The sequence below is a fragment of the Cellulosimicrobium sp. I38E genome, from assembly GCF_001647255.1.
Taxonomy (GTDB): Bacteria; Actinomycetota; Actinomycetes; order Actinomycetales; family Cellulomonadaceae; genus Cellulosimicrobium; species Cellulosimicrobium cellulans_E.
Window position 1 is genome coordinate 1 of record NZ_LUAZ01000024.1, and the last position, 55,130, is coordinate 55,130.

The following is a 55,130-nucleotide window of genomic DNA, read 5'->3' on the forward strand; positions in this document are numbered from 1 at the left end:
GCCACCGCCACCGCCGCCCGAGCCACCGCCACCGCCGCCCGACGACCCGCCGCCGCCCGACGACTGCTGCTGCTGGCGCCGCGCCTCCTCCTCGGCGGCCTTGCGGTCGCGCTCCGCCTGCTCGGCGATGATCCCCTTGATCTCCTGCTGAAGAGACTGCTGGGCCGCCTCGTTCTCGGCGACCTTCGCCTCGGCGGCGGCCTTGCGCTCCTCGATCGTCGCCTTCTTCGCCTGCTGGTCGACGATGAGCTGCTCGACCTCGGCCTTGCGGTCCGCCGCGGCCTTGCGCGCCGCCTCCGCGGCGACGAGGTTCTCGTCCGCCTGCTTCTTCAGGTCGGCGACCGTCTCGCGCACCGCCTGCAGGCGCGCCTCACGGTTGCGCGCGACCGACTCCGCCTCGAGGAGGTCCTGGAGCGACCGGGACTGGCTGCGCGCCGCCGTCGACGAGACCGCGTACTCCTCGATGAACTCCTCGGTGCTCTCCGCGCCCGTGACGATGCCGAGGCTGGACACGTCGCCCTGACCGCGGTACGCCTGACGCGCCATCTCCGCGATGCTGGACTTCGCGTCGGCGACCTCGGTCGCGCCGCGCTCGATCTCGGCGCTGATCGCGGCCTCCTGCCCCAGGGCGTCCTCGAGCCGTTGGGCGAGCAGCTCCGCCTCGCGCTGGGTCCGCTCGACCTCGGCCTCGGCTGCGTCCAGCTCGGCCTGGGCGACCGGCAGCCGCGCCTCGATCGCCTGGAGGTCGACGACCGCCTGCGCGAGCTCGGCGTCCGTGTCCTCGAGCTCCGACTGGAGCTGCTCGCGGTTGCCGAGGATCTCGGACTGCCGCCGTTCTGCTGCTGCGCGGCGGTCGTCGATGTCGTCGGCGGAGGCCGACGCGACACCTCCCACGAGGAGCATCGTCGTGGCGATCAGGGCCGCGGTCGCGCGGCGGAGGTCCCGGGTCATCTCACACCCTCGTGTGCCGGTTGAGCGTGACGACCGAGGACACGGCCGCCAGCAGGAACGCGATGCCGACGAGGACGGGCGCGATGCGGAGCACGTCCGACTCGTCGACGTAGGCCACCCACGTCACCGACTGCGACAACCAGTCGGTGACGAGGTACTTCACCCCCACCCACAACCCGCCGACCGCGAGGAGCGCGCCCAGCACGGCCGCGATCGCCCCCTCGAGGAGGAACGGGAGCTGGATGAACAGGTTCGACGCCCCGACGAGCCGCATGATGCCGGTCTCCCGCCGCCGGCTCAGCGCCGACAGCCGGATCGTCGTCGTGATGAGCAGCACCGCGGCGAGGAGCATGACCGCGGCGAGCCCGGCGGCGAGGAGCGACGCTCGGTTGAGCGCGAGGAAGAGCGAGTCGAAGATGCGCCGCTGGTCCTCGACGACCTCGACGCCCGGGCGCCCGGTGACGACGTCGTTGACGACCTCGTAGTTCTCCGGGTTGGTGAGCTTGAGGCGGAAGGACGCCTGCATGTCGTCGACGGTGAGCTGCGTGCCGAGGTAACCGTCCGGGTACCGCTCCTGGAACGCCGCGAACGCGTCGTCCTTGGACTCGAAGTACACGGTCTGGATCTCGTCGGCGAGCTCGGACTCGAACACGTCCTCGAGCGCGGCGATCTGGTCCGGGGTCGCCTCGCCCGCCGCGCACGTCGGCGACGGAGAGCCGGTCGGGCACAGGAAGACGGACACCTCGACCTTGTCGTACCAGTCGTCCTTGAGCTTGCCGATCTGCGCCTGGAGCAGCATGGACGCGCCGACGAACGTCAGGGACACGAACGTCACGAGCACGACCGAGACGGTCATCGAGACGTTGCGCCGCAGGCCCTGGCCGAGCTCCGCGAGGATGAACTGGAGTCGCACGCCGATCACTCCCCCGCCGTCGCCTCGACGTGGCGGCGCACCGAGCGTCGCGACGGCGGCTCGACCTGCTCCTCCTCGGCGGCCGGCCGGGCCGCGGCCGGTTGCGCTCGCGGGACGGCCGTCGTCGGCGACGACTCCGGTGCGGTGCCCGTCGTGGGGCCGGCCGTGCTGCCGGTCTCGGCGACCGAGGGGTTGCGGTCCGGGTCGGGGATGACCTGTCCCCGGGCCCCGTACGCGCCGTGCGCCTGGTCGCGCACGAGCGTGCCGGTGTCGAGCTCGATGACCCGGCGCCGCATCTGGTTGACGATCTCCTCGTCGTGCGTCGCCATGACGACGGTGGTCCCGGTGCGGTTGATGCGGTCGAGCAGGCGCATGATCCCGAGCGACGTGGTGGGGTCGAGGTTCCCGGTGGGCTCGTCGGCGAGCAGGATCGGCGGCCGGTTCACCATGGCGCGCGCGATGGCGACGCGCTGCTGCTCACCGCCGGAGAGCTCGTGCGGGCGACGCTTCTCCTTGCCGGCGAGGCCCACCATCTCGAGCGTCTCCGGCACCGTGATCGCGATGGTGTGGCGCGGCTTGCCGATCACCTGGAGCGCGAACGCGACGTTCTCGAACACCGTCTTGTTGGGCAGGAGGCGGAAGTCCTGGAAGACGACGCCGATCTGGCGCCGCAGCTTGGGCACGTTCCAGCTCGACAGCGACCCGAGGTCGCGGCCCGCGACGAAGACCTTCCCCCTGGTCGGGCGCTCCTCGCGCAGGACGAGGTGAAGGCATGTCGACTTGCCGGAGCCCGACGCGCCGACGAGGAAGACGAACTCGCCGCGGCGAACCTCCATCGACACGTCGTCGACGGCCGGCCTCGCGCCGCGCGCGTAGACCTTGGTGACGTTCTCGAAGCGGATCACAGCGGCACGTTCCTCGGGTCGGGGGTCGATCCGTGGACGAACGAGGTTCGTCGCACGATCCCGAGGGTAGGCACGCGTCTCCGGCCCGGCGGGGCGGACACGCCGCGCCCGGGCGCATCGACCCGTTGCTCGGATCAACCGCCCGGGTGGGCTCGTGCGGGGTCAGGCCTCCTGCTGCGCCCCACGGCGCCAGCGGATCCCGGCCTCGATGAAGTCGTCGATGTCGCCGTCGAACACCGCCGACGGGTTGCCGACCTCGTGCTCGGTGCGCAGGTCCTTGACCATCTGGTACGGCTGGAGCACGTAGGAGCGCATCTGGTCGCCCCAGCTCGCCTTGATGTCGCCCGCGAGCTCCTTCTTCTTCGCGTTCTCCTCCTCCTGGCGCACGAGCAGCAGGCGGGACTGGAGGACGCGCAGCGCGGCGGCGCGGTTCTGGATCTGCGACTTCTCGTTCTGCATCGACACGACGATGCCGGTGGGGATGTGCGTCATGCGCACCGCGGAGTCCGTCGTGTTGACGGACTGCCCGCCCGGGCCCGAGGAGCGGAAGACGTCGACCTTGATCTCCGACTCCGGGATCTCGATCGAGTCCGTCTGCTCGATGAGCGGGATGACCTCGACGGCCGCGAACGACGTCTGGCGCCGGCCCTGGTTGTCGAACGGCGAGATGCGCACGAGGCGGTGCGTGCCCGCCTCGACCGAGAGGTGGCCGAACGCGTAGGGCGCCTTCACCTCGAACGTGGCCGACTTGAGTCCCGCCTCCTCGGCGTAGGACGTGTCGAGCACGGTGGTCGAGTAGCCGTGCCGCTCCGCCCAGCGCAGGTACATGCGCAGGAGCATCTCCGCGAAGTCGGCCGCGTCCACGCCACCCGCGCCCGCGCGGATCGTCACGACGGCCTCACGGGCGTCGTACTCGCCGGCGAGGAGCGTGCGGACCTCGAGCTGGTCGAGGTCCTTGCGGATCGCCCCGACCTCGGTCTCCGCCTCGACGAGGGTGTCCTCGTCCTCCATCTCCTGACCCATCTCGACCAGGGTCTCGACGTCGTCGATGCGCTGGCCGAGCTTCTTGACCCGCTCCAGCTCGGACTGCGCGGCGGAGAGCGCCGACGTCACCTTCTGCGCGGCGTCCGGGTCGTCCCACAGGTCGGGGGCCGACGCCTTCTCCGAGAGGTCCGCGATCTTCGCGCGCAGCACCTCCGGGTCGCTCACGCTCTCGATGGACTCGAGCGTGCTGCGCAGCGCCTTGATCTCGGTCGGAAAGTCGATGGTGGCCACGAGGTTCAAGGTTACGCGACACCGCGCGCGCTCCGCGCCGTCGGGCCGGGAGGCCCGTGCCCGACGGCGCGGCGGCGGTCAGCCCTTCGGCTCGCCCTTCGCGGCGGGCGACCCCGTGCCCGACGGCGCGGGCTCGCCCCCGGCCGCCTGCTGGCGTCCCTCGTCGCGCGCCCTGGCGAGCATGGCCTCCAGGCGCTGGCGACGGCGACGGCGGTCGTCGCGGACGCCGACGATGAGGACCACGACGATCGCGACGAGCAGGAGCTGCGGCCACGGGACGGCCCAGGTCGTCACGGTGACCTCCACCGGCTCGAGCGGTGCGTCGATCTCGTCGTCGTCCACCGTCGTCGGCGTCACGGTGATCGTCGAGCGGACCGGTCCCAGCGGCCACACGTTCGACGTCTCGACACGCGTGCGCTGGGAGCCGCCGGGCAGGACCTCGGGGATCGCCGCGGCCGCGCGGTCCGCCGACACCGCACCGAAGAAGCCGCTCGTCGTGACGTCACCCTCGGCGCCGAGACGCACGTTGCCGTCGTTCACCACGTCGTAGGAGACCGTCAGGTCGCCCGCCGCGAACGGGTTCCACGACGGCGCGTAGGACGCCTTGACGTTCTCGACGGCGAGGAGCGGCTGCACCTCTCCCGTGACCCGCGTCGAGACGCGGAAGCCGACGCGGCTCTCCACGCCGACGCTCGTCCCGCCCTCGCCCTCGTCGGTGCTCTTCACCATCGCGGCGATGCCGGCGACGTGGTCGCCGGGCGTGGCGTTGTCCGGCACGGTCACGGTGAACGGCACGACGACCGTCGCGTCGGGCGCCACCTCGACCGAGTCCTGGACCTCGATCCAGGTCCCGGCACCCGTCGACTCCCGGTCGGACGGCAGCATGTTGAACCTGCCCTTGGGGTTGATGTACCCGTCCGCCGCCTGGATCGAGAACGTCACGGCGACGTCGCTGAAGTTCGACACGGCGAGGTTCTCGGACGCCGACGCCCCGGGGTCGAGGACCAGCTCGACGCGGGTGCGACCGTCCGGTCCGTCCGCGTCGGCGGGCTTGACCCCCCACGTGATGACGTCCTCGGTGTCGAGCGGCAGGGTGCCGCTGGTCGCGGCGCCCGCCGGCAGCGCGGGCACGAGGGCCGCGACGAGGACTGCGCCGGCCGCGGCGAACCAGCGAGTAGACCGGCGCGGCCGGTGGCTCAGGTGTGGTGCAGGGTTCACGCAGGTGCTCTCTCCGTACGACGGCGGGCCGCCCACCCGATCCGACCTGAAGCCGGACGAGTGGAGCGGCCCGCCGTGGACTGCTCGGTCGACGGTCGACCGTGGCCGACCGTCAGGTCACGAGGACCGGGTGTGCTCAGTCCTCGAAGAGGGAGAGCGTGATCGTCGAGGAGTAGGCGCCGGCGGCGACGTCCTCGGCGGTGCGGAGCGTGAGGCCCGCGTTCGCGGTCCAGGAGCCCTCCGGGTTGACCTCGGCCGAGTCGAAGGCCGACACGAGGAGGTCCTGCTCGGCGAGACCCTCGCCGCCCTCGAGCGCGGGGTCGACGCCCTCGCCCGCCTCGACGAGGCCGCTCTCGCTCTCGCTGACGAGCGACGGCGCCCAGCCGAGGTTCGACGCCGCGATCGTGCCGGCGTCGCCGGTGAAGTCCGAGGCGCTGCCCACGACGTACCAGTACGCGCCCTCGGCAACCTCGGTGCGCGTGTCGGTGACGGTGACGTTCGGCAGGGTGCCCGTGAACTCACGGGTGCCGTCGACGGTCGAGTCCTGCTCGGTGAGCGAGGTCGCGTTCGAGGCGACCGAGAGGGCGAGGTTGCCCGGCTCGACGTTCGACTCGATCTCGACCGAGACGTCGACACCCTGGTCGTCGCCCACCTGGTCTGCGGAGGCAGCGGACGCGAGGGCGACCGTGCCGATGAGCATCGCACCGAGGGCACCCCCGGCGACGAGCTTCTTCGTTGCTCGTGCGTTCATGTTGTAGCTCTCCATCGTTGGAGTTGTTGTCGGACCGGATCACCATAGCGGCGAACCTGGGGTTTTGACAGGTCCCAACCAGAAGTGGCCATCCAAAGTTAAGAAAGTAAACAAAGGCGCGGGAGCATGCTCACGCGTCGTTGCGAACCGTCCCTTCCTGGATGCTCGTCGTCGAACAGCAACAGGTGCTCACCACGCTCTGGCACGTGACTCTGCACGCACGATGATGCCATCACTCCACGCCTGGGTCACCCAGCCGATCATCGCGGGTCGCGCCCGCGCAGCCAGACCGACCGTCGCGGTGCGCCCGTCCGCGGTCGACGCCTCGGTCACGACGACGTCGTGCAAGCCGTCGAGCGCCTCAGGATTGCGCGCGAGGTAGTCCTGGACGTCCGACCGGATCGACGAATCCGTGAGGGTCAGGGCGCCGCTCTCGACCGGCGCGGTCGCGGCACCCGTGTAGAAGGACTCGGGCTCCATCGAGTCCGCTGCGGTGAGGGCGAGCGCGTCCGCGAGCTCGTACAGCCGCTTGCGCTCGAGGTGCACCTGCGTCGCGCTCACCACGACCGTGACCAGCAGCAGCGCGAACGCGACGAAGGCCGCGGTGAGGAGCATGATCCGACCGTCCTCCGACCCGTCCGACGGAGCACGCCGCGGCGACGAGTCGCGACTCGCACGCGTCACGGCCGCCTCGCTGCGTACTCGTCGACGGACGCGACGTGCTGCGCCTCGACCGGGACCGCGAGAGGCACCGCGGCACGGACGAACGACGGGACGAGCGGCAGCGGGACGTCGAACTTCACGCGGGCGACCACCTCGGCCCCGGGCTCGAGACAAGGCGTGGCGGAGCACGAGATCGTCAGCACGTCCCCGCCGGGCCGAAAGCCCTGGTCGTCGAGCGCGAGCCTGACGGCCGCCTCGGCGAGCCGCGCGCCGTCGTCCCCGGACGGCGCGGTGACGAAGGCCCGCGCAGCCTCCCGCGAGGCACCCTCGACCGCGAACGTGGCGGCCTGGAGCCGCCCGGCGGTCAGCACGAGGTAGACCACCGGCACCAGCAGCACGAGCGCCACGCCCAGGAACTCCACGACCGCGCTCCCCTGCTCCGCCCGCGGCCCGCCCCCGGTGAGCCGGACGAGCAGCACCCGCAGCCGACGGATCACGGCGCCTCCTCGAGCGCGTGCCCGTCGACGGTCACCACACCCGCAGGACCGAGAAGACCCACCACGGGGAGGGGCGCCGCGACCGTGACCTCGACGACCGGGAGGCCCTCGACGACGGTCTGCCGCGCCACGACGTCCTGCGCGTAACGCGGCGAGAGCGCGGCCGTGATCAGCTCGCGCGTCCGGACGGCCCCGTCCTGCGGGCCGCGGTCGGCACGGCCGGCGACCCGAGCGCCCTCGGCGGCACAGTCCACCAGCGTCGCCCGCACGTGGACGGCGAGCGCCACCTGGACGACACCGAGGAACAGCACGAGCACCAGAAGGGACACGAGGGTGAAGTCGACGACCGCTGATCCGCGCTCGTGGGCGTCGGACACCGTGCCGGGAGCGTCGCCGTGCGCCACCTCAGGGCGCACCCACGCTCGAGATCGCGTTGCTGAAGGCCTGGGTCAGCGCCGGCCCTGCGACGGCCCACAACGCGATGACGAGGCCCGCCGTCATCAGCGTGACTAGTACCTGCGGTCACCCCTCCCACAGAGGTACGACATGCACGCTCCCCCGCGGCCGCCCGGGCGTCACGACGACGCACGCGATCATCTGGCGCAGCATCGCCCGCCGGTGCTCGACCGCGAGCACATCCCAATCCGCGACGAGCTGCCGCGCGATCTCCGGCGCCGGCGCGCGCGTCGCGGCGACGCTCGCCTCGAGCTCGCGCGCGGCGAGCGCGTCGATCTGCTCGGTGAGCTCGTCGCGCAGCTCGATGTACGGGCCCTCGGGGATCACGTCCTCGAGGTGCTGGCGCGTGAGCCGCACGAGCCGCGCCTCGAGCGCCTGGCGCTGGCGGACGATGTCGCCGAGCGGGTCCCGCCGAGCACGGCGGGCGGCAAGCTCGTCGAGCCCGGCGCTCGCGGCTTGGTCGACACCTGCGGCGAGGTCGCGCACCCACGCGAGGACCTCGCCTTCGACGTACCGGGCGGTGATGTAGCCGCCGTCGTGGGTGCCCTTCTTGTGGGCGTCACGGCAGCGGTACTTGGGCTCGCGGCCGCGCCCGAACTGACCGGCGTTCATCGGGCTGCCGCACGCGCAGAAGACGAGTCCGGAGAGGAGGTACTGCGAGCGTTCGCTCCCGCGCTGCACGCTGCGGTTTCCGCGCGCGAGGCGGTAGGCGTCCCAGGTGTCCGGGGTGATGAGGGGGTCGTGGGCGCCGGGGCGCTGCTCACCGTCGACGGTGATGAGCCCGGCCGCGAACCCGGAGTCCATGACGCGGCGCAGCGAGCGGTCGGTCCAGAGTCCTCCCCCGCCGTTCGGGCCGTACCCGGCCGAGGTGCGGTGGCCCTCGGTGTTGAGCCAACGCACGAGCGCGTAGACGGACTCGCCGGCGAGGTACCGGCGGTACAGGTCGGCGAGCACGGGCCCGGTCGTGGGGTCGGGGCGGTGGATCTTCGCCTCGCGGTCGTAGGCGTACCCCCAGCGGGGCTTGCCGGTCGCGGGGAGGCCGGCGGCGACGCGGCGGGCGTGGGCTTCGCGCCAGCCGTCGCCGATGCGCTCGGACTCGAACGCGGCGAGCTCGGTCATGACGCCGCGCGCGAACCGGCCGGCCGACGTCGCGACGTCGATCGGTTCGGTGGCGGACTCGATGCGCCCGCCGGCGACGTCGACCTTGTCCGCGGCGATCGCCCAATCGCGACGCGAGCGGGACAGGCGCGACCACTTCCACAGCACGATGACGTCGGCGTTCCCGGCCTCGATCATGCCGAGCACGCGCTGCACGGCGGGCCGGTTCCAGGTGCGCCCGGAGATCCCCGGGTCCTGCTCGACGGCGACGACGTCGTACCCCTGGCGCTCGCAGTAGTCGCGCCCGGCGGTCTCCTGCAGCTCGAGGCTGATCGACTCCTCGCGGTAGGTCGACTGCCGCAGGTAGAGCACGGCGCGGGGTGCACGCAACGGGGCGCCGTGGGGCTGTCTGCTGTTCATCGGGACGGGCTCCGGCGTGGGTTCGGTGGGTCGAGCCGAATCGTGACACGATCAGCGAATGACGGTACGACACGGTGTGATGGGCTGGGGCTACGAGGGTCGATCTGTGGACGACCTCATCGCGGACGCTCGCCGCTGGGGCGTCGTCTCCGTCGTCGACGTCCGGCTGAACCCGATCTCGCGCAAGCGAGGTCTCTCGAAGACGGCACTCTCCTCGGCGCTCGCGGCCGCGGGGGTCGAGTACGTGCACCTGCGCGCGCTGGGGAACCCGAAGGACAACCGCGCCGGCTTCGCAGAGACGTCGACGACCGAGGGCCGGGAGGCTCGCGGGCGGTTCGCGGACGAGGTGCTCTCGACTCCGGAGGCGCGGGAGGCGCTCGAGGTGATCGAGGCGCTGCAGGCTCGGGGCACGGTTCTCCTTCTGTGCTTCGAGGCGGCGGAGCGGTGCTGTCACCGCTCGCTCGTCCTGGACGCGCTGCGCGCACGGGCGCCGCACGACGAGCGGGAGCTCGTGCCCGCCTAGAACAGGCCGGGCAGCGGTCGGCTGCCCGCTGGGGGCCAGAACACGCCGAGGACCATGAAGCTCCCGGGGTACTGGTGCTGGTTCCCGAGGTAGAAGTGCGTGTCCTTGGTCGGAGACGCCATCTCGTCGAGGAACCGTGTGCGGATCGCTGCGCGCGCCTGCTCGGCGGTGCGGTGTTCGCGCAGGAGGCGCCGGCCGAGCTGACCGGCCTCCCAGTCGATGATCGACTGGTGATGGGGGTTGCCGGTGCAGTCCTCGCAGTAGTACCGGTACTTCGCGATGAACGGCGTGGCCTCGAGCGGCGTCAGGACGTTCCCGAAGAGGTCGGCCTCCGGCATGTCGCCGAGACCCGTCGCCTTCTTGTAGTCGGGGTTGTCCGCAACCGTGACGTCGAGGATCTCGCGGGGCTTGACGAGCCCCAGGGAGGGCGCATCCTGCCCGGACACCTTGGCTGCGGCGGCGAGCCTGCAGGCCGTCGTCGCTCCTGCGAGGGGGTCGAGCAGATCCCACCGGTCATGCCATCTGCGCGCCGTGGGGACGACCTCCCCTACGCGGAGCGACGACAGGTCGGGGCGCAGGCTCTCGGGGCGCCGATCAGACGTCATCCCCTTCTGGGCGCGCACCTGGACGAACGCGTACTTCTTGAACTGGTTCTCGGTGGCGAGCTCGCGGAACGGGACCGGGAACAGGCGCACGAACTCGCGCTCGGGACGGTCGAGCCTCACGCCGGCGACGCACACCGACTCGCCAGTCTTGCGCCCGATCACGGGGTACGCCTTGACCGTGATCAGCGCGGTCACCGTCTCCCAGCCCGGCTTGTCGTCCACGCCGAGATCCGGCACTCCCGCCGGCAGTGCGTTCCTGCTGGTCACTGGCCCCCCGCCCCTCTCCCTTTCGTTGAAACTTCACCCGCTTGGCAAGGTCGCGGGGTGGTCGGATCGTGCCGGAAACGGCACATCAGCGCCAGTTCGTGTCGGTGTGGGCGCTCACACTCGCGGCCATGACCCAGGGGATCAACGGCAGTGCTGCCGTCCGCTCTTGCCCGCTCACGTGTGCCGTGGCTTCGTTCTGCCGGTTGTCCGTTTCTTACGTCCGTGCCCCTCTGCCCGGGGAAGCGCGGCGCCTGCTCGGATGTCCGCTTCGGTCACGGGGGTCCAGTGCTTGCGAGGACCATCGGACGACTCGTCGTCCGATGCCTCGGCCTCCGGGGTGTCTTGCTCGCTGACGGCCGCGCTCCCCGCGGCCCGCTTGGTGGGGGCGGCGTCTCGGTCATCGCCATCACGCTCCTCGTCCTCGATCAGCACCCTCAGGAGGTCGATGACGACTTTGCGCTTCCTCGGCGACAGGTTGTCCACTCCGGGAGGCAGCTCGTCAGCGAACGGCGGCCCGGGTACCGGGAGGCCAGCCGCGGTGAACGCCTCTGCCGCCGGAACGCCGGCGAGCCACGCGATCGCCTTCACGGTCTCCGGGCTGGGGCGCGACTTGTACGTGCCCGAGCGGATCCAGTTGAAGGTCGAGTGCGTGAGCTCGAACCCGTGCTCCCGCGCCAAGTCGGCGAGGCGCCGGCCGGATAGCCCGCGTTCGTCGACGGCACGCTGCGCGAGGTCGCGCAGGGTGGTGGTGGAGGTGCTCACGGCGATAACTCTCCTGGGTGAGTGATCTCTTGTGACAGTTCTGTCACCAATGAGCATGACAAGTGACCGGCCCCATCGTGCCACGTCAGCGGGTGAAAACTGCGGTTGTCAGGTAGACAAGTAGCGCTCAACGCGCTACGTTCCACTTGTCAACCCGACAACTGGAGGTGCAAGATGACTGCACGAACCGGCGCTCGCCGCCGCCCGCCCCGTCTCCGGAAGGAGGTCTGGATGCACGTCAAGGACCCAGCCGAGTTCAAGCGTCAGCGGAAGAACAAGCGGTACACGCAGCGCGAGCTCGCGATGCTCGTCCGCCGGACACAGACGACGATCTGGGCGATCGAGAACGGGAGCCTCGTGAACATCTCCGAGGACCTCGCGATCGCCCTCGCCGCCCGCCTCGACACCCCGTGGGAGAAGCTCTTCGAGCTTCGCGAGGCCGAGCCCATGCCCTCGTCGCCCAATGGCATGCACACCAGCGGGCACGCGCTCGCGGCCACCGCGTGACCCCAGACAGCACGACGACCCCGGGCTTCCTCCGCCAAGAAGCCGCCCGAGGCCGTCGCCAGCAGTACTCCGAGGAAGGAGCACCACCGTGGCATCGTCCCAGATCCGCGCGTCGGTCGGCCAGCGGCCGACGCGCGAGCAGTGCATCGCCGCGGCCGGCCAGACGTTGGCCGTCGCGTACCAGCAGCTCGACGAGCTGCCCGTCGCTGAGGCCGCGCGTCGCGCGTACACCCCGACGGGCCCGTCGCTCGCCGAGCTCGAGCGAAGGATCGCGGCGCGCCGCGGCCTGACCGTCGTCGCGGCGGCGGCCTGATGAGCCGCCGGGCGGTGCACCTGGTGCGCCCGCTGCCGGTGGCCGCGATCGGCGAGGGCGTCCTCGCGTCGGTCGTGGTGTGCCGCACGCTGGGCGCGCGGGCCATCCTCGGCCGGACGACGGCCCGGCCGGGCCAGGTGACGTGCCGTTCGTGCCGCGCGGTCGAAGGCGAGCCGGACGTGGCCGTGCGCCTCGCGGCGCTCGCGGCGGATCTGCGGCACGCGGTCGAGGTCGCGCGGGTCTACGGCGTCTGGTCGGACGACGAGCCGCGGACGCTGTACCAGGACACGCCGGCCAGGCTCGCCCACCCGTTCGTGGACCTCGTCGACGTCGACTGCTCCTCGCGCGTCGGCGTCCGGAGCGTGCACAACCTCGAGCTCGAGCGGCAGCGCCTGGTGAACCTGACGATCGGCCAGCGCGCCGCCGGGCACAACGCCCACCGCGTGGCGTCGTCGCGATCGGCGGTGGCGTGATGGAGACGGCCCGCCCTTCCGGTCCCGCGCCGGCGGCCGTGCTCGCGGTGACGATCGGGCTCGCGATCGGTGCGGGCGTGCTGCTCGTGCTCCCGTGGCGGACCGCGCAGGTGCTCGGAGCGGTGCTGGTGCCGGTGTCGCTGTTCCTGCTCGTCGCGTTCATGACGGCGCCGGGCCGTGCTCGTCGCCGCGCGGCGCGTGCAGCTCGCCGTCGTGTGGCGGGAGGCGTCCGGTGAGCGCCGCGTCGGGGTGGGAGACCCTGCCGGCTGCCTACGTCGCGTCGTGCGCTCCGGACTTCATCGGTGAGCGGGTGATCGTCGCGCGTCCCGCGGCGGGCCGTCGCCCGGCGGAGTCGTTCGAGGGCGTCCTGTCTGACGTCGTCGTGCTCATGCCGGGCAGCTACCCGGACCCGCTGCCCGCTCCGGACGGCTCGACGGCCGTGCTGACGGTCCGCTCCCCCGTCGTCCAGCTCTTCGTCGGTGGCGACGTCGTGTTCGTCGCGCCGATCCAGCCCATGCACGTGCAGGCGGCCCCGACGACGGTCCGCCCGCGCCGCGAGCACCCCACCCCCTGAGACCTGACCTGTTCCACCACGACCAGGAAGGACCACGCCATGCCCCGCACGACCGCCCGGCGCTCGCCGAGCATCCTCCGCACGTTCCTGACCCCGCGCCGGTTCCGGCCCGCGGCCTCGCACCTGGTGCGCGTCGTCGTCGGTGACGGCACGACGACGCTCGTCGCGACGGCGCCCTCGGTGCCCGCCGGCGTCGAGTACGCGCTCGCCGCCCCGCCGCGGCACACGCCCCGCCGCGCGCGCACGGTGCAGCACCCGCCCGTCCCGCACGGCGACGCTCCACGCACCGCGGCCGCGCGCACCGCGTGGGCCCGCAAGGTCGCCCGCGACCTGATCGACCCGTCGGTCTCGATCGCGCAGGCGCTCGCCGTCGTCGCCCCGCCGCGCGAGCCCGTCGCGCCGTCGGTCGCGCGCTCGCCGTGGTCGACGCCGCTCGCCGAGCTCGTCGAGTCCGCCGTCGACCGCATCGCGACCGTGACCCTGCGCCACGGCGACGGCTCGGTGCAGCAGCTCGCGTGCGCGACGACGTGGGCCGCGATCCTCGGCGCCCACGCCGGCACCCCGGCGCGCGCCGCGGGAGGTGCACTGTGACCGCGACGACCGAGGTCTCCCCCGCCGAGGCGCGGGCGCTCGCGGACGAGGGCCGGGAGCGGTCGGGCGAGCGGCTGACCGAGGCGCACCGCGCCGCGTTCCGCTCGGTGATCCTCGCCGTCGAGCCGGGTGACCTCGTCTCGGTGAACGACGTGCGCGCGCAGCTCGACGAGGCCGGCATCCCGCCGTCGGCCCGCGCGAACCTCTTCTACGCCGCGACGAAGGGCGCCGACCGTCTCCTCGAGCTCGTCTCGCTCGAGGTCGGTCCGTACCGCACGCCGTACCGCGTGCGCTCGACGGGCCGCTCGGCGCACAACGCGTGGGTGAACGTCTACGCCCGTCTCGCGCCCGAGCCAGCCGAGTCGCCGTGAGCCGCCGCTCGACGGACTGCCCGGGCTGCGGCGCCCCGATCGTCTGGGTGCTGTACGTCCCGGCGCCGGAGAACCTGCGCGCCGGCCAGAAGCGCAAGCGCGTCCCGCTCGACGCCGCGCCCGTCGCGGACGACGACGAGTACGCGCAGCACGCGGCCTCCCCGGGGATGACGACGTGCCGTCGCATCACGCCGGACGAGCCGCTCATCGGCGGGTTGGAGACCCGCCACACGATCCACCACGCCACGCACCCCGAGTGCTCCGACCACCTGCGGGGCACGCCAGGAAGGACCACCACATGAGCCCCGTCATCAGCGCCCCCGCGGCGCCCTCCCCAGCCCCGACGACGCCCGCCGCGAGCTCGGAGCTGCTTGACCTGCCGGTGACGCAGATCGTGCAGCACCCGCTCAACCCGCCCGGCCGGTCCGACGTCGACGAAGACCTCGCCGCAGACATCCGCGCCGCGGGCGAGATCTACGAGCGCCTGGTCGTGCGGCCCGCGCCCGGGCAGGACGGGAAGTACGAACTCCTGTCCGGTCACCGCCGCTTCGCCGCGGCGCAGCACCTCGCGATGCTGTTCGTCCCGGTCCGCGTCGTCGCGATGGACGACGTCGCCGCGGCGACGTTCCTCCTGCGCGCGAACCAGAGCAGGAAGGACCTCACGCTCGTCGAGGAAGCCGTCATGGTGCAGGGCCTGCTCGACCTGCCGGACGCCCCGACCCAGCACGCGCTCGCCGAGTCCCTCGGCCGCTCCGACACCTGGGTGTCCCGCCGCGCGAAGATCGCCCGCAAGCCCGAGCCCGTCCTCACGGCGCTCACGGCTTCGGGCTCCGCGCTGACGTTCGACGAGGTCGACGTCCTCGAGGAGTTCGACGACAACCCGGGTCTGCAGGCGGAGATCGCCGCGGCGCACGGGACGCACGAGTGGAACTACACGGTGAACAAGGCCCGGCAGGCGCGGCGCGCCGCCTCGTTCTACGCGGAGGAGGGCGCGGTCCTGCGCAAGGCCGGCGTCGACGTGCAGGACTCGGTCGACGCTGAGGTGCCGGACGGCCTGCGCCACGACGGATACCTCTGGTTCGGCGAGGACGCCGAGCAGGTGGTGCAGAAGCGCGGCCTCGGCGAGGGCTGGTGGGCGCGCCGGTACCAGTACCAGGTCGGCTACACCCTCTGGCGCCCGCTCACGACGGACGAGCTCGACGCGATCGCGCGCCGTGACGCGCTCGACGTCGAGCGCGAGGCCCAGCGCGAGGCCGAGGCCGCCGCGCGCGAGGCGAACCAGCGCGCCGCCGCCGCGATCCGCGAGTTCGTCGACACGTCGGCGACCCTGCGTCGCGACTTCGTCCACGGCCTGGTCGAGGGCAAGACGCTCGACCGCTCGACGCCCGCGCTGCAGGCGCTCCTCGCGTTCACCGCGCAGGTCGCCGCCGGGACGACCGACCAGGCGCCCTACCTCGGCGGCGACGACGGCATCGACGACGGACTCGCATCGTGGATCGGCGCCGACGACGCGATCGCGAAGGCCACGAACGCCGCGCTCGACGCCGGCGAGGACGAGTACGAAGCGGGCGCCGCGGCGTACCGCGCCCGGGTCGCCGAGCTCGCCCCGCCGCAGCTCGTCCTCGCGGCGCTCGCGGCCGCGGTCGAGCCGATCCCGGGCTGGCGCTGGGCGAACCCCGCGACCGGCGACGAGGTCTGGATCGTGGCCGCCTGGTACAAGCTCCTCGTCGCGCTCGGCTACGAGCCGTCCTCGGTCGAGACCGAGGCGCTCGCGGGCCGCTTCCCGGAGGCGGAGTCGTGACCGGCGGTCTGCCGGCGATCCCGGTCGAGAAGTTGCGCCCGAACCCGAAGAACCCGGCCGCGCGGTCGGTCCCGGACCCGGAACTCGCGGCGTCGATCCTCGCGCTCGGCCGCGTGCTGCAGCCGCTCGTGGTGCAGAAGCACGACGGCGACACGTGGCTCGTGCTCGACGGACACCGCCGCCTGGCGGCCGCGAAGTCGGTCGGCGTGCGCGCGCTGCCGTGCCTCGCGCAGCGTCCGGGCGACAACGACGCGCAGCTCTCGACGATGCTCGCCGCGTCGATGCACGAGCGCCTCGAGCCGATGGACCAGGCGCGCATGTTCAAGGCGCTCCGCCAGCACCTCGACGTCCGTTCGATCGCGGCTCGCACGGGGTACTCGGTGGAGACCGTCTCGGCCCGGCTGCGGCTGCTCGTCCTGCCGGCGGAGGCGCAGCAGATGGTCGAGCGCAAGGAGCTGACCGTGCGCGACGCAACGGCACTCGCCCGCGAGGTCGAGAAGTCCGGCACGGGCTCGGCGTCGCTGACGGCGCCGACCCGGTCGGCGTGGTTCACGAAGCGCCACCGGCTCGCCGAGCGCGTCGCGGCGCGCTGCGACCACACGGCCCGGGTCCGGGTGGGCGGCGTCGCGTGCGGCCAGTGCTGGGAGGACGAGATCCGTGCCGACGAGCGCCCCGGTCCGGACACGACCGTCGCCGCGCTCACCTCAGCCGGCCCGGTCGTCGCGATCGACAACCACATCTGCGACGCGTGCGACGGGTTCGACCCGGCATCGTGCCCGGAGCGTGCGTCATGACCGCCACGCTGGCAGTCGTCCCGCCGTTCCCTGACCCGGCGGTGAGCGTGCACGAGCTGCGTCGCAGCCTCGGTCAGGCGCGCATCGCGGCCCGCGTCGCCGCGCAGCGCGTCGCGGTGCTTGAGCGCCGTCTCGGGATCGCTGGCCAGATGCCGCCCGAGGACCTCGTGCGCGCCTACGCCGACATGTACGGCGACACCCCGGAGGTCACCGCGCGTCGGTGCGCCGCGCTCCTCGAGGACACGCTCGCGATGTCCGAGCTCGCCCGTCGTCGGGCGGTCGTCGCATGAAGGTCATGACCCGCGACGAGTACCGCGCCGACGTCGCTCGCGGCATGAAGGAGGCCGCGTTGCAGGCGCAGGTCGTCGCGATGGCGCGCGAGCTCGGGTTCTTCGTCTACCACACGCACGACTCGCGCCGGTCCGAGCCCGGCTTCCCCGACCTCGTCCTCGCGCACGGCGCTCGCGGCCGCCTGCTGTTCCGCGAGCTCAAGACCCAGACCGGCCGCCTGTCCGACGCGCAGCGCCGCGTGCTCGCCGAGCTCGGCGGCGCGGCCGACGTCGGTGTCTGGCGCCCGCTCGACCTTCTCGAGGGGCGGGTGCTCGACGAGCTCCGCGCCCCGCAGCCCACCACGACCACCCCGGGAGAGACCCCATGACCTGGACCCGTATCGCCGACTCGCTCTTCCTCGACGGCCGGCTCGCCGCCGAGCTTGGTGCCGAGCAGCCAGCCATCGAGCACACCGTCGCGACCATGCCCCGCCCGAGCGCGAAGCACGTCGGCCCGATCGACCCCGACGTCGAGCGCGTCCTCCTCGGCCTCGCGTCGACCTGGGTCGCCGACCCCAAGACCGCCGGTCTCGGCCGCGCGCTCGCGCACAGCACCGTCGCCGACATCGTCGACGTCGAGCTCCACGCCCTGCGCGTCGCGCTCGCGGCCGACTCCCTCGCCGCGGCGCTCGTCGCGCACGACGTCGCCGCCGAGACCCGCGTCTACCTCGAGCACGCCCTCGACCCCACCAAGTCCTACGACGACTTCACGCGGTACGTCCGCAACACCCTCGCCGGCACGGTCCACGGCGCCGCGCTCGCCGCCGCGGCCGTCCGCGGCTGGGCCCACCGCTCGGCGATCGCGGCTGGGTGCGCGCGATGACGACGACGATCACGACCGAGGAGTACTCGGCGCTGCTCGCGGTCCAGCGTGCGGCGACGGTCATCGCGGCGGGCGAGCAGGTGAACGAGCACGAGCACGAGCAGGCGCTCGACGCGCTGCCGCACCTGCTCGACGCGGTGGCGGCGGAGCAGTCGAACGTCCGCTCGCTGCGCGCGATGCAGAGCGCGGTGAACGTGACGCTCGCGCGCACCGAGCTTGCCGCCCTCCTCCCTGGCGTCGTCACGGCCACGGCGATCGCCGGCGTCGACGAGCAGACCCGGTGCGAGTGCGGCTCGACGACGGGCCCGTTCGTCCTCGACCGCGAGGGCTGCTGGCTCTGCCCGGACTGCGCGGCGACGTCGCGCTGGTGCGGGAAGCGGACGTGGGGCGGTCACTGCGGCCTCGACGTGAGCCACGAGGGCCGCTGCGTGCCCGACGACGAGGCGACGCGCGCGCTCAGGCGGGAGCGCCGCCCGTGAGCGCGCTCGAGGTGCAGATCGGCCGCGCGTCGACGCGGTGCGCGCTCGCGGCGGTCCTGCCGCACGTGGGCTCGACGGAGACGCTCTCGCGGGTCCGGTTCACGTTCGAGTCCGCTCGGCGTCTGCTCGTCTCGGCGTCGGCCGGATCGACGGCCGCGGTTGCGCGCATCCACGTGCACGACGTCGTCGCGCTGCCTGAGCTCGCGGTCGTCGACCTCGAGCCTCGGTCGGTGCGCGAGGTCCTCGCTGTCTTCACGCCGCCGTCGAACAAGGACGAGCGTGCGATGTGGAATGAGGAGGCGTTCACGCTCCGGATTACCCACGACGAGGTCTCGTGGCTCGAGGACTCCCCGGTGATGGAGGGGCGCTCGCTGTCGGTGCCGCGGCTGCCCGCGCTCGGCGAGTCGGAGTCGTCGTACCCCGACATCCCGGGCGTGACCGCGCGGTTCCTCGACACGCCGCCCGACGAGTCCGCGGACGCGTCCGTGAACCCGCAGCTCCTCGCCCGCTTCGTCACGTCGGCGAAGGCATACGGCGATGACGGTCTGCGCCTCGAGATGGCACTGCGCAAGGGGATCGGCGCCTACGGGTGGACGGTCCAGGTCGACCGCGACTTCGTCGGGATCCTCCTGCCGATCCACCGTCGCGACACCGAGCAGCCCGAGCTCGCCGACACCCGCCAGCGCTGGGCCGACCGGCTGCGGCCGCTCGCCCGCCCCGAGCCTCGACCCGCGCTCGTCCGCGCGGGCCTCCCGAACCCCAAGGAGTCCTGATGGTCCACCACCCCGACCCATTCGTTGAGAGCGACCGCCTGATCGCGGTCGAGAAGAACGTCGCCGCGATCGCAAAGCACCTCGGCGTCCTGGTGAGCCCTCCGTGGGGCAGCGGGATGGAGCCCGACGACGGCGACGTGATGGCGGCGGCCGCCAAGGTCGGGGTCTCCCCGCTCTCTGTGGCCCCTGTCGCGGCCGGGGCACGCCCGGCGAGGTACCGCAAGAAGCCCGTCGAGATCGAGGCCGTGGAGTTCGACTCGTGGCAGGACATGGAGGACATCGCGCGCTGGTGCGGTGGACGCGTCCGCAGCGAGGCGAAGCCCAGCGACCGCACCGACGTCCGGTACTGGATCGACATCCCCACGCTCGAGGGCGTCATGCAGGCCTCGATGGGCGACTGGATCATCCGCGGCGTGAAGGGCGAGTACTACCCCTGCAAGCCCGACGTCTTCGCAGCGTCCTACGAGCCGGCGGAGGCCGCCCGATGAGCGCGTCCGTGACGATCACGTGCGACTGCGGCGCGTCGACGACCGCGCCGGTCGACGAGGCGCTCGCGTGGAACAAGGCCCACGACGCCACGTGCCCGCTCGCCGTGCGCTCCTCGGTCGCCGACGACGTCGCGGCCGAACGCGCGCGCCAGGACGTGAAGTGGGGCGTGCAGAACCACCCCGACGGCACCGGGCCGGGCACGCACCCGCTCCTCGCGCTCGTCGGCAGCATCGCCCCGGGCGCCGCGTGGCTCGCCGCGCGCGCGACGTCGCTCACCGACACCGCGGCGAACGCCGGCACGCTCACCTGGCGGCACATCCTGCTCGAGGAGGTGTTCGAGGCGCTCGCGGAGGACGACCCGGAGCGCCTGCGGGCCGAGCTCGTGCAGGTCGCGGCCGTCGCGCAGCAGTGGGCCGAGGCGATCGACCGCAGGCGCGCGCACCGTGGCTGAGACGAAGGCGAAGAAGCACGACGGCCTAGTGCGTGTCTGGTGCGCCCCGTGCAAGGCGTTCGTCCTCGTGCAGGGCTCCGTGGACGGCCAGAACGCCGTCCACGTCACACCCCGGCACATGGAGCTGCACCGCGCCGAGGACACCCACCTGGCGGCGCTCGCGGCCGCGGCGCGTCCGCGTCGTCGTCGTGGCCGCCGCGGCGGGCGGGGTCGCGGTGCTGGGTGACTACGAGGTCATCGACTGCGCGGTCTGCGGTGGCTGGTTCACGACCCGCCCCGGGTCGAAGACCGGTCACGCGAAGGCGACCGGCCACCGACCGCGCGCAGTCGAGCCCGGTGGCCCCGTCCCCTTGCGAGCCCGTCCACCACGACCACGAGAGGAGGTGACACCCGATGTTCAAGCCCCTGACCCGAGCGCTCCGCTCCCTGGTCATGCGCTGTGACTCCTGCGGCGGCCCGATCAACCCGCAGACCGGCGAGTGCCGGTGCAGCGACTGACCGCCCCCGACCCCCACGCTGCGACGAGAGGACAACGCACCCATGCCATGGGTCCGCTTCGGTGACGACTCCGCGACCTACCCGGCGCTGATGAAGCTGCACGGGATGAAGGGCGCCGACGAGCGCACCGTCAACGAGGCCTTCGGCTTCCTCGCGAGGATCGCGACCCTCTCCGGCGCGCACAAGACCGACTACGAGATCGACGCGGGCACCGCCTACATGATCGGCGGTGCCCGCACCGACGAGCTCCTGCGCCTGCTCGTGAAGGCCGGCGTCCTGACCGCCGGCCGCCGCGGCGGCCTGCAGTACTGGACGATCCGCGCCGACCCCGAGTTCATCCACATCCGCACCAAGGCCGAGCTCGAGCGCGAAGCCCGCTACCGCAACGAGCTGCGCGACGACGCCCTGCGCGTCGCTCTCCTCCTCCGCGACGGCGACAACTGCCGCTGGTGCGGCATCGTCGTCCTCTGGACCGGCCGCAAGGGCCAGCAGCACGCCGAGCCCGACCACCTCGAGGGCCTCGACGTCCCCGGCACCGTCGACAACATGGTCATCGCCTGCCGCCGCTGCAACCGCGCCCGCGGCAACGACACCGACCTCTGGGACGCCGAGCACGAGCTCCGCCAGCCCCCCGAGTACCCGCACTACGGCGCGCACTCCGCGCGCTTCCTCACGAAGAACGGCTACCCCACCGAGCCCACCTACCGAAGCGACGAGGCCCCCGCGCACCACCAGGCAGCAGCGGACCCCGCACCCACCCCCGGAGTGCGACCCGCAGCGCCACCACGCGACCCTCAGGCGCTCGCGGCCGCCGCCGGCACCGCACCCCAGCGTGTGCGACCAGCGGCGCCACCACGGCACGGGAACGGCCCGAGAAACACCCCGCGAAACGCCGACCGAACACCCATTCCGCAGTCTGACGAAACGGGTTCTGCCGGGTCGGGTCGGGACGGGTCGGGTACCTCCACTACCCACCTACCAGGGGAAGCCGGCAGCACGACTCCACCACCACCAGACCCAGCCGCCCCACCACCACCCCAGCCCGCGCGCCGTCGTCGTGGTCGCCGTGGTGGGCGTCGAACCTCACCAGGAGATGACCGATGAACCTCAACCGCTGCCAGGTCCAGGGCTGCGCGAGCCTCGTCCCACCGGGGATGACCGTGTGCGGTGACTGCGCGAACGACCTCGCGATCTCGCTCCTCCACGTCCCGCTGCTCGGCCTCGCGCTCGAGGATGCCCGCGTCAAGGGCATGCGGTTCTCGACGTCGGGTCTCGCTGCTGCCCGTCCCGACGAGTCCCCGGTCCCGTTCAACGAGCGGGCCGCCGACGTCGAGCGCGGCCTCCTCGTCGAGCTCACGCACGCGGCCGACACGATCGCCGCCGACCGCGAGCTCTTCCGACCGTTCAACACGTTCGCCGCTCTCGGTCGCTGGCTCGCCGCCCAGGTCCCGTGGATCCGCGCCCAGCACAACGGCGGCGAGTGGGTCCGGTGGCTCAGCTCCTGGATCGCCGCCGCGTCGAGCGCCGTCGACCGTCCCGCGGACCGCGTGTACCTCGGGCCGTGCGGTGGCTTCCTTCCCGCCGTCGACGCCCGCGAGCAGCCGCGCTGCACGAACCAGCTCTACGCTCTGCCTCGCCGCGACGACGTCGAGTGCCGGATCTGCGGCGCGACCGTCGACGTCGCCGCGCGGCAGTCCGAGTTGCTCGGCCTCGCGCACGGGAAGCGGCTCAACGCGACGCACATGGCGCTCGCCCTGTCCGGGTTCGGGTTCGACGTCACCCCGAACGTGATCCGCACCTGGGCGTCGCGCGGGCTGCTCGCCCCGGCCCTCGACATCGCCGTGCCGTGGGCGCCCGTCGTTGCTCGCGACCCGCGCGGCCGCCCGCTCTACGTCGTCGCCGACGCGCTCGCCGCGCTCGACGAGATGCGTCGGCGCCGTGCCGAGCGCGACGCCGCGCGGGCCCTGGTTGCCGCAGCGAGGACGAGCTCGTCGTCCGTCCGTAGCGAGAGGATGGGGTCATGACGCTCATGGAGTACGGCATCCGATGGATGCTCGACGACGAGATCCGTGCAGGCGCGGCGGAGTGGCACTACGAGGGTGGGCTGCCGAGCCTCGAGGCGGCGCGGGCAGCGCTCAGGCGGGCGGTGGGACGCCGCAACGTCGGGCGGGTCGAAACGGTGAGCCGCGAGCCCGGTGGCGAGTGGAAGTACGACAACGGGCGAGGAGGCGAGGCGTCCTCTCCGGCGCGGCCGTGACGACCCGCCGAATCACACTCGTGTAGTCCGATCGAGGGTCTGTGCGCTAACCTGTGGTTCAGTCGTTAGAAGTGGCTCCGAAGGCCCCGTTGCTCCTGGTGGAGACGGGGCCTTCGTGCTGCCCGGGGCACGTCCCGGGTAGAGCAGACCGTCCCGGCCTTGGTCGGGTGCGGGGCTGGCGCGCCGTGGGGCGGCGCGTGGTACGTCGTGCGGTCCGACGTCGCCGGCCCCCTTCCTCTCCCCCGCCGTCGCCCGGACCGTGCGACACACAGACCATGGGATCTCGGCACGGGTCACCGGCGACGGCGGGAGGAACACCGTGGCGACGTCGCGCACGGGCACAGCGAAGTGGCTGCGCATCGTGCGCGAGCGACGCGACCTCGACCAGCGCGCGGGGATCACGCGCTGCCCGCTCTGCGGTCGCACGCTCGACTGGGGTCGGCGGGTGCGTGGCACGTACAACCCGGCGCTCGTCGAGGTCGACCACATCGTGCCCGTCGAGCGCGGTGGCCTGGACTCGCTCGAGAACTCGCGGTGCATCTGCGCCGACTGCAACAAGCGGCGTCGTTCGCGCGAGCGGGTCGCGGCCCGTGCATCGAGGACGTGGCCGCGCGGTCGGCACTCGTCGATCTGGTGAGCCCCCCGGGTGGACCCCCTCCCCTCCGCCAAGGGGGCTCGTAGCCGGGGTTTTGCGAGATCCCCGCGCAGGTCAGGCCGGGTTTTCCGCATGATCCGCTCTACGGTTCCGCACCGTTCCGCGGGTTCGTTCCGGCAGTCAGGAGGGTGTCATGGCTGGTCGTGGGCATCTCGGGCCGACGGGCGTGCAGCACGAGGGCAGCAAGCGGCAGTGCAAGGTCCCCGAGTGCGAGGCCGTGCGCCGGGCCGAGGACCGCGTGCGCAAGCGCAACGCGAAGAACACCGACGCCGGCGCCCGCCCCCAGCAGTCCGCCGGCGCGTCGGGCGCGGCCGCCCGCGCGTGGCTCGAGAGCCGGGGCATCGACCCCGAGAAGATCCCCGCCGCCGCGGACCTGCTCCTCGTCTCCGACGCGCTCGACGCCGCGAAGGCCGGCGGTCAGATCCAGTTCGTCGCGGCGCTCGCGGGCCGCACCGCGGCGCTGCGCGCCGAGCTCGTGCCGCGCGCAACCGCGACCGACCCGGAGGAGCCGCAGGAGCCGACGAATGACAGCACCGACGACGACCAGCGCCGGTTCGACATCGGCGCCATCTGACCGCGCCGCGCTCAAGCTGTCGCAGGTCGCGCGTCACGTCGTCGTGCCCGAGGGGATCGTCGACTCGCTGTGGTTCAGGGTCGCGCGGCTGTGCGGCACCTGGGGCGACTCATTCGACGTCTGGCAGGACGGCCTCGGTCAGGTCGCGCTCGGCCTGCGCGAGAACGGCAAGTTCGCGGCCACGGTCGGCGGCGTGGTCCTGTCCATCCCGCGACAGGTCGCCAAGACGTTCATCGTCGGGCGGATCGTGTTCGCGCTGTGCGTCCTGTTCCCCGGTCTCAACGCGATCTGGACCGCGCACCGTGTCTCGACCGCGAACAGCGCGTTCACGCAGCTCGTGAAGCTCGCCCGGTCCAAGGGCGCCCGCAAGCACATCGCCGTCGAGCACGGCCGGCTCGCGATCATCACCGGCAACGGCAACCGCGAGATCCGGTTCAAGAACGGGTCCGTCCTCCGGTTCGGGTCGCGCAAGCAGAACTTCGGCCGCGGTGAGACCGAGGTCGACATCGAGGTGTTCGACGAGGCGCAGATCCTCGACCACGAGGCGCTCGAAGCGATGGTCCCCGCCGCGAACCAGGCACGGCTCCCGCACGGCGCGCTCCTGTTCTTCATGGGCACCCCGCCGGCCCCGCGCGACCCGGGCGAGGAGTTCACGGCCCGGCGGACCGAGGCGCTCGCGGCGAAGCCCGACGGGCAGGTCGTGGGCGTGCACGGCGACGGCGTGTACGTCGAGTGCTCGGCCGACCCGCAGACGGGCAAGCCCGGCGGGCCGGACCTGATGGACCTGGACCAGATCATGAAGGCGAACCCGTCCTACCCGGTCCGCACGCCGTGGGAGTCGATCCTGCGCATGCGCAAGAACATCAAGCGCGACGACGCGTGGCGCCGCGAGGCGCTCGGGATCTGGGACGTGCTCGAGCAGCTGCGGTGCGCGATCGACCCGTTCCAGTGGCGCGACCGCAAGGTGAAGGTCGCGCCCACCGAGGGCGTGCGGTCCTACGGCGTGAAGTTCTCGATCGACGGCGTGTCGGTGTCCCTGTCCGCGGCGCTGCGCCACGACGACGGTGTGCACGTCGAGACGATCGCGCGGCGGCCGCTGACCGAGGGCACCTGGTGGATCGTCCAGTGGTTCACGACCGATCCCGAGCGCCCGAAGCGCTACGAGCACGCCGCGCAGATCGTCATCGACGGCAAGGCCGGCGCGGTCGGGCTCGGCAACGACCTGCGCACCGCCGGCGTCCCCGCACGTGTGCTGATCTGCTCCGGCGACGTCGACAAGGTCGACCACCTCACCACGGACAACGTGATCGCCGCGAACACGATGCTGCGCGAGGCGGTCAAGCGCCAGACGGTCACCCACCTCGAGGACCCCGACGTGCTGGACGCGTCCGTGGTCGGGACGACCGAACGCAAGATCGGCGTCGCCGGCGGGTGGGGGTTCGAGCCCAAGACCGACGAGGACGACTCGACCCCGATCGAGTCCGTGGCGCTCGCCCACTGGGCAGCGATGACGAGCAAGCGGCGACCGGGCCGCAAGACGAAGGGACGGGTGATGGCGTGAGGCGCACCAACAAGACGCCGCACATCACGGCCGCGACGTTCGTCGGGCTGGCCGACGACGACAAGGCGGTGCTCCTCGAGCTCATCCAGCAGCTCAACGAGAAGCGCTCCCGCAACGAGCTGCGCCAGCGGTACTACGACGGCAAGAACGTCCTCAAGGACCTCGGGATCTCGATCCCGCCGTCGCTGCGCTCGGTCGAGGTCGTCGTCGGGTGGCCGGCGAAGGCCGTCGACGCGATGTCGCGGCGGACCATCCTGCAGGGCTTCACCTCGGACGGCGGCGACGAGCTCAACGCGGTCGTCTCCGACATCTGGGACGGGAACCGCATGGTGACCGAAGCCCCGGCCGCGCACACCTCCGCGCTGATCCAGTCGTGCGCGTTCGGGTTCGTCCACGTCGGCGACACCTCCGCCGGCGAGCCGCCCGTGATCGTGACGTACCGCAACGCCGCCGACGCGACGGGGACCTGGGACCGGCGCCGGCGCGCGCTGAGCAACGCCCTGTCGATCGTCGAGATCGACCGGATCACGATGCAGCCCACCGTCATGAACCTGTACCGGCCCGGGCGGGTCATCACCCTGACCCGGGTCGCGAACGGCCTCTTCCACGTGACCAACGTCGCCTACCACGGCATGGGCGTGCCCGTGGAACTCCTGCCCTACCGGGCCGACCTCGACCGCCCGTTCGGGCGCTCGCGGATCTCGCGCGCGGTCATGTACAACACCGACGCCGCGGTGCGCACGCAGCTGCGCACGGAGGTCGGAGCGGAGTTCTACAACGCACCACAGCGGTACGCGCTCGGCGCCGAGGACGATGCGTTCGAGGACAAGAACGGGAACCAGATCCCGGCGTGGACGGTCATGCTCGGCCGTCTGCTCACGCTGAGCCGCGACGAGGACGGCAACCTCCCGACGGTCGGCCAGTTCGCGCAGCAGACGATGCAGCCGAACCTCGACCAGATGCGCTCGATCGCGCAGGTGTTCTCCTCCGAGACGAACCTGCCGGTCGGGTCGCTCGGCATCGTGCACGAGAACCCGGACTCCGCCGAGGCGATGCAGTTCGCGTGGGCCGACCTCGGCATCGACATCGAGTTCTGGGAGCGCACGAGCCTCGGCCCGGCGCACCAGCGGCTCATGATCCGTGCGGTCGCGATGGCCACCGACTCCCCGACGGCGCTCGCCGAGGCGCGCTCGATCCGCGCGAAGTGGGGGAAGTGGTACGAGCCGTCGGAGGTCATGGCCGCGCAGGCGTCGCTCGCGCGCGTGCAGGCGATCCCGCGCCTGGCCGAGACGACCGTCGAGCTTGAGCGCATGGGGTACGACCCGGAGGAGATCAAGAGCATCCGCTCCGAGCTCGCGCGCTCGGCGTCCCGGGCGAACCTTCAGGCGCTGCTCGCCTCGGCGGCTCGTGACAACGCGCAGGCAGCCGCGGCCGCGCTGACCGCGGAGCCGGCGGAGGCGGTGTGACGTGGCGACGGACGCTCAGATCGCCGCGTACCGGCTGGCGAACATCGAGCTCACGCGCCAGGTCGAGGCGGACCTGCGGTCGTTCTGGTCCTACCTCGACCTGGCGCGGCCCGACCGGGTCCACACGGCGCTGCTGAACTACGTGCCCCTCCTCGTGCAGCGGTACGGCGACGTCGCGGCGACGATCGCCGCGGACTGGTTCGAGGAGCTGCGCTGGGACGCCGCCGAGCAGGGCCTCATCGGGCGCCTCGCGATGTCGACCGCGCGGTCCTTCACCCCGACGACGGCGCCGCCGAACTTGGCGGACATCGAGTCCGGCGTCCGGTTCGCCGCCGACGAGCTGTACGGCGACACCCCGGAGAAGGTGCTCGTCTCGGTGACGCACACCGCGACCCGCGAGGTCCTGCAGACCGGGCGACGAACGATCACCCGCAACACGGCCCGGCCCGGCTCGCAGGCCGTCGGGTGGGCGCGTCGCGCCCGCCCGGGCGCGTGCCGGTTCTGCCGGGCGCTCATGGCCCGCGGCGCGGTCTACAAGGAGGCCACGGCCCGGTTCGCGTCGCACGCGCCCGTGTGCAACTGCGTCGCCTACCCCTCGTTCGACCCGGACGCCCCCGAGGTCGACGTCTCGGCCTACGTCGCGTCGCGCAACACCGCGCGCATGAACCCGCGCCAGCTCGAGCGGCACCGCGCCCAGGTGAGCGCGTGGCTCGAGCGCGAGTTCCCCGGCGAGAGCGACCACCCCGACGGCGAGCACACCACGGACGCCGCCGCCTGAACTTCCCCGGCCGCACGGCCAGGGCAGCACCACCCCACCATCCGCACCACACGGGCCCGCACGGGGCCGTGTGGCGATCCCGCACGGGAGGACACCAGATGAGCACCACCGACGGCAGCAAGCCGGAGCAGGAGAAGGAGACGACCGCCGTACTCCTCGGGAAGTTCCGCACGGAGCTGACCCAGAACGGCATCCCCGACAACGTCGCGGACGACCTCGTCCGCCACGCCGGGACCGTCACCATCACCGAGTTCGGTTGGAGCGTGACCCGATGAACACGCGCCAGACGCACTCGGCTCCGACGACGACCCTGCCGACGCCCGGCATGCCGCCCCGCTTCGAGCGGCTGCGGTTCATCGGCGCGCCGGCGGACGCCAGCGCCCCGGGGACCGGCGAGCAGACGCCCGCCGACCCGCCGAAACCCGCACCGCCCGCCGGCGCCCCGCAGCCCACCGGAGACGGCGCGTCCCCTGCACAGGCGGACACGACCGACTGGAAGGCCGAGGCGCGCAAGTGGGAGACGCGCGCGAAGGAGAACAAGGACGCCGCCGACAAGCTCGCGGAGATCGAGAAGTCCAAGCTGGACGCGGTCGAGCTCGCCCAGCGCGAGCGCGACGAGGCGCAGGCCGAGCTCACGGGCTTCAAGACGCGCGAGCAGGTCGCGAAGTGGAAGGCGCAGGTCTCCGAGGAGACCGGTGTCCCCGCGGCGGCGCTGTCGGGTTCCACGCTCGAGGAGCTGCAGGCGCACGCCGAGGTCCTCAAGCCGCTCATCGGTTCGGCCCCGAAGGGGCCGGTCGTCCCGACCGAGGGCACGCACACCAGCACCGCGCCGGTGACGCAGCTCACGGACGACGACCTCAAGTCCATGACCCCCGGGCAGATCAACCAGGCGCGCCGCGAGGGGCGCCTGAACAAGCTGCTCGGCATCCGCTGACCCAAGAAGGGGGCCCCCGTGGCCATCACGAACTTCAAGCCGACGATCTGGCACGCGGCGCTGCTCGAGAACCTGCACGCCGCCCAGGTCGTCGTCCCCACGCTCAACACCGAGTACGAGGGCGACATCGCCAACGGCGGTGAGACGGTCCGCATCACGTCCGTCGTGCAGCCGACGATCAAGACCTACGCCGGGTCGATCGTCCGCGACAACCTGACCGACACGTCGCAGGACCTCGACATCGACCAGAAGAAGTACTACGCGTACCTGGTCGACGACGTCGACGCCGTGCAGGCCGCGGGCTCGTTCGACTCCGTCCAGACGGACGCGGCCGCCGGCCTGGCGGACGTCGCGGAGAACTACCTCATCACGGAGATGCTCGCCGACGGCACCGCCGGCGGCGGCACGACCGCGGTCACGGACTTCGCCGGCGCGTTCGGCATCGTGAGCACGCTGCGCAAGGCGCTCACGAAGGCGAAGATCCCGACGGCCGACCGGTTCATCGTCGCGAACCCCGAGTTCATCTCGCTCCTGCTCGGCCCCGGGTCGTCCCTCGTGAAGGTCAACGAGGCCGGCGCCGACGGCGAGCTGCGCAACGGCGTCGTCGGGCGCCTGCTCGGCTTCACCGTGCTCGAGTCGCCGGCCACTGCGCTCGCGAACACGGACAAGCCGGCGGCGATCGGCTACCACGGTCGGTCGGTGGCCTACGCCGACCAGATCGTCAAGACCCGCGCGCAGACCGTCACGGACGCCTTCGGCGACCAGGTCGACGGCCTGCACGTCTACGGCGGCAAGGTCCTGCGGCCCACGGCCGTGCAGACCTACGTGTCCGCCTGATCCCGGAGGAGGGAACAGCATGGCTCGGATCCGAGCGAAGAACGGCAACGTCCTCGAGGTCGAGGACGAGGTCCACGTGAAGTCCCTGCTCCGGCGGGGCCACGAGCTCCTCGACGGCGACCCCGCCGACGGTGAGGGCAAGACGGGCGAGCCCGTCGCGCCGAAGAGCAACAGCTCCAAGGCGGACTGGGCGGCCTGGGCCGAGCATCTCGGCATCGAGGTGCCCGGCGACGCGAAGAAGGCCGACATCCAGGACCTCGTCGCCAACTTCAAGCCCAACCCGGAGCCCGTCCCGCCGACCGGCGACGACGGCAACCCCACCGGCACCGAGGGCAACCCGCCCGCCGGCGACACCGGCGAGAACGACTGACAGAGAGGGGTCGCCATGCTGACCGTCCCACCGGCGTTCGCCACAGTGGAACAGCTCGAGGGCAGGTGGCGGCCCCTCTCCACCGCGGAGCAGGACCGCGCCAAGGTCCTGCTCGTCGACGCGTCCCAGCTCATCCTCGACGAGGACTCGCGCGGCGTCCTCGACGACCTCACCGCGCCCAACCTCACGCTCGAGCGCATCGTCTGCGACATGGTCGAGCGCGCCATGGGCCCGGCCGCCGGGACCGACGGCGGGCCGCCCGTCACGCAGGAGTCGCGCGCGTGGCCCGGCTTCAACCAGGCCGTGACCTACGCGAACCCGACCGGCGACCTGTATCTCACGAAGGCCGAGCGCCGGCAGCTCGGGTTCACCCGCCAGCGCGCCGGCCACACCGACATGTGGGCCGGTGCCTACGAGACGAGCACCCCGTGAACGTCAACCCGCTGCCCGAGTGGTGCACCCCGCACGAGGCCGTCGGCAAGGCCAAGACGGGCGAGGGTGGCATGGGCCCGATCTACGCCGACCCCGAGCCGTTCGCGTGCTTCGTCAACGAGGAGGTCCGCCTCGTGCTCGACGCCACCGGCGCTGAGGTCGTGAGCTCCACGCAGCTCCACTGCGGCTTCGACGTCATCATGCCGCCCGGGTCCCTCGTGACCGTGTGGCCCGGCACGCCGGCCTCCCGCGAGGCCGAGGTCATCTCCACCGGCCGCTCCGCGCACGAGACCCTCCCGGCCGTGCAGATCCTCAACCTCACCTAGGAGGGGCCGTGGCGTCCACCGAAGCGTGGGACCAGGCGCTCGCGGCCGTGCACGCCGCCGGCGAGGCGACCGTGCTCGCGATGGCGAACACCGCGCGCGACCGCACGCAGGCGCTCACCCCGACGGACCGGGGTGATCTCGCCGGGTCGTACTTCGTCGAGACGCAAGGTCTAGACGGGCAGATGGGTACCGACCTGGACTACGCGGTCTATGTGCACGAGGACCTGACCGACCAGCACGACGACGGGCAGGCAAAGTTCATGGAGGCCGCCGTCACCGGCTCGGACTCCATCCAGGCGATCGGCGCCGCGGCGGCGAAGGCGGCGGAGGCCGCGATCGGCTAGTCGAGGACGCTGAGATCCATCGTGTAGTACTGGTCGATCATGGTTCGCCCCGAGTCCATTGAGGGGTCGAGCGCGACCTCGCACGAGTGCTGCGCGGTGTCCTGCCGCGTGTAGAGGCCCATGTCGATCATGGCCTGGGTGCACTTCTCGAGCGCGACCGGGTACATCTCCTCGATCGTCGGCTCGCCAGCGGGCGCCGCAGGCTCCGGAGCTGGCGCGGGTTCGGGCTCGGCGACCGGTGCCGGCGCGGTGGGCGAGGGCTCCGGCTCGGGCTCCGCCGTGACCGTCTCCGTCGCGGTGACCGTCTCGGTCACGGTGACCGTCGGCAGCGGCTGCACCTGCCCAGAGCAGCCAGCCAGCACCATCACGAGCGCGGCCCCTGCCAGCGCGGATCTCGTCCTCACGCCGACGACTGTACCGACGCCCGAGCGCGTCCGGACGACGCCCAGGGGGTGAACGTGGACGACAAGGTGCTCGTGACGCGGGTGATCGAGGTCCTGGCGGACCGGTGCGGGTGGGCATGGCGGCCAGCCGGCCCCGCGTACACGGAGGCCGACGACGTCGGGCTGTACTACGGCCCGATCGGCACGACCCCGAACCGCGCCGTCGGGGTGACGCTCTACGCCGCGGACGACGGCATGGCCGAGGGCGCGCTGTCGGTGCGTCGCGTGCAGCTGCGGTTCCGCGGTGCGCCGCGCGACCCGAGCTCGCCGGATGAGCTCGCGTCGCGCGCGTTCGACGCCCTGGCCGGCCTGTCCCGCGTTGCGGGGTTCGCCGTCGTCACCCCTGGACCCCGCGGTGCCCCGATGGGCGTCGACGGGAACCACCGCTCCGCGAGGGCGGACAGCTACCAGATCATCATCGACCTCCCGGAGGACTGAGACATGCCGCTTCCCCCTACCGTTCCCGCGGGCTTCGAGCACGCGTCGAGCTACGAGTACGCGATGGACGTCAACCTCGGCAGCGTCGCGGAGCCGCTCTGGCAGCGCGTGCGACTCCTGACGAACCTCACCGTGACGCGCCCGAAGACCACCCGCGACGAGCAGACCTACGAGGACAACGGCGCCCCGAACCAGGGCATCACCGGCGTGGGGCACCAGCTCGTCCCCACCCTCGACACCCCGCGCAAGGCCGACGGATCGCGCCTTCCCGAGTACGCGAAGATGCGCGACGCCGCGAACAGCAAGGGCGAGGCGAACACGCTGCACGTGCGCTGGTACGACTTCCCGAAGACCGAGGGCATGACGCCCGACCCGGACGACGCGTGGGAGGGGTTCGTCACCACCGACGAGACCTGGGTGAACACCGGCCCGACCGGAGAGGTCCGCGCGTCGCAGTTCACGCTCACGGGCAAGGGCGAGGCGCACAAGATCCCCAACCCTGCGTCCACGCCGGGGGCGTCGACCCCGCCGGCGATCACCGCGGTGACGCCCGCCGGTCGGTCGGCGGGCGAGCAGGTCACCATCACCGGGCAGAACTTCGTCGGTGTCACCGGCGTGACGATCGACGCGCTGGCCGTCGGTGCTGACGCGTTCACCGTCGTCAACGCGTCGACGATCATCGCGGTCATCCCCGCGACCGCCGCGGGGCCGTCCGACGTCGTCGTGACGAACGCGGCCGGGTCGTCCGACCCCGTGTCGTACACGGTGGCCTGACGCGTGGACCTGTCAGGACTCACCGAGCACCTCACGTCCATCGAAGATGACGCGTCGCTCGACCTGCCCGTCGGCGGCCGCACCTACCGTGTGCGGCCGCCGACGGCGGACGTCGGCGCCCGCCTCGTCGCACTGTGGGCGGCTCGCACCATCGAGGACGCCGCCGCCCGGGCGAAGGCGTTCGCCGACGTCCTCGGCGACGACACGATCCGCACGCTCGCGCTCGGTGCCGACGTCGTCGAGCAGATGAACGCCGACGCTGTGCCGAGCGTCGTCGTCAACGAGTGCGGCACCGTCGCCTGGATCGCGTGGGCGCTCGGCATCGACGCCGCCCAGAAGTACCTCGACCGCGCCCGCGAGACGGACGGTGAGGACGCGGGAAAAGCGCGCCCGACGCCGTCACGATCCCGGTCACGGTCGAGGACTTCGCGGTCTACGGCGTCGGCGAACCGAACGAAGACGGCACGTTCGACCGGTACGACATCCCAGACCACGTGAAGGCCCGCCTGCCGTCCGCACGGGCGGCAGGCGGGATCGTGGTCGGCTGGCCAGAGATCCTCGGACACTGGCGCCTCGTCGTCGCCGACCTCGCCCGGCTCTACGGCGTCGACCTCACCGACCCCGCCACCTGGCGACGGCCATGGCCGCCCCTGCGGTCCCTCATCCTCACCCTGCCCAGCGAGCCAACCTCGCGCCTGCACCGAGCACTCGGAGGTGACTGATGGCAACGACCCTCCGAGTCGCAACCCTCGAGACCGCGTTCACCGCGGACACGGCCGAGGTCGACGCCGCGGTCAAGCGAGTCAAGGGCGAGCAGACCGACCTCACGAAGGTCCCGACCACGGTCGAGATCGACGCCGACACCGCCGACGCCGACCAGAAGCTCGCCGACGTCCAGGAGCTCCTCGAGAAGGTCGGCCGCACCGACATCGACCCGAAGGTCGTCGTCGACGCCCTCGACGCCATGGCCGACCTCGAGGCGCTCGCGGACGAGCTCGAGCAGGTGGACCGGGCCCGGCCCGAGGCCGAGATCCAGGCCGACATCGACGACGCGATGGACCGCGCGGCGAAGGTGTACGACACGCTCCAGGACATCGACGACACGGTCGTCCAGCCCGAGGTCGACCCGTCCGGCGTGAACGACGGCCTCAAGCGCACGGAGGAGGGGTTCTCCGAGTTCAAGGACGAGGCGAACAGCACCGCGCGCGAGGGCGCGGCGTCGTTCACCGGCGAGTTCGACGACGTCGCCGACATCATCCAGGAGACCCTCGCGAACGCCTTCGTCGGCTTCGGCCCGGCCGGCGCCGCGGCAGGCCTGGTCGCGGCAGCCGGGCTCGGTGTCGTGATCTCGAAGGCGCAGGAGGCAGCCGACCGGATCAACGACGCGAAGGAGGAGGCAGGCGACTTCGCGCTCGAGATCAAGGACGCTGGCGCCGAGTTCGACCGGGCGGACCTCGTCGCCCGGTTCGACGAGATGCTCGTCAAGGTCACGGACGTCCGCTCCGCGTGGGAGCTCTGGCAGTCGGACGCGGTCACGAACCTCGACGACATCTCGGGCGCGCTCGACGGGACCGAGGTCTCCCTGACCTCGCTCTACGACGCGTTCGGCCGGGCGGACTACTCGTCCGTCGAGCGGCAGATCGAGCTGCTCAAGGAGCAGAACGAGCTCATCGACGCGCAGTACAAGGCGCTCGATCCGCTACTCGACGCGCCTGCGGCCGACGCTCTCGCCAAGGAGTGGCGCGAGCGGGAGCGGGCGATCACGTCCTTGCAGACGCACGCGGACACGATGCTCGAGGCCGAGGAGAACGCGTACCAGCTGCGCGCCGCAGAAGAGGGCGTGACGGTCGAGCAGATCAAGCAGGCCGACGCGATCGACCGCGTGAACAACGCGCTGCGCGAGCAGCATGACCTCGAGCAGACGTCGATCGAGGCGGGCCTCGACTTCGAGGACGGGCTCGCGGCGCTGACCGAGAAGCAGGAGGGCTGGAACAACAGCCTGTCCACCGGGGACCAGATGGGCCGGGACAACCAGCGCACGATCCTCGGCCTGACGGACGACCTGCAAGCGCTGTACGACGCAACGCTCGAGCAGACGGGGTCGCAGGAGCAGGCGAACGCCGTGCTCGCGACCGGCCGGCAGCGGCTCCTCGACCAGGCCGCGGCCGCCGGGTACAACACCGGCCAGGTCGCCGCGCTCGTCGACCAGGTCCTCGAGATCCCGCTCACGCGCGGCACCGACGTGTACGCGAACGTCGACTCCGCGGAGTCGACGCTCCAGCGGTTCGAGCGGACCTGGAACGGGCGTCGCGTGTCGATCTACTTCGACGCGAAGACCGGGACTCAGGTCACGTCGATGGGCTACAACATGCGCGCGATGGCCGAGGGCGGGACCGTCACGGGCGGCATCCCGGGCAAGGACTCGGTACCGATCCTCGCGATGCCGGACGAGGAGGTCATCGCCGCGGGCCCGGCACGCAAGCACCGACAGCTCCTCAAGGCGATCAACGACGACGCTCTGCCTCGGTTCGCCCTTGGTGGCACGGTCGCCGCCTCGACATCTGGACCCGGTCCTGCGCCCGCTGCCCTGGGCGGCGTCACTGATGCCGCTCTGGAGCGGTTCGCGGACCGCGTCGTTGCTGGCCTCGCGGACCGCCCGGTGCGGGTGTCCGTGGGCGGGCGGGAGTTTGCGACCGCGGTCGCCGAAGCGGGCGCGTACAGCGAGAGACGGGGTGGACGCTGATGGCATGGGTCGGGCCGCTCGGGGGCCTCGTCGAGGTCCGTGCGCCGCGAGGTATCGCGCCGTCGGTGGCGCGCGCAACGACGTACCGGACAACGCTCGGCGGCGTGCGCAAGGCGCACCAGGCGCCGCGTGCGCTGCGTCAGCTCGCCGTCGATCTGTCGTACTCCACGCCCGAGCAGGTGGCGAACCTCGCCGCGCTCGTCAGCGGGGAGTACGGGTCGGGCCCGTTCTGGTACGTCGACCCGTGGGCGGCCGTGACGAACCTCCTCACCCCGACGGCGTCCACCCTCGAGCCGGGATCGTGGACAACGACGGGCACGGTGACGGCCGCCGGCGCAGTCCCGCTCGTCGGTGGTGGTCGCGCTGGCCGGTCGCTCGCCGTCGCCTCCACCGCGGATCAGGTGTTCCTCCCGCGCCGCAACGGTGCGCGTGACGACGTCCCGGTCGTCCCGGGGCGTCCGGTCACCGCGTCGGTGTACGCGACCGGCGCGGCCGTCTCCGTGCGGATCCAGTGGGTCGACGCGGCGGGCGCCGGCCTCAGCAGCGTGACGGCGGGCGGGTCGTTCGCTGGGCCCGAGCTCGGTCGGGTCGCCGTATCGGCTATGCCCCCTCCCGGAGCAGCGGCCATGTACGTCGTGGCCTTCGGCGCGTCCCGCCTCGCCCGCCCGGCCGTGACGTGGACGGACGAGGCGCGGGGCTGGTACCCGGGCCAGGGCATGCCCCGGTGTCTCTTCCCGGGACTCGACACGAGCGTCGTGCTCGCGCACGACGACCCGGACGGGCGCGGTGCGCAGCACACGTTCACGGTGATGGAGGTTGGCTAGTGCAGACGATCCCGGGTTGGTCGTCGACGGCGGAGGTGACGTCGCCGACGGCCGTGGTCGCGGTCGACGGTGCCCCGCTCGAGGCCGACGTCGTCTCGGTCTCCCGCGAGCTCGCGTCGTCGCTCCCTGGATCCCTGCTGGGCGGGTCGGGCCTGACCGCAGCGTCGGGCACGGTGGTGTGGTCGCAGCCCGACGACGCCACCGACCGGTCCCCTACCCCGTGGGCTCGTCGCGGCGCGATCCCACCTCCGAGCGGCTCGCGCGTCGTCGCGGCGATGGGCAACGAGCACGGCACGTGCGTGCTGCTCACCGGCCGCGTCGATGCCGCGGATGGCACGTTCGCCGACGGTCAGGTGTCCTCCGACCTCGTCGACGACATCGACCGGCTGAACCGCCCGATCACGATGCAGCCGCTCATGAACGCGATGCCGCCCGTGACCCCAGGCGCGATCGCGCGGTACATCGGCATGTCGGGCATCTGGATCGCGGACCAGGTGCTGCGGCGCTGCGGCTTCAACGCGACCCCGGCGGTCGGGGTCGGAGCGGTCGTCTCCGTCACGGCGATGGGGTCGATGTGGCCCGAGGTCGGCGAGGTCACGACGTGCGCGGCGCCTGTCGGCGGCGCGTTCCCCGTGTTCGCGTCCGCGCCGTGGGGCCTGTGCGTCCAGGACGTCGACGCGACGTACACGCCGTCGACGGCGCGGCTGCTCGACGCGCCGATGGAGATCCTCCTGCAGTGGCCCGGTGCCGAGGCGGGGAACCCGAACATCACGGTCACGTTCGGCACCGCGACGCTGCGCATGGTGCTCTCGCCCACGCTCGTCGCGCTGCAAGCGCCCTCCGGGACGAACGTCGTCACGGTCGCCCGAGGGGCCGCGTCGCGCGCGATCGCGCGCATCACGCCGACGGGATCGAACATCACGGCCGAGCTGCGCACCGACACCGGCGCGGCCGCGACCGCGACCGTCGCTGCGCCAGCCGGGCTGCTGGCCAACGCCATGACCGCGGTCCGCGTCCTCGCCTCCGGCACGGCCCGCGTCGGCGCGGCGCGCGTCTCGTTCCCCGCGTCCGCGTTCGCCGGGCTGACCCACACCCCGACGGCGGTCTTCACTCTCGGCGGGGTCAGCATGCACAACATCGTCGTGCAGCCCTCGATCATCGGCCGTGACGCCCTCACGTTGCTCAAGGAGCACGCTGCGGCGGTCGGCTCGGCGATGTGGCTCGACGAGGTCGGCAGGCTGCGCTGGGTCGCGCGCGACGCGATCGGCACCGGGCCCGTGAGCACGCTCACGTCCGAGCACGACCTGCTCGACGCGTCGTGGTCCGACCAGTGGCGCGACGTCTACTCCGGCGTCGAGGTCACGTGGTCCGACGTCACCGTGACCCGCGCCTCCCGCGACTCCGTCACGCTGTGGGCTGGTGGCGGTTCCGTCGACTCTGGCGACGTCGTCGCCGACGTGGTCCATCCCGCCAGCGGCGAGGACTGGATCATGGTCGACACCTCGATCACGAAGGCCGGCCCCTCGTCGACCCTGAGCGACTTCAACTTCGGCCTCGGGTCGTTCACCGGCGCGGTCCTGTCCGACGCCTCGGGAGAGGCATGGGCAGCGACCACGCTCGTCGACACCGCGCTACGACGCATCGACTGGCGGTCCTACGCGATCACCACGACCGTCGGCTCCGTGCCCTCGGGCAAGAACGCCGAGCTGCAGGGCCCGTCCGAGGCCGGCACCGGCGTGTGGTCGGCCCGGTTCGGCCAGGAGCTCCCCGTGCTGCGCGGGCGCGGCAAGTTCCAGGTGGTCAAGGCCACGACCGCTGCGGTAGCGACCGGGCCTGACGGCGCGGCCGTGTACACGCACGACGCCGGCTGGTGGGTCCAGACACAGGCGCAAGCCCAGGCGCTCGCGGACTGGATCGCGACGACCGCGACCGTGCGCACCCCGTACCTCGACGACGTCGAGGTGAACTTCGATCCGCGCCGCCAGCTCGGGGACCGCGTCGTCCTCGAGGACCGGCACCGTTCGGGCCTTCGCGTCACCGGGCTCGTGTTCGGGCTCAGACACACAGTCTCGGCGGGCAATGGGACGAGCCGCCTCTCCCTGCGCGTGACGCAGGTCGAGCGCATCGCTCCGTCGCTCGACGACTACGACCTCGTCTGGTCCGGGGCAACCCTCGACGACCGTGACACCTACTGGGCGGGCAAGACCCTCGACCAGTTCGACCTCAACCCCCTCGCAAGGAGCTAACACATGGGCCAGACCGGCCGCGGGATCATCTACCCGAGCGGCGACGTGCTGCACCCGTCCAAGGAGTGGTGGGCTCAGCTCGCCACCACCACGGACGCGGCGATCGGAGACGCTGAGGCGGCAGCGTCGTTCGTGAAGGGCGCGATCGCCGAAGGGACGGACCTCAACACGATCACGACGGCGGGCGTGTACTCGGTCGCGACGAACGCGATCGGGGAGTCTCTGGTTAACGGCCCGGGGCTGGGCGCGGGCACGGTGCTCGTGACCCGGACCCTGAACGGGTTCGTGTCGCAGCAGTACATCACCATCGGGAACGCGACGACGGTGTGGCTGCGGTCCGTGGTTTCGGTCGGCTCGGGCACGTGGTCGTCCTGGCGCGACATGCGCGCCGACCCCATCACGGTTCTCACGTCGGGAAGCGACCTGAACGCGCTGCGCACCCCGGGCCTGTACGTCGCGGAGACGGCGGGAGTCGCCGCGTCGCTCCTCAACGCGCCGGACGCTCTGCCCGGGGTGCTCGAGGTGCTGCAGGTTTCACCCGTGCTCACCGTGCAGCGTTGGTCCTCGACGCTAGGGTCGGGAAGCATGTTCTTCCGCGCCACGACCTCCGCCTCGACGGGCAACTGGACGGGGTGGCGCAACCTGTTCTCCGGCGCGACGACCGTGACCGATGCCGGACCGTACCGGCACGTCGACCTCGTCTCCCGGGCGCGGGTCCGCCGCGGTGGCCGCATCGGCACCGGGGGCAAGCCCGTCGTCGCGCTCCGGTTCGACCACCACCTCGACGCGTTCGAGGCGAAGGTGCTCCCCCTGCTCAAGCAGTACCAGCTCCCGTGGGCGCAGGCGATCAACCCGCAGAACCTCGGCACCGGCGACGACAACATGACGTGGGCCGAGCTGCAGACGATGTGCCTCGATCACGGCGGCGAGGTGTGGAACCACGGCGGGAACCACGGCAACGCCACCACGCCCCAGGCGCTGCAGGAGCAGATCGTCGACTCGCTCACGACGCTCCGCACGAACCTCCCCGGGCTCGCGGTCGAGGGCTGGTGCCCGCCCGGGCTCGCGGCCGGCGCGTACATGGGCGCGTCCCCGTTCGCGACCACGGCGCAGAACACCGAGACCGCCGCGGGGCAGCTCATCATGGGCAACCACGCGTTCGTCGCGGGGTACGCGCCCGGGCAGTACCGCGTCCTCGACCCGACCGCCCAGCCGATCGGTGCGCCGCACATCACGATCGACGACGCCGCGCCGTCGTCCATCACGAGCGCGCTGAACACCGCGATCGCGCGTGGGGTCGGGGTCGCGTTCATGCTGCACGCGAACTACCTCGACGAGGCCGGGTACCTCACCACCGCACAGCTCGCGGCGTTCCTCGCCGACATCGCGGCACGACGCGATGCCGGCACGCTCGTCGTGCTGTCGTACTCGGGGCTGTGGCTCGCCGACTCCGACACCGCACGCCGGCACGACGTCGCCCCGCCCACGCAGGCACCCGTCGCCGTACCGGGCAGCACGGCGCACGTCGTGCAGATCACGCAGTACCGACAGGACCAGCACCTCGGCGCGTCGCGCGAGGTCCTCGTCGACGTCGAGGCCGGGGCCGCGACCACCCTCACCGTGCAGGTCGGGGCGGGCGAGGTCAGCACGCACAACGTGCCCGCCGGGGTGTCGCGGGTGCGCCGCGTCGTCACGCTCCCCGCGGACGCGTCCGCGAACATCCCCGTGACGGTCACTCCAGCCGCAGGCGTCACGGTCAACCGCGTCAGCGTGCTCGCCGTCTGACACGTCCTCTCCGAGCCCCCGCACCGCGTGGTGACGGGGGCTTCGTCATGCCCAGGAAGGGGCATCACATGAGTGTTCTGCAAGGGCTCTGGGGCAAGGTCCAGGAACCCAAAGTCGTGACGTTCCTGCACTGGATCGCCTACATGGTCGCGCTCGGGGTGGGGCTGTCCGCGCTCGTCGATCCACCGTCGTCAGTGGCCGGCGAGCTCGGCCCCGTGCTCACGACGATCTGGGCGGGATTCATCATCCTCGGCGGCGTGCTCGGCGTGTTCGCGACCCTGCCCGGGGTCTGGTGGCTCGAGCGGGCCGCCGTCATCGCGTGCATCACCGGACTCGCGGTCTGGGTCATGGTCGTCGTCACGCTCGAGCTGACGATCCCCGACGGCAACCGCTGGCCGCAGGCCGGTGCGCTGACGATGCTCGCGCTCCTGCTCGCGGTCCGGTGGTTCCGGATTCGCCGCTACGCCTACGACCCCGAACCACCTGTCTCCCGCCGGCACGACGACGACTGAGAGGCGGGGGCCTTGATCGACCTCACCACCGCCCAGGCCTGGGCCGCGCTCATCGTCGCGGTCGGCGGCGGCGCGCTCGTCCCCACCCTCGCCAAGGGCCTGACCGCGTGGCTGTCCGGCGCGGCCGCCCGCGAGCGAGGCCGCAACGCCGGCCTCGTGCGCCAGCGCGACGACGCCTACGCCCGGCTGCGCACCACCGAGACCGAGCGCGACGACGCCTACCGCAAGGCCCGCCGCTACGCGGAGAACGCATCCGAGCTGCGCGGCTGGCTCCTCGAGCTCGGCATCACGCGCGAGCAGATCGACGCACGAGCGCCCTGGCCGCGCGACTGACCCAAGCACCCACACCCACCCACGGCCCCGGCCGCCACCACGGCGGCCGGGGCCTCGTCATACCCAGGAGGCTCCCCATGGTCACCACCCGACAGGACCTCGCGCCCGCCTCGATCGTCCGGTCGATGACCGACGGCGCGGGCTCGAAGGCGCTCGGCATCCTCTTCCACGAGACGGCGAACAAGAGCCGCGGCGCGAACGCTGCGGCGCACGCCCGGCTGCAGAAGCGCGGCAACGTGCGCAACGCGTCGTGGAACTGGACGGTCGACGACACCGAGGCCGTGCAGTCGTTCCCGAACGGGATCAAGACGTGGTCCGCCGGGCGCGGCGGGCTGCACTACGTCTCGGTCGAGCTGTGCGTGAACCCCGACGGCGACTACGCCCAGACCGTCCAGAACGGGATCGAGCTCGCGCGGTGGCGCGGTCGCAGGGCGTGGGCGACGCGCTCAAGAACCACCACGACATCACCGGGAAGAACTGCCCCACGCAGCTCCTGTCCGGTGCCGAGGGCGGCTGGGCGGGCTTCGTCGCGCGCATCAACGGCGCGTCGGCCCCGGCGCGCCCCGCCCCGTCCCCGTCGAGCGGGAAGCTCGACGAGGACGGGTTCGAGGGCTCGGGCACGCTCGGCGCGATGCAGCGCGCGATCGGCTCGGCCAACCCGGACGGGACACTCAGCGCGCCGTCGAACTTCACGCGCGCGCTGCAGCGCTTCCTCAACGCCCGCGGCTTCCGCGACTACGACGGGCGCGTGCTCGAGGTCGACGGCTTCGGTCACCGGCAGAACGTCCCGTCCGCGGTCATCGCGCGCACGCGAACGGACTGGGCGTTCCAGCAGTACCTCGAGACCACGCCCACGGGCCGGGCCCGCGGGTACGTCGGCGACGGCGAGTGGGGCCGCCCGTCCGCCGGCGTGAAGGTCATCCAGGCCGAGCTCAACGCCGGCCGCCTCTTCCGGTGACCCCGCGCACCCGTCGCCGCGCCGCACGCCTCGTGCGGCGCGTCGCCGCGGCCGCAGCCGTCGCGGCCGCGGCCCTCGCTCTCGGCGTCGCGCTCGCGGTCGCCATCGTCCACGTGTTCGTCCTCGAGCCCCTGCGGGTGCTCGCCCACCTGATCGGAGCCACCTCGTGACCACCACGTCCACCCAGCAGGCCAACCCGGGCCGTGCGTCCTGGCGCACCGCGGTGCAGACCGTCCTCTCCGTCGTGCTCGTGCTCGGCCTGGTCGCCCCGCTCGTCGCGGCGATCCTGCACGAGGAGCTCGGCGAGTACCTGCCCGACCGGTGGCTCGCGTGGGTCGTCGCCGCCGGCGCGGTCCTCGCGGCCGTCTCCGCAGCCCTCGCGCGCATCATGGCGATCCCCGCCGTCGACGCGTGGCTGCGCCACCTCGGCCTGTCCTCGACGCCGAAGATCGTCGAGCCGGACGGCGACGGCGTGCACGTCATCACGTCGATCGTCGACACGTCCGCGCCCGCCGGCTACGAGGTCCCCGAGGTGAGCGCCGCGAAGGACGAGGTCGCCGAAGCCGTCCGCGACCTGCTCGAGTACCACGACGTCGACATCGAGGCCGCCTACGGCACGAACGCTGGTCCGATCAGCGCGGCCGACAAGATCGTCGAGCACCTTCTCGAGCTCGGCTGGCGTCCGACCGCCTGACCGTCCCCGCACGCGACCGCGCCCCCGCTCCTCCCACGTGGAGGGCGGGGGCGCTTCGTCGCGTTCGAACACAGGTTCGAACAGTGCGACGATGGAGGGATGGGCGTTCAGCGGTGGCCGGGCTGGGTGGAGGTCCGGCGGGGCCGGTGGTTGAAGATCCCGCCGCGGCGGTGTCCGGCGTGCGCGTCCGCGTGGGGCACCGTTCGCGACCGTCCGCACGAGCGGTTCGTCCGGTGCGGGTGCTCGGACCCGTGGTGGCACACGCTCTGGGAGTGTCCGGTGTGCGGGGCGCTCGCCGCGGAGGGATGCGCCGACGTCGGCCGGTGGCAGTCCCACACGACGCCGATCGGCGCTGACCCGTCGCGGCGGTGGGCTGTCCGCCCGCACACGGAGGGCTGACCTGCGGGGCTGTGAGACGGCCGCGCGCGTGGGCTACTGTGCGCGCACCGTCAGGACGTGGCGGAAGACGAGGGGTGACTCCTGGGCACGGTCACGAACGTGACCGGTACCAGCACTCACCCGCCGGACCCGATCGGGTGACTCCTGGGCACAGTCACGAGGGTGATGAGCACCCACCCCGGGACGTCGCCCCGTTCCCGGTCTCCGCGCAGCAGGCGTTCGACCGCCTCGCGCCCTGCTCGCCGCGCACCCTGCGTCCTGCGACCCCACCCCTGCATGGTTCCCCCTGGTTCGTCCGTCGTCGGTCGTGTCGTTCTCAAGCTGTGCGGGTGCCGAGCGCACCCCGGGGAGCCCCCGCTCAGAATCCGAGCCGCAGTGTGGCGAGCGACGGATACACGGCAAAGACCACCGTCACGGGAAGGATGAGGAAGACGACCGGGATCATCATCGCCACCTCCTTCTTGCCACCCGCCTCCATCAGTGCGCGGCGCCCGGACTCGCGCACGTCCTGCGCCTGGGCGCGCAGGACGTCGGCGAGCGGGGTCCCGCGCTCCACCGCGACGGCGACGCCCTCCGCGAACCGGGTCAGGCTCGGCAGACCCGTCCGATCGGCGAGCTGCTCGAGCGCCCGCGCGAGCGGCGTGCCGGCGCGCACGGACGCGAGCGTCGCGCGCAGCTCTTCCGAGAGCTCTCCGTGGGCCGTCGTGGCGACCCGTTCGAGCGCCGCGACCGGGCCCTCGCCGGCGTTCACCGCGAGGGCGAGCAGCTCGGCGACGGTCGGGAACTCCGCGAGCATGCGTTGCTCCCGGCGTCGTACCGCGCGGGTCAGGGCGTGGTCACAGACGAGGACCCCTCCCACCCCGCACAGCAGCGCGAGGAGCGCGAGCAGCACGACGGACGAGCCCCGCGTCGCGGCGAGGACGATCGCGAACGACGTACCCAGGGCGAGCCCGACGACGCCCCACACGAGCTGGCGTGCACGGAACTGCTCGACGGTCTGACGACGGCCCGCGCGCTCGATCCGACGGCGGACGTCGGAGGACGTGGAGCCGAGCCGCTCGAGCGCCCGGCCGGCGTCCGCGAGCACCGGCGCGACCAAGCGCTCGACCGTCGGGAACGGCGTCCAGGTCGGCTGGTCGCGCAGGAGCACCGACGTCGTGTCGTGGGTCCGCAGGTAGGGCGCGAGGCGCTCGTCGAGCCGGATCGCACGACCGCGGACACCGGCCGCGACGAGGAGCACCCCCACCCCACCGAGCGCTCCGATCGAGGCCCCCGTCAGTGAGACGTCCAGCACGTTCATCGGAGCACCCGCTCCTCCTCGGGCAGGCGCCCGATCCGCAGCATGAGCTGGTACGCCGCGGCGGAGCAGGCGGCTCCGACGCCGAGTACGAGCGCCCCGGTCAGCGAGTTGTAGGCCGCCGCCGTCTCGGGCCGCGACGCCAGGAACCCGAGCACCACCCAGGGGCCCGCGACGGCGAGCCGCGCGCCGTTCACCGTCCAGGACTGGCGCGCCTCGAGCTCCCCGCGGGTCCGCGCGTCCTCCCGCAGGAACGCCGACAGGGTGCGCAGGAGTCGCCCCAGGTCCGTCCCGCCCACGTCGCGCGTCAGGCGCAACGACTCCACGATGCGGTCGGCCACGGGGTCCGCGAGCCGGTCCTTGAGCCGGTCCAGACAGTCCCCGAAGCGCCCTGACGCGCGGTAGTCCACCGCGAACCGGGCGAACGGCTCCCGCAGCTCCGCCGGGCCACGCTCGCCCAGCTGGCCCACGGCCTCGGGCAGCGACAGACCCGCGCGGACCCCGGAGGCGAGGTGGTCCAGCACCTCGGGCCACACGTCGCGCAGCCGCGCCCTCCGGCGTCGGGCACGAGAGCGCACGAGGAGCACCGGCAGCGACGCGGCGATCGCCCCGAAGCACGCGGCGATCGTCACCGACCCCGCGAGCACCGTCGCGACGAGGAGGACCACGAGCCCCACGCCCGCGCTCGTCGCCACCAGAGCGCCTGGCGTCACGGAGGGCGCACCCGCCTGCACGAGGAGGTCCTGGGTGCGGGCCGCCCAGCCGTCCGCGCGGCGCTCCCGGGGCGGGCCCGGCGTCCAGAAGGACCACCAGACGCAGAACAGGCCGGCACCGAGCAGGAATCCCGCGACCACGCCCACGTCAGCTCGCCCCCGACCACGCCGGGCCTGCCGCGGTGTCCGCGACGAGCGCGCGCCCGGGGTGCAGCACGGCAGCCAGGTCGATCCCCGCACGCGCGAACCGGTCCGCGCCGGGCGGGAACCCGTCCGCCCGCACCAGGCGGTCCCCGTTCCGGACGAAGATCTCCGCGGCCTCCACCACGCCCTGCTCGACCCGCCCCGTGACCCCCAGGACCTCGCGCACCACCCTCCGCCCGTCGACGTCGACGCCGAGGTGGACGACGAGGTCGATCGCAGACGCCACGGTGGGCACCACGAAGCGGTCGGAGACGTTCTCGCCGGCGAGCAGCGGCAGGGTGCACATCTTGGTGATCGCCTCGCGAGCCGAGTTCGCGTGCAGGGTGCACATCCCGGGGACGCCTGCGTTGAGGGCCACGAGGAGGTCGAAGCTCTCCGCCTCACGGACCTCCCCGATGACGATGCGGTCCGGCCGCATGCGCAGCGCCTCCTTGACGAGGCGCCGCAACGGGATCTCGCCGGTACCCTCGAGGCTCGGCTGGCGGCACTGCATGGACACGACGTCCCGCACGGCGAACCGGAGCTCGAACACCTCCTCGCACGTGACGACGCGCTGCGTGGGCGGGACCGAGCCCGCGAGGGCGTTGAGCATCGTCGTCTTGCCCGCCTGGGTCGCGCCCGCGACGAGGATGTTCAGCCCGGCGCGGACCGAGGCGTCGAGGAACGCCGCCGCCTGCGGGGTGAGCGAGCCGAGCCGCACGAGGTCGTCGAGGTGCGACGCACGGACCACGTGCTTGCGGATGTTGACCGCCCACGCGGTGCGCGTGACGTCGGGGATCACCACGTGGAGCCGCTCGCCGCCGGGCAGCGAGGCGTCGACGAACGGGCTGGACAGGTCCAGCCGACGTCCGGACGAGCGCAGCATCTGTTCGACGAGGTCGCGCACCTGCTCCGCGGTGAGGATCGTCGTCGTGAGCTCGGACCGGCCGCCCCGCGCGACGAACACCTGCGAGGGGGCGTTGATCCAGACCTCCTCGATCTCCGGGTCGTCGAGGTACGGCTGGAGCGGTCCGAGTCCGGCGACGGAGTCCACCACCGCCCGGCTCGCCGCCGTCGGGTCGGCGAGCGGTGCGACCACCCCGAGGGCGCTGCGAGTCTCGTAGTCGGCGACCGCCTCACGGACGAGCTGGTCGACGGCCGCCCGGTCGCGCACGGGGTCCACCCCGCGCCGCCGGACGAGCTCGCGCACCTCGCCCTCGAGCACGCCGACGGCGTGCGTGTCCGTAGACATGTCGAGCATTCCCCCTGCTCTGCTGGCCGGCTGCCCCGCCGGACCGGAAAGACCTGACCGAGAGAGTAGGGCATCCGCGCGTCTCGCGGCAGGGCCCTGTGGACGACGGCGCCGCGCACCCGCGGATCGCGGCGCTCGCCGGGCGGGAACCCGACCGCGGCGTCCCACATCGTGGGCGTGGGCGCGACTAGGGTCGGTGTCCATGACGGCCACGAACGACCTCCCGCCCGGCCGATGGCAGGCCGCCGCCCGCGCTACCGGCCTCCTCGGAGCGGACGGCGCGGTGGCGGCGACGGTCTTCGCCGAGATGACCGCCCTCGCGCACCGCACGGGGGCGATCAACCTGGGGCAGGGCTTCCCGGACGTCGACGGACCGGCGACCGTCAAGCACGCGGCGGTCCGCGCGATCGAGGAGGGCCACAACCAGTACCCGCCGGGTCCGGGCATCCTCGAGCTGCGCAACGCGATCGCGAGCCACCAGTACCGGCACTACGGGCTGGACCCCGACCCGGAGACCGAGGTCCTGGTGACCACGGGCGCGACGGAGGCCCTCGCCGCGACGATCCTCGCGCTGGCCGGACCGGGGGACGACGTCGTCACGCTCGAGCCGTTCTACGACTCCCACGCCGCGTGCATCGCGCTCGCGGGGGCGAACCACGTGACCGTCCCCCTCGTGCCCGGCCCGGACCGCTTCCGCCTCGACCTCGACGCCCTGCGCGCGGCCGTCACCGACCGCACGCGCCTCGTCCTGGTGAACTCGCCCCACAACCCGACGGGCACGGTGCTCGACCTCGACGAGCTCGACGCGATCGCGGCCGTCGCGCGCCGCCACGACGTGGTCGTCGTCACGGACGAGGTCTACGAGCACCTGACGTTCGACGACGCCCGGCACGTGCCGATCGCGACCCTCCCCGGGATGCGGCAGCGCACGATCACGATCTCCTCGGCCGGCAAGACGTTCTCGTTCACCGGCTGGAAGATCGGCTGGCTGCACGGCCCGGAGCCGCTCGTCACCGCGGTGCGCACCGTCAAGCAGTTCCTCACCTACACGTCGGGCGCGCCGTTCCAGCCCGCGATCGCCGACGCGCTGTCCGACGACGAGACCCCGCGCGCGCTGGCCGACTCGCTCGCCGCGCGCCGCGACCTGTTGTGCGAGGGTCTGGTCCGGGCCGGGTTCGACGTCGTCGTGCCGCAGGGCACGTACTTCGTCATCGCCGACGGCGCCCCGCTCGGCTTCGAGGACGGCACCGCCCTGTGCCGCGAGCTGCCCGCCCTCGCGGGCGTCGTCGCCGTCCCCGTGAGCGCGTTCTGCACCCCGGGGTCGACGACGGCCCGCGCGCTGGCCTCTCGCGTGCGGTTCACGTTCGTCAAGCGCGAGGACGTGCTGCACGAGGCCGTCGGCCGCCTGGCCCGTCTGGCCACGACGCGGCCGTGAACGGCCGCTGACCTGAACCGCTCCTGACCGCCGCCGGCGACAGCGAGCGCGGATCAGCCGCAGACGCCGGGCTGGAGCTCCTCCTCGACCGGGGTCTCGGGCGTCGTGCCCGGGTCGGTCGTCCCGGGATCCGTCGTGCCCGGGTCGGTCGTCCCGGGGTCCGTCGTACCCGGGTCCGCCCCGGTCGCCGGGTCGGTCGTGCCGTCCGCGGGCGCCGTCGCGTCGTCGCGCGGGTCGACTGGCTCGTGGCCCGGCGCGGGCGCGTCGTCGATGAGCCGCTGCCAGATCGCGTCCGCCTCCGACGTCCACTCGACGCGGTTGCGGTCGCTCGCCGCCTCGACGACGGGCACCTGGGTAAAGACGACCTCCGAGGGCTTGATCGCGCGGAGGCTGAACGCGAGGCCCGCGAGCGCCGTCGGGTCGGCGATCGTGGGGTCGGCGCTGATCGAGCCGAGCACGGCCTCGATGACGCCGTAGAGCTGGGGCGAGTTGGTGATGATGTTCTGGGACAGCAGCTCGCGCACGGCCGAGTCGATGAACGCCTGCTGGCGCGTGATGCGCGTGAGGTCGGACCCCATCTCGAGGCCCATGCCCGTGCCGTGCCGGGCACGCAGGAACCCGATGGCCTCGTGGCCGGTGAGCGTGTGCTGGCCCGCCGGGAGGTTCAGCGTGCCGTAGTCCGGGTCCTCGACGACGGGCTCCGGGAAGCACATGGTCACGCCGTCGATCGCGTCGACCACGCCGATGACCCCGGTCATCTTGACGACGACATGGTTGGTGATGGGCACACCCGTGAGGCTGTAGACGGACGAGATCGTGCAGCCGGCGGCGGCGTCCATGTCGTCGACGCCGCCCGAGCCGATCTGGAACGCCTCGTTGAACATCACGTTGCGCCGGGGCGAGGACATGGAGCCGTCCGGGAGCTTGCACTCCGGCAGGTCGACCAGCGAGTCGCGCGGGATCGAGACGACCTCCATGCGTGTGCGGTCACCGGACACGTGCACGATGAACGTGGTGTCCGACCGCATGCCCTCCTCCTTGCCGGCGATCGCCTCGTTCGCGGCGTCGCGGTAGTCGGTGCCCATGACGAGGATGTTGAGCGCCTTGCCCGCGAACGGGTCGGACGGGTCCTTCGGTGGTTCCTCGGTCGGCATGCCGACGACGTAGTCCGTCGCGTCGCTCACGGTGATCTTCGACTTGAGGTCGAGGTACACCGCGCCGGCACCCACCGCGACGAAGACGAAGGCCCCGGTGAGGACGAGCCCGACGGCCCGCGCGACGCGGTGCGAGCGCAGCGCACGCGCGTGGTGCGGGCCGCCGGAGGGCTTGTCCTCCCCGCCCTTCCGGGAGTGCGTCGTCTGCGGCGCTCGGGGCCGCGAGCGCGGGGACGACGAGGCGGGGGCGGTCGTTGGCACGGTCTGAGGGTAAAGGGTGCGGCGTGGATGCGTGCGCTGAACCAGCAGGAGGACGTGTGAAAGGGCGGCGAAGGACGGACCTGCGGGGGTGTCAGCGGTCGTGCACGGCAGCGACCCCGAGGTCGGGCTGGTCGGTGAAGAACCCGTCCATGCCCGCGTCGAGGAAGACCTGGACCTCGCCGGCGAGGTCGCCGTACGCGGCCGGGTCGGCGCTCGAGCGGTGCTCCGCGGGCAGGAACTGGTTCTCCGCCCGGAAGGTCCATCCGTGGACCTCGAGCCCCGCGCGGTGCGCGTCGCGGATGACCGACGTCGGTGCGCCGAGCGTCCCGTCGGCGCGACGCGGGATCATGACGTTCTTCTCGAGCCCGACGCCGTCGGCGTACCGTGCGATCTCGCGCAGGCCGGTGCGCGTGACCAGGTCGGCGTAGGTGCGCGGGTCGCCTGCGGCGACGAGGTCGTAGGGGGCTCCGGAGCTGCTGACGAGCTGCGCGAGGTCGACCTTCGTCAGGCGGTCGAGCTCGCGCAGGTTGCCCGTCTCGAACGACTGCACGATGACGGGCGCCTTGCGCGAGTCGAGCCCGGCGTCGCGCAGCGCGGAGACGAGCGGTTCCTCGAGCGAGAGCCCGACCGAGTCGAAGTAGGTCGGGTGCTTGGTCTCGGGGTACACCCCGACCTGCTTCCCGTCGCACGTCTCGGAGTGCCGGGCGAGGTCGAGGACCTCGGCGAGGGTCGGGACCGGGTAAAGGCCGTCGAACGCCGTGCTCTGCGGGCGGACGGCAGGGATCCGCTCCTTCGCGCGCAGGGTGCGCAGCTCGGCGAGCGTGAAGTCCTCCGTGAACCATCCGGTCACGGCGGTGCCGTCGATCGTCTTGGTCGTGCGGCGGTCGGCGAACTGGGGGTGCTGCGCGACGTTCGTCGTGCCCCCGATCTCGTTCTCGTGCCGGGCGACGAGCACGCCGTCCTGGGTGGCGACGACGTCGGGCTCGATGAAGTCGGCGCACTGGAGGATCGCCTGCTCGTACGCGGCGAGCGTGTGCTCGGGGCGGTAGCCGCTCGCGCCGCGGTGCCCGACGACGGTCACGTCGTCGGTCGCGACGCGCTCGCGCCGCAGGTCGACGAGGACCATCTCGGTGTCGTCGGGGGTGCCGGGCACGCGCGCGTCGTTGCCCGGGTAGTTGTTGTCGTTCGCGAGCAGTAGACGGCCGTCGCGGAGCTGGACGACGGTCTCGAACGACTGCACGGGCAGCGAGAACGGGTCGCCTGTGCCGTAGCCGTCGCCCGCGCCGAGGCCGTGCGGGTTCGCGATCTTCAGCGCGTCGAGCACGAGCTCCTTCTCAAGGTGCCCCGACCGGTCGCTCTCGCTCAGGTCGACCCGGTACACGCGCTTGGTCACGGACTGCTCGCCGTCGAAGTCGTCGCGCTCGACGAGCAGGAGCTCGTCGCCGCGGACCAGGAACGCGTCGCCCACGACGTTGGCGTCGGTGTCCACGCGGTAGGTCCAGGTGCGGTCGGTGTACCGGCCCGCGCGCGTGTCGAACTGGCGCACGACGCGGTCGCGCGGGTCCTCGCCGACGAGCGCGCCCTCGAGCACGGGGTACAGGTAGCGGCCGTCGCGCGAGCCCGCGAGCGCCTCGAACCCGCGGCTCGACCCGACGAGCGGCGTCTCCCCGGGCGCGAGGTACGGGTTGGCGGGCGACTTGCCGTCGGGGAACGGCACGGGAGGGGCCAGGAGCGCGCCCGTCGCGTCGACGTGCAGGAGGAAGGGCCCGAACTCCTCCCCGATCCAGAAGGTGCCGTCCTTCGCGCGCACGACGGACTCGATGTCGAAGTCGGCGCCCGTGAGGAGCCGCTCGTCGGTGTCCTCGTGGACGATCGGGAAGTCGACGTGGTGGTCCGGGTCGCGCAGCGAGAGGTGCTCGCCCACCTCGATCTCGCCGGCGCCGCCGCGCGCCGTCTCCCAGCGGGGCGTGACGCGGTAGAGGCGCAGGAGGAAGTCGGCCGAGTTGCCCTTCGCGCCGAACCCGTTGTCCGGCTGGGCCCAGAACGTCCCGTCGCCGTTGTCGATCATGGCCGAGAAGCCCGGGATCACCTGGCCGTCGAACGGCCCCTGACGGCCGTTGGCGGGGGTCGCGAGCGCGCCGGACGGCGGCCCGTCCTCCAGGTGGTCGGCGGACAGCGTCGCGCGGGCGACGAGCGTGGGGACGACGGCGGTCGTACGGCCGGGGCCGGCCCCCTCGCCGGGGCGGGCGGCGAGCCCGCTCGGTGCGGCAGCGAGCGCCGTCGCGGAGGGCGTCAGCGCGACGGCGACGGCGGCGGTGAGCGCGGCGGCGACCTTGAGCACGGCTGTGGGTCTCATGGGAGCCAGCCAAGCGCCGTCCGGCGACGCGCGGGTTGCGGGCGGGCGACGGGTGGTCGACGAGCGCGTGGCGCGCCGGTGGCCGTCAGACCGGCGTGTGCCAGCCGCCCCGACGGAACGCGGGCGTCGCGAGGGCGAGCACGAGCAGCGACGCGACGACCGCGCCGAGCATGACGGTGGCCATCGCGACGGCGTCGCCCCCGAGCACACCCACGAGCGGACTCACGAGCCCGGCGACGCCGGACTGGAACGCCCCGATGACGGCTGCGGCGGTGCCCGCGATCTCGCCGTGCCGGGTGAGCGCGAGCGCCGACGCGTTCGCCGGGATCATGCCCTGCATCGACAGGACGAGGAACAGGGCGGCGACGATGCCGACGATGCCGCCCGCGCCGGTCAGGGCGACCACGAGCAACCCCACCGTGAACACTCCCTGCACGACGAGCGCGACACGCAGCAGGCGCATGGGCGCCACGCGACGCACGAGCGCGGCGTTCGCCTGCGCGGAGAGCACGAGGCCGACGCCGTTCACCGCGAACAGCAGCGCGAACTGGCCGTGGCTGAGCCCGTACCCCTCCTGGAGCACGAACGGCGAGCCGACGACGTAGCTCATGAGCACGGCCTGGCCGAGCCCGGGCAGGACGGCGAGCGCGACGAAGTGGCGGTCGCGCAGGAGGCTCGCGTAGCCGCGCAGGACGGTGCGCGCCCCGGCGGGGCGCCGCCGCTCGACCGGGAGCGACTCCGGCATCCAGAGCAGGACGACGGCGGCGAGCGCGAGCCCGGCGGCCGCGAGCACCCAGAACACCGCGTGCCACGAGGCGTGCGCGCCGATGAACGACCCCAGCGACGGCGCGAGGAGGGGCGCGAGCCCGATGACGAGCATGAGCCGCGAGAGGATGCGCGCGGCGTCGGAGCCGGTGAAGCGGTCGCGGATGGCGGCGATCGCGACGACGGACGCGGAGGCGTTGAAGAAGCCCTGGAGCACGCGCAGCCCGATGAGGATCCCGATGTTGGGTGCCATCGCGCACAGGATCGAGGTCACGACGTGCAGCGACAGGCCGACGAGGACGGGCAGGCGGCGACCGTACCGGTCGGAGAGGGGACCGATGACGAGCTGCCCGACGGCCCCGCCGACCAGCATGGCGGAGAGCGTGAGCTGCGCGAGGGAGTCCGGGGCGCCGAGGTCGGCGCCGACCTCGGGCAGCAGCGGGAGGTACATGTCGACCGTGAGCGCGGGGAGCGTGGCGAGCGCGCCGAGGAGCAGCACCCAGCGGGCGGACGATCTCGGTCGGGGCACGGCGGGGTCGACCGAGGAAGAGGGCATGGCGTCCATCGTATCGATTCGATCGTGCGGGACGCGGCGCTCCGGGCGTGAGCCTGCTCTCCCTCACGGCCCGCGCGTGGGTGGCGTGCGGCAGGCTGGAGGCATGTGCGGACGCTATGCCTCCTTCCGGGACGCGCAGGATCTCGCGGACGAGTTCGCGATCGCGGACGTGGCCGACGACGCGCGGCTCCTGCCGCCGTCGTGGAACCTCGCGCCGACGGACCCCGTGCGGATCGTCGTCGAGCGCGCGGCCAAGGACACGGGCGAGGTCCGGCGCTCGCTGCGCCTCGCGCGCTGGGGCCTCGTGCCGTCGTGGTCCAAGGACCCCAAGGGCGGCGCGCGCATGATCAACGCGCGCGCGGAGTCGATCCTCGACAAGCCGGCGTTCGCCAAGCCGTTCGGCGTCCGTCGCTGCCTCGTGCCCGCGGACGGCTACTACGAGTGGCGCGTCCTGCCCGACGGCGCGTCCCCGGCCGGGTCCGCGGGCGCGCCCGCGCGCCGGGGCAAGGTGCCCAAGCAGCCGTACTGGATCGCGCCGGGCGACGGCGAGAGCGCCGCGTTCGCCGGGCTCTACGAGTTCTGGCGCGACCGGACCAAGGCGGACGACGACCCCGACCGCTGGCTCGTCTCGACGACGATCATCACGACGGACGCGGCGCCGTACCTCGCCGAGATCCACGACCGGATGCCGCTCGCCCTGCCCGCCGACGCGTGGGACGCGTGGCTCGACCCGGCGGTCGACGCTCGCGGGGCGGCCGACCTGCTCGGGCTCGGCGGCCCGCACGACGACGTCCCGATGGTCGCGCGCGAGATCTCGACCCTGGTCAACTCCGTGACCAACGACGGGCCCGGCCTGCTCGAGGCCGTCTGACCCGCTCGCTGCGCCGGCAGGCCGTCAGCCGCGGTAGGCCCACTGGAGGCGCACGGGCTCGATCGTGCCGAGCCCCTGCACCTCGGTCTCGGGCTGCGCCGTGAGCGCGAAGCGCTGGTCGCCCGCGAGCAGGCCGGCGGTGTCGCGGTCGACGAGGACCGTCGTGGGCTCGGCGATGTCCACCAGGCGGGCGGCGAGGTTGACGCTCGGACCGAACACGTCGCCGAACCGCGAGAGCACCCGGCCCCACACGAGGCTCACGCGGACGGGCGGGACGTCGACGTCCTCCTCCCGTCCGCCGGCCTCGGCGAGGCCGAGCGCGACGCGCGCCCCGGTGGCGACGTCGTCGGCGACGTAGAGCACCGCGTCGCCGATCGTCTTGACGACGCGACCTCCCGCGGCAGTGATGACGTCGCGCGCGCTCGTCTCGAAGAGCTGGACGAACTCCGCGAGCTCGCTCGACCCCAGCCCGCGCGTGCGCTGCGTGAAGGAGACGATGTCCGCGAACCCGACCGCGCGCGGGAGCGGGAGCTCGTGCTCGTCGACCGCGGTCGCGCGCGCGTCCGAGAACTCGACCGCGAACCTCCCGGCGACCGCCGCGAGCTGGCGGCGCCAGGCGTGCAGGAGCTGCTCCTCGAGGACGGGCGCGAGCTCGGGCAGCCGGTCGAGGACGAGCAGGCGCGCGCTCGTGTCGTCGAGGTCGAACCGGCGCGTCAGGTGCTCGACGAGCGCCTCGACCTGCCAGAGCACGAGCCGCTCGGTCGTGTGCCCGGTGGAGCGGATGAGGGTCGTCAGCGCGCGCTCGTCGAGCCGCTCCGTCTCGGCGAAGGCGAACACGTCCGCGAGCGCCTGCGCGTCCTTCTCGGTGAACGCGTGCTCCTCGCCCTCGGTGAGCGGCAGGCCCAGCGCCTGCCAGTAGGCGCGGACCCGATCCTCGCCGACGCCGGCGCGCTCGGCGAGCCGCTCGACGGTGAGGGTGCGGGGGCCGCCGAGCAGCGCCTCGTCGAGCACGGCCTCCGTCGCCTCGGTGTCCG

At 72.6% G+C, this 55,130-nt stretch carries 68 protein-coding genes and 1 pseudogene (1 of these 69 running past the window's edge); 49 read left to right on the forward strand and 20 right to left on the reverse strand.

Annotated elements, in window-relative coordinates; all coding sequences use genetic code 11:
• The 10 genes and pseudogenes from A0J59_RS08550 to A0J59_RS08595 all read right to left on the reverse strand — a co-directional run.
• A pseudogene (locus tag A0J59_RS08550) lies at positions 1-951 on the reverse strand (peptidase M23); the annotation flags it as partial.
• A 1-nt stretch (position 952) separates the two neighbouring features.
• Positions 953-1,864, reverse strand: a complete 912-nt coding sequence (gene ftsX, locus A0J59_RS08555) for a permease-like cell division protein FtsX (protein ID WP_047234060.1) — start codon at positions 1,862-1,864, stop codon at positions 953-955.
• A gap of 5 nt (positions 1,865-1,869) precedes the next feature.
• Complete coding sequence (gene ftsE, locus A0J59_RS08560) at positions 1,870-2,769, reverse strand: cell division ATP-binding protein FtsE (protein ID WP_082141429.1); 900 nt, start codon at positions 2,767-2,769, stop codon at positions 1,870-1,872.
• Positions 2,770-2,931: 162 nt separating this feature from the next.
• Positions 2,932-4,044, reverse strand: a complete 1,113-nt coding sequence (gene prfB / locus A0J59_RS08565) for a peptide chain release factor 2 (protein WP_064315877.1) — start codon at positions 4,042-4,044, stop codon at positions 2,932-2,934.
• 78 nt (positions 4,045-4,122) lie between these two features.
• Positions 4,123-5,262, reverse strand: coding sequence for a hypothetical protein (locus A0J59_RS08570; RefSeq protein ID WP_220084456.1), 1,140 nt, complete (start codon positions 5,260-5,262; stop codon positions 4,123-4,125).
• A 136-nt stretch (positions 5,263-5,398) separates the two neighbouring features.
• Positions 5,399-6,013, reverse strand: a complete 615-nt coding sequence (locus A0J59_RS08575) for a hypothetical protein (protein ID WP_047234057.1) — start codon at positions 6,011-6,013, stop codon at positions 5,399-5,401.
• A gap of 189 nt (positions 6,014-6,202) precedes the next feature.
• Positions 6,203-6,628: a hypothetical protein gene (locus A0J59_RS08580; RefSeq protein ID WP_047234056.1), complete on the reverse strand. Its 426-nt coding sequence runs from the start codon at positions 6,626-6,628 to the stop codon at positions 6,203-6,205.
• A gap of 65 nt (positions 6,629-6,693) precedes the next feature.
• A complete protein-coding gene (locus tag A0J59_RS08585) occupies positions 6,694-7,173 on the reverse strand; it encodes a pilus assembly protein (RefSeq protein ID WP_369799760.1) in 480 nt (159 codons plus the stop codon).
• Positions 7,170-7,550, reverse strand: coding sequence for a TadE/TadG family type IV pilus assembly protein (locus A0J59_RS08590; protein ID WP_082141431.1), 381 nt, complete (start codon positions 7,548-7,550; stop codon positions 7,170-7,172). The genes A0J59_RS08585 and A0J59_RS08590 overlap by 4 nt, the downstream gene beginning before the upstream one ends.
• Positions 7,551-7,695: 145 nt before the next feature.
• Positions 7,696-9,147, reverse strand: a complete 1,452-nt coding sequence (locus A0J59_RS08595; protein ID WP_082918866.1) for a recombinase family protein — start codon at positions 9,145-9,147, stop codon at positions 7,696-7,698.
• A gap of 58 nt (positions 9,148-9,205) precedes the next feature.
• On the opposite strand from A0J59_RS08595, the gene A0J59_RS08600 reads away from it, so the two are divergent.
• Positions 9,206-9,670, forward strand: coding sequence for a DUF488 family protein (locus A0J59_RS08600; protein ID WP_064315823.1), 465 nt, complete (start codon positions 9,206-9,208; stop codon positions 9,668-9,670).
• On the opposite strand, the gene A0J59_RS08605 is transcribed toward A0J59_RS08600, so the two are convergent.
• Both A0J59_RS08605 and A0J59_RS08610 read right to left on the reverse strand, forming a co-directional pair.
• Complete coding sequence (locus tag A0J59_RS08605; protein ID WP_082918867.1) at positions 9,667-10,497, reverse strand: hypothetical protein; 831 nt, start codon at positions 10,495-10,497, stop codon at positions 9,667-9,669. The genes A0J59_RS08600 and A0J59_RS08605 overlap by 4 nt on opposite strands.
• A gap of 219 nt (positions 10,498-10,716) precedes the next feature.
• Positions 10,717-11,304: a hypothetical protein gene (locus A0J59_RS08610; RefSeq protein WP_064315824.1), complete on the reverse strand. Its 588-nt coding sequence runs from the start codon at positions 11,302-11,304 to the stop codon at positions 10,717-10,719.
• 231 nt (positions 11,305-11,535) lie between these two features.
• On the opposite strand from A0J59_RS08610, the gene A0J59_RS08615 reads away from it, so the two are divergent.
• The 33 genes from A0J59_RS08615 (at position 11,536) to A0J59_RS08770 (ending at position 31,104) form a co-directional block, all read left to right on the forward strand.
• A complete protein-coding gene (locus A0J59_RS08615; RefSeq protein ID WP_064315825.1) occupies positions 11,536-11,811 on the forward strand; it encodes a helix-turn-helix transcriptional regulator in 276 nt (91 codons plus the stop codon).
• Positions 11,812-11,899: 88 nt separating this feature from the next.
• Positions 11,900-12,124, forward strand: a complete 225-nt coding sequence (locus A0J59_RS08620; RefSeq protein WP_064315826.1) for a hypothetical protein — start codon at positions 11,900-11,902, stop codon at positions 12,122-12,124.
• The gene (locus A0J59_RS08625) at positions 12,124-12,597 is read left to right on the forward strand and encodes a hypothetical protein (RefSeq protein ID WP_064315827.1); all 474 of its coding nucleotides are present in this window, start codon (positions 12,124-12,126) and stop codon (positions 12,595-12,597) included. Before A0J59_RS08620 ends, A0J59_RS08625 begins: the two co-directional genes overlap by 1 nt.
• Positions 12,597-12,833 carry a hypothetical protein gene (locus A0J59_RS08630; RefSeq protein WP_064315828.1) on the forward strand — a complete coding sequence of 79 codons (237 nt, stop codon included), beginning with the start codon at positions 12,597-12,599 and terminating at the stop codon, positions 12,831-12,833. The genes A0J59_RS08625 and A0J59_RS08630 overlap by 1 nt, the downstream gene beginning before the upstream one ends.
• Positions 12,830-13,171 carry a hypothetical protein gene (locus tag A0J59_RS08635; RefSeq protein WP_064315829.1) on the forward strand — a complete coding sequence of 114 codons (342 nt, stop codon included), beginning with the start codon at positions 12,830-12,832 and terminating at the stop codon, positions 13,169-13,171. The genes A0J59_RS08630 and A0J59_RS08635 overlap by 4 nt, the downstream gene beginning before the upstream one ends.
• A 39-nt stretch (positions 13,172-13,210) precedes the next feature.
• On the forward strand, positions 13,211-13,762 hold the full coding sequence (locus A0J59_RS08640; protein ID WP_064315830.1) for a hypothetical protein: 552 nt from the start codon (positions 13,211-13,213) through the stop codon (positions 13,760-13,762).
• Positions 13,759-14,133: a hypothetical protein gene (locus A0J59_RS08645; protein ID WP_064315831.1), complete on the forward strand. Its 375-nt coding sequence runs from the start codon at positions 13,759-13,761 to the stop codon at positions 14,131-14,133. Before A0J59_RS08640 ends, A0J59_RS08645 begins: the two co-directional genes overlap by 4 nt.
• A complete protein-coding gene (locus A0J59_RS08650) occupies positions 14,130-14,435 on the forward strand; it encodes a hypothetical protein (RefSeq protein ID WP_064315832.1) in 306 nt (101 codons plus the stop codon). Before A0J59_RS08645 ends, A0J59_RS08650 begins: the two co-directional genes overlap by 4 nt.
• The gene (locus A0J59_RS08655) at positions 14,432-15,934 is read left to right on the forward strand and encodes a ParB/RepB/Spo0J family partition protein (RefSeq protein ID WP_064315833.1); all 1,503 of its coding nucleotides are present in this window, start codon (positions 14,432-14,434) and stop codon (positions 15,932-15,934) included. Before A0J59_RS08650 ends, A0J59_RS08655 begins: the two co-directional genes overlap by 4 nt.
• A complete protein-coding gene (locus A0J59_RS08660; protein ID WP_064315834.1) occupies positions 15,931-16,728 on the forward strand; it encodes a ParB/RepB/Spo0J family partition protein in 798 nt (265 codons plus the stop codon). Before A0J59_RS08655 ends, A0J59_RS08660 begins: the two co-directional genes overlap by 4 nt.
• Positions 16,725-17,018, forward strand: coding sequence for a hypothetical protein (locus A0J59_RS08665; RefSeq protein ID WP_064315835.1), 294 nt, complete (start codon positions 16,725-16,727; stop codon positions 17,016-17,018). Before A0J59_RS08660 ends, A0J59_RS08665 begins: the two co-directional genes overlap by 4 nt.
• Positions 17,015-17,386: a VRR-NUC domain-containing protein gene (locus A0J59_RS08670; protein ID WP_255365090.1), complete on the forward strand. Its 372-nt coding sequence runs from the start codon at positions 17,015-17,017 to the stop codon at positions 17,384-17,386. Before A0J59_RS08665 ends, A0J59_RS08670 begins: the two co-directional genes overlap by 4 nt.
• A complete protein-coding gene (locus A0J59_RS08675) occupies positions 17,383-17,880 on the forward strand; it encodes a hypothetical protein (RefSeq protein WP_064315836.1) in 498 nt (165 codons plus the stop codon). Before A0J59_RS08670 ends, A0J59_RS08675 begins: the two co-directional genes overlap by 4 nt.
• Positions 17,877-18,359: a hypothetical protein gene (locus A0J59_RS08680; RefSeq protein WP_156532896.1), complete on the forward strand. Its 483-nt coding sequence runs from the start codon at positions 17,877-17,879 to the stop codon at positions 18,357-18,359. Before A0J59_RS08675 ends, A0J59_RS08680 begins: the two co-directional genes overlap by 4 nt.
• Complete coding sequence (locus A0J59_RS08685; RefSeq protein WP_064315838.1) at positions 18,356-19,132, forward strand: hypothetical protein; 777 nt, start codon at positions 18,356-18,358, stop codon at positions 19,130-19,132. The genes A0J59_RS08680 and A0J59_RS08685 overlap by 4 nt, the downstream gene beginning before the upstream one ends.
• Complete coding sequence (locus tag A0J59_RS22070) at positions 19,132-19,620, forward strand: hypothetical protein (protein WP_220084457.1); 489 nt, start codon at positions 19,132-19,134, stop codon at positions 19,618-19,620. The genes A0J59_RS08685 and A0J59_RS22070 overlap by 1 nt, the downstream gene beginning before the upstream one ends.
• Positions 19,617-20,072 carry a hypothetical protein gene (locus A0J59_RS08695; RefSeq protein WP_220084458.1) on the forward strand — a complete coding sequence of 152 codons (456 nt, stop codon included), beginning with the start codon at positions 19,617-19,619 and terminating at the stop codon, positions 20,070-20,072. The genes A0J59_RS22070 and A0J59_RS08695 overlap by 4 nt, the downstream gene beginning before the upstream one ends.
• Positions 20,065-20,298 carry a hypothetical protein gene (locus A0J59_RS08700; protein ID WP_156532898.1) on the forward strand — a complete coding sequence of 78 codons (234 nt, stop codon included), beginning with the start codon at positions 20,065-20,067 and terminating at the stop codon, positions 20,296-20,298. The genes A0J59_RS08695 and A0J59_RS08700 overlap by 8 nt, the downstream gene beginning before the upstream one ends.
• Positions 20,299-20,612: 314 nt before the next feature.
• Complete coding sequence (locus A0J59_RS08705; protein WP_064315840.1) at positions 20,613-21,674, forward strand: HNH endonuclease; 1,062 nt, start codon at positions 20,613-20,615, stop codon at positions 21,672-21,674.
• Positions 21,671-22,594 carry a hypothetical protein gene (locus A0J59_RS08710; RefSeq protein WP_064315841.1) on the forward strand — a complete coding sequence of 308 codons (924 nt, stop codon included), beginning with the start codon at positions 21,671-21,673 and terminating at the stop codon, positions 22,592-22,594. Before A0J59_RS08705 ends, A0J59_RS08710 begins: the two co-directional genes overlap by 4 nt.
• Entirely contained in the window at positions 22,591-22,827 is a 237-nt protein-coding gene (locus tag A0J59_RS08715; protein ID WP_064315842.1) for a hypothetical protein, read from the forward strand. Before A0J59_RS08710 ends, A0J59_RS08715 begins: the two co-directional genes overlap by 4 nt.
• A 319-nt stretch (positions 22,828-23,146) precedes the next feature.
• Positions 23,147-23,464: an HNH endonuclease gene (locus A0J59_RS08720; RefSeq protein ID WP_064315843.1), complete on the forward strand. Its 318-nt coding sequence runs from the start codon at positions 23,147-23,149 to the stop codon at positions 23,462-23,464.
• A 151-nt stretch (positions 23,465-23,615) separates the two neighbouring features.
• Positions 23,616-24,056: a hypothetical protein gene (locus tag A0J59_RS08725; RefSeq protein ID WP_156532900.1), complete on the forward strand. Its 441-nt coding sequence runs from the start codon at positions 23,616-23,618 to the stop codon at positions 24,054-24,056.
• Positions 24,007-25,617 carry a terminase gene (locus A0J59_RS21815; RefSeq protein ID WP_172820035.1) on the forward strand — a complete coding sequence of 537 codons (1,611 nt, stop codon included), beginning with the start codon at positions 24,007-24,009 and terminating at the stop codon, positions 25,615-25,617. Before A0J59_RS08725 ends, A0J59_RS21815 begins: the two co-directional genes overlap by 50 nt.
• Positions 25,614-27,083 (forward strand): phage portal protein, encoded by a 1,470-nt coding sequence (locus tag A0J59_RS21160; protein WP_064315845.1) that lies wholly within the window; start codon positions 25,614-25,616, stop codon positions 27,081-27,083. The genes A0J59_RS21815 and A0J59_RS21160 overlap by 4 nt, the downstream gene beginning before the upstream one ends.
• Before the next feature lies 1 nt (position 27,084).
• Positions 27,085-27,861 carry a hypothetical protein gene (locus A0J59_RS08740; RefSeq protein ID WP_064315846.1) on the forward strand — a complete coding sequence of 259 codons (777 nt, stop codon included), beginning with the start codon at positions 27,085-27,087 and terminating at the stop codon, positions 27,859-27,861.
• A gap of 98 nt (positions 27,862-27,959) precedes the next feature.
• On the forward strand, positions 27,960-28,136 hold the full coding sequence (locus A0J59_RS21540) for a hypothetical protein (protein WP_156532904.1): 177 nt from the start codon (positions 27,960-27,962) through the stop codon (positions 28,134-28,136).
• Complete coding sequence (locus A0J59_RS08745; RefSeq protein ID WP_064315847.1) at positions 28,133-28,795, forward strand: hypothetical protein; 663 nt, start codon at positions 28,133-28,135, stop codon at positions 28,793-28,795. The genes A0J59_RS21540 and A0J59_RS08745 overlap by 4 nt, the downstream gene beginning before the upstream one ends.
• A gap of 18 nt (positions 28,796-28,813) precedes the next feature.
• A complete protein-coding gene (locus tag A0J59_RS08750; RefSeq protein ID WP_064315848.1) occupies positions 28,814-29,632 on the forward strand; it encodes a hypothetical protein in 819 nt (272 codons plus the stop codon).
• A 19-nt stretch (positions 29,633-29,651) separates the two neighbouring features.
• A complete protein-coding gene (locus tag A0J59_RS08755; protein WP_064315849.1) occupies positions 29,652-30,002 on the forward strand; it encodes a hypothetical protein in 351 nt (116 codons plus the stop codon).
• Positions 30,003-30,017: 15 nt separating this feature from the next.
• Positions 30,018-30,434 carry a Gp19/Gp15/Gp42 family protein gene (locus A0J59_RS08760; RefSeq protein WP_064315850.1) on the forward strand — a complete coding sequence of 139 codons (417 nt, stop codon included), beginning with the start codon at positions 30,018-30,020 and terminating at the stop codon, positions 30,432-30,434.
• A complete protein-coding gene (locus tag A0J59_RS08765; RefSeq protein ID WP_064315851.1) occupies positions 30,431-30,760 on the forward strand; it encodes a hypothetical protein in 330 nt (109 codons plus the stop codon). The genes A0J59_RS08760 and A0J59_RS08765 overlap by 4 nt, the downstream gene beginning before the upstream one ends.
• Positions 30,761-30,768: 8 nt before the next feature.
• Positions 30,769-31,104, forward strand: coding sequence for an HK97 gp10 family phage protein (locus tag A0J59_RS08770; protein ID WP_064315852.1), 336 nt, complete (start codon positions 30,769-30,771; stop codon positions 31,102-31,104).
• Here the strand turns inward: A0J59_RS08770 and A0J59_RS08775 are convergent.
• Positions 31,101-31,508 (reverse strand): hypothetical protein, encoded by a 408-nt coding sequence (locus A0J59_RS08775; protein ID WP_156532906.1) that lies wholly within the window; start codon positions 31,506-31,508, stop codon positions 31,101-31,103. The two genes, A0J59_RS08770 and A0J59_RS08775, sit on opposite strands and share 4 nt — an antisense overlap.
• A 54-nt stretch (positions 31,509-31,562) precedes the next feature.
• Between A0J59_RS08775 and A0J59_RS08780 the strand changes: the two genes are divergently transcribed.
• The 13 genes from A0J59_RS08780 (at position 31,563) to A0J59_RS08835 (ending at position 42,854) form a co-directional block, all read left to right on the forward strand.
• The gene (locus tag A0J59_RS08780; protein WP_064315884.1) at positions 31,563-31,985 is read left to right on the forward strand and encodes a hypothetical protein; all 423 of its coding nucleotides are present in this window, start codon (positions 31,563-31,565) and stop codon (positions 31,983-31,985) included.
• Between the two features lie 3 nt (positions 31,986-31,988).
• Positions 31,989-32,759 carry a phage tail tube protein gene (locus A0J59_RS08785; RefSeq protein WP_064315854.1) on the forward strand — a complete coding sequence of 257 codons (771 nt, stop codon included), beginning with the start codon at positions 31,989-31,991 and terminating at the stop codon, positions 32,757-32,759.
• 3 nt (positions 32,760-32,762) lie between these two features.
• Positions 32,763-33,257, forward strand: a complete 495-nt coding sequence (locus tag A0J59_RS08790; protein ID WP_064315855.1) for a hypothetical protein — start codon at positions 32,763-32,765, stop codon at positions 33,255-33,257.
• A complete protein-coding gene (locus A0J59_RS08795; protein ID WP_064315856.1) occupies positions 33,254-33,481 on the forward strand; it encodes a hypothetical protein in 228 nt (75 codons plus the stop codon). Before A0J59_RS08790 ends, A0J59_RS08795 begins: the two co-directional genes overlap by 4 nt.
• Positions 33,481-35,502 carry a hypothetical protein gene (locus tag A0J59_RS08800; protein WP_064315857.1) on the forward strand — a complete coding sequence of 674 codons (2,022 nt, stop codon included), beginning with the start codon at positions 33,481-33,483 and terminating at the stop codon, positions 35,500-35,502. Before A0J59_RS08795 ends, A0J59_RS08800 begins: the two co-directional genes overlap by 1 nt.
• Complete coding sequence (locus A0J59_RS08805; protein WP_064315858.1) at positions 35,502-36,326, forward strand: hypothetical protein; 825 nt, start codon at positions 35,502-35,504, stop codon at positions 36,324-36,326. Before A0J59_RS08800 ends, A0J59_RS08805 begins: the two co-directional genes overlap by 1 nt.
• Complete coding sequence (locus tag A0J59_RS08810; RefSeq protein ID WP_064315859.1) at positions 36,326-38,572, forward strand: hypothetical protein; 2,247 nt, start codon at positions 36,326-36,328, stop codon at positions 38,570-38,572. The genes A0J59_RS08805 and A0J59_RS08810 overlap by 1 nt, the downstream gene beginning before the upstream one ends.
• Positions 38,573-38,575: 3 nt before the next feature.
• Positions 38,576-40,357, forward strand: coding sequence for a polysaccharide deacetylase family protein (locus A0J59_RS08815; RefSeq protein WP_064315860.1), 1,782 nt, complete (start codon positions 38,576-38,578; stop codon positions 40,355-40,357).
• Positions 40,358-40,425: 68 nt separating this feature from the next.
• Entirely contained in the window at positions 40,426-40,869 is a 444-nt protein-coding gene (locus tag A0J59_RS08820; RefSeq protein WP_156532908.1) for a hypothetical protein, read from the forward strand.
• A gap of 12 nt (positions 40,870-40,881) precedes the next feature.
• A complete protein-coding gene (locus A0J59_RS08825) occupies positions 40,882-41,202 on the forward strand; it encodes a hypothetical protein (protein ID WP_064315862.1) in 321 nt (106 codons plus the stop codon).
• Between the two features lie 415 nt (positions 41,203-41,617).
• Entirely contained in the window at positions 41,618-42,160 is a 543-nt protein-coding gene (locus A0J59_RS08830) for a hypothetical protein (protein ID WP_064315863.1), read from the forward strand.
• The gene (locus tag A0J59_RS21545; protein WP_156532910.1) at positions 42,157-42,330 is read left to right on the forward strand and encodes a hypothetical protein; all 174 of its coding nucleotides are present in this window, start codon (positions 42,157-42,159) and stop codon (positions 42,328-42,330) included. Before A0J59_RS08830 ends, A0J59_RS21545 begins: the two co-directional genes overlap by 4 nt.
• Positions 42,327-42,854, forward strand: coding sequence for a hypothetical protein (locus tag A0J59_RS08835; protein WP_064315864.1), 528 nt, complete (start codon positions 42,327-42,329; stop codon positions 42,852-42,854). Before A0J59_RS21545 ends, A0J59_RS08835 begins: the two co-directional genes overlap by 4 nt.
• Before the next feature lie 757 nt (positions 42,855-43,611).
• Here A0J59_RS08835 and A0J59_RS08845 read toward each other — a convergent pair.
• From A0J59_RS08845 to A0J59_RS08855, 3 genes are read right to left on the reverse strand one after another with little or no spacing between them, the layout of a single operon-like run.
• On the reverse strand, positions 43,612-44,553 hold the full coding sequence (locus tag A0J59_RS08845; protein WP_064315866.1) for a type II secretion system F family protein: 942 nt from the start codon (positions 44,551-44,553) through the stop codon (positions 43,612-43,614).
• Positions 44,550-45,410, reverse strand: coding sequence for a type II secretion system F family protein (locus tag A0J59_RS08850; RefSeq protein ID WP_047234039.1), 861 nt, complete (start codon positions 45,408-45,410; stop codon positions 44,550-44,552). Before A0J59_RS08850 ends, A0J59_RS08845 begins: the two co-directional genes overlap by 4 nt.
• Before the next feature lies 1 nt (position 45,411).
• On the reverse strand, positions 45,412-46,698 hold the full coding sequence (locus A0J59_RS08855; RefSeq protein ID WP_156532919.1) for a CpaF family protein: 1,287 nt from the start codon (positions 46,696-46,698) through the stop codon (positions 45,412-45,414).
• A 202-nt stretch (positions 46,699-46,900) separates the two neighbouring features.
• Between A0J59_RS08855 and A0J59_RS08860 the strand changes: the two genes are divergently transcribed.
• Complete coding sequence (locus A0J59_RS08860; RefSeq protein ID WP_064315868.1) at positions 46,901-48,133, forward strand: pyridoxal phosphate-dependent aminotransferase; 1,233 nt, start codon at positions 46,901-46,903, stop codon at positions 48,131-48,133.
• A 53-nt stretch (positions 48,134-48,186) separates the two neighbouring features.
• On the opposite strand, the gene A0J59_RS08865 is transcribed toward A0J59_RS08860, so the two are convergent.
• The 3 genes from A0J59_RS08865 to A0J59_RS08875 form a co-directional block, all read right to left on the reverse strand.
• A complete protein-coding gene (locus A0J59_RS08865) occupies positions 48,187-49,548 on the reverse strand; it encodes an LCP family protein (protein ID WP_255365095.1) in 1,362 nt (453 codons plus the stop codon).
• Positions 49,549-49,639: 91 nt separating this feature from the next.
• On the reverse strand, positions 49,640-51,904 hold the full coding sequence (locus A0J59_RS08870) for an esterase-like activity of phytase family protein (RefSeq protein ID WP_064315869.1): 2,265 nt from the start codon (positions 51,902-51,904) through the stop codon (positions 49,640-49,642).
• A gap of 85 nt (positions 51,905-51,989) precedes the next feature.
• Positions 51,990-53,225 (reverse strand): multidrug effflux MFS transporter, encoded by a 1,236-nt coding sequence (locus tag A0J59_RS08875; protein WP_047234053.1) that lies wholly within the window; start codon positions 53,223-53,225, stop codon positions 51,990-51,992.
• A 103-nt stretch (positions 53,226-53,328) separates the two neighbouring features.
• Here A0J59_RS08875 and A0J59_RS08880 point away from each other — a divergent pair, with 103 nt between their 5' ends.
• On the forward strand, positions 53,329-54,096 hold the full coding sequence (locus A0J59_RS08880) for an SOS response-associated peptidase (protein WP_047234035.1): 768 nt from the start codon (positions 53,329-53,331) through the stop codon (positions 54,094-54,096).
• Between the two features lie 24 nt (positions 54,097-54,120).
• Here the strand turns inward: A0J59_RS08880 and A0J59_RS08885 are convergent, their stop codons facing one another.
• A protein-coding gene (locus A0J59_RS08885) for an adenylate/guanylate cyclase domain-containing protein (RefSeq protein WP_047234034.1) crosses the window boundary here: on the reverse strand, positions 54,121-55,130 show its 3' portion. The gene runs 79 nt beyond the window's last position; the window shows 1,010 of its 1,089 coding nt (coding positions 80-1,089); its start codon lies beyond the right edge, outside the window; its stop codon occupies positions 54,121-54,123.

Bases quoted from the DNA above. Each gene is read 5' to 3' on its own strand.
- A0J59_RS08575 (WP_047234057.1), bottom strand. From the start codon at position 6,013: ATGAACGCACGAGCAACGAAGAAGCTCGTCGCCGGGGGTGCCCTCGGT.
- A0J59_RS08580 (WP_047234056.1), bottom strand. From the start codon at position 6,628: ATGCTCCTCACCGCGGCCTTCGTCGCGTTCGCGCTGCTGCTGGTCACG.
- A0J59_RS08595 (WP_082918866.1), bottom strand. From the start codon at position 9,147: ATGAACAGCAGACAGCCCCACGGCGCCCCGTTGCGTGCACCCCGCGCC.
- A0J59_RS08600 (WP_064315823.1), top strand. From the start codon at position 9,206: ATGACGGTACGACACGGTGTGATGGGCTGGGGCTACGAGGGTCGATCT.
- A0J59_RS08615 (WP_064315825.1), top strand. From the start codon at position 11,536: ATGCACGTCAAGGACCCAGCCGAGTTCAAGCGTCAGCGGAAGAACAAG.
- A0J59_RS08625 (WP_064315827.1), top strand. From the start codon at position 12,124: ATGAGCCGCCGGGCGGTGCACCTGGTGCGCCCGCTGCCGGTGGCCGCG.
- A0J59_RS08630 (WP_064315828.1), top strand. From the start codon at position 12,597: ATGGAGACGGCCCGCCCTTCCGGTCCCGCGCCGGCGGCCGTGCTCGCG.
- A0J59_RS08640 (WP_064315830.1), top strand. From the start codon at position 13,211: ATGCCCCGCACGACCGCCCGGCGCTCGCCGAGCATCCTCCGCACGTTC.
- A0J59_RS08655 (WP_064315833.1), top strand. From the start codon at position 14,432: ATGAGCCCCGTCATCAGCGCCCCCGCGGCGCCCTCCCCAGCCCCGACG.
- A0J59_RS08665 (WP_064315835.1), top strand. From the start codon at position 16,725: ATGACCGCCACGCTGGCAGTCGTCCCGCCGTTCCCTGACCCGGCGGTG.
- A0J59_RS08670 (WP_255365090.1), top strand. From the start codon at position 17,015: ATGAAGGTCATGACCCGCGACGAGTACCGCGCCGACGTCGCTCGCGGC.
- A0J59_RS08675 (WP_064315836.1), top strand. From the start codon at position 17,383: ATGACCTGGACCCGTATCGCCGACTCGCTCTTCCTCGACGGCCGGCTC.
- A0J59_RS08680 (WP_156532896.1), top strand. From the start codon at position 17,877: ATGACGACGACGATCACGACCGAGGAGTACTCGGCGCTGCTCGCGGTC.
- A0J59_RS22070 (WP_220084457.1), top strand. From the start codon at position 19,132: ATGGTCCACCACCCCGACCCATTCGTTGAGAGCGACCGCCTGATCGCG.
- A0J59_RS08695 (WP_220084458.1), top strand. From the start codon at position 19,617: ATGAGCGCGTCCGTGACGATCACGTGCGACTGCGGCGCGTCGACGACC.
- A0J59_RS08705 (WP_064315840.1), top strand. From the start codon at position 20,613: ATGCCATGGGTCCGCTTCGGTGACGACTCCGCGACCTACCCGGCGCTG.
- A0J59_RS08710 (WP_064315841.1), top strand. From the start codon at position 21,671: ATGAACCTCAACCGCTGCCAGGTCCAGGGCTGCGCGAGCCTCGTCCCA.
- A0J59_RS08715 (WP_064315842.1), top strand. From the start codon at position 22,591: ATGACGCTCATGGAGTACGGCATCCGATGGATGCTCGACGACGAGATC.
- A0J59_RS08725 (WP_156532900.1), top strand. From the start codon at position 23,616: ATGGCTGGTCGTGGGCATCTCGGGCCGACGGGCGTGCAGCACGAGGGC.
- A0J59_RS21815 (WP_172820035.1), top strand. From the start codon at position 24,007: ATGACAGCACCGACGACGACCAGCGCCGGTTCGACATCGGCGCCATCT.
- A0J59_RS21540 (WP_156532904.1), top strand. From the start codon at position 27,960: ATGAGCACCACCGACGGCAGCAAGCCGGAGCAGGAGAAGGAGACGACC.
- A0J59_RS08745 (WP_064315847.1), top strand. From the start codon at position 28,133: ATGAACACGCGCCAGACGCACTCGGCTCCGACGACGACCCTGCCGACG.
- A0J59_RS08755 (WP_064315849.1), top strand. From the start codon at position 29,652: ATGGCTCGGATCCGAGCGAAGAACGGCAACGTCCTCGAGGTCGAGGAC.
- A0J59_RS08760 (WP_064315850.1), top strand. From the start codon at position 30,018: ATGCTGACCGTCCCACCGGCGTTCGCCACAGTGGAACAGCTCGAGGGC.
- A0J59_RS08785 (WP_064315854.1), top strand. From the start codon at position 31,989: ATGCCGCTTCCCCCTACCGTTCCCGCGGGCTTCGAGCACGCGTCGAGC.
- A0J59_RS08800 (WP_064315857.1), top strand. From the start codon at position 33,481: ATGGCAACGACCCTCCGAGTCGCAACCCTCGAGACCGCGTTCACCGCG.
- A0J59_RS08805 (WP_064315858.1), top strand. From the start codon at position 35,502: ATGGCATGGGTCGGGCCGCTCGGGGGCCTCGTCGAGGTCCGTGCGCCG.
- A0J59_RS08815 (WP_064315860.1), top strand. From the start codon at position 38,576: ATGGGCCAGACCGGCCGCGGGATCATCTACCCGAGCGGCGACGTGCTG.
- A0J59_RS08820 (WP_156532908.1), top strand. From the start codon at position 40,426: ATGAGTGTTCTGCAAGGGCTCTGGGGCAAGGTCCAGGAACCCAAAGTC.
- A0J59_RS08845 (WP_064315866.1), bottom strand. From the start codon at position 44,553: ATGAACGTGCTGGACGTCTCACTGACGGGGGCCTCGATCGGAGCGCTC.
- A0J59_RS08855 (WP_156532919.1), bottom strand. From the start codon at position 46,698: ATGTCTACGGACACGCACGCCGTCGGCGTGCTCGAGGGCGAGGTGCGC.
- A0J59_RS08860 (WP_064315868.1), top strand. From the start codon at position 46,901: ATGACGGCCACGAACGACCTCCCGCCCGGCCGATGGCAGGCCGCCGCC.
- A0J59_RS08870 (WP_064315869.1), bottom strand. From the start codon at position 51,904: ATGAGACCCACAGCCGTGCTCAAGGTCGCCGCCGCGCTCACCGCCGCC.
- A0J59_RS08875 (WP_047234053.1), bottom strand. From the start codon at position 53,225: ATGCCCTCTTCCTCGGTCGACCCCGCCGTGCCCCGACCGAGATCGTCC.
- A0J59_RS08880 (WP_047234035.1), top strand. From the start codon at position 53,329: ATGTGCGGACGCTATGCCTCCTTCCGGGACGCGCAGGATCTCGCGGAC.